This window comes from Streptomyces sp. NPDC005496 (genome assembly GCF_042872045.1).
GTDB lineage: Bacteria > Actinomycetota > Actinomycetes > Streptomycetales > Streptomycetaceae > Streptomyces.
The window spans coordinates 225,855-283,525 of the sequence record NZ_JBIAJQ010000010.1; the positions used below are offsets into that span (position 1 = coordinate 225,855).

Annotated in this window: 34 protein-coding genes (2 of these 34 cut by a window edge); 16 read left to right on the forward strand and 18 right to left on the reverse strand. The window is 73.5% G+C overall.

Going from position 1 to position 57,671, the window contains the following annotated elements:
• On the forward strand, nucleotides 1–362 hold the 3' end of the coding sequence (locus tag ACFYQQ_RS29195) for a TIGR03619 family F420-dependent LLM class oxidoreductase (protein WP_356168934.1). It extends 514 nt beyond the left edge of the window; the window shows 362 of its 876 coding nt (coding positions 515–876); its start codon lies off the left edge, out of view; it ends in the stop codon at nucleotides 360–362.
• The gene (locus tag ACFYQQ_RS29200) at nucleotides 359–787 is read left to right on the forward strand and encodes a nucleoside deaminase (RefSeq protein WP_355791288.1); all 429 of its coding nucleotides are present in this window, start codon (nucleotides 359–361) and stop codon (nucleotides 785–787) included. Before ACFYQQ_RS29195 ends, ACFYQQ_RS29200 begins: the two co-directional genes overlap by 4 nt.
• 22 nt (nucleotides 788–809) lie before the next feature.
• Here the strand turns inward: ACFYQQ_RS29200 and ACFYQQ_RS29205 are convergent, their stop codons facing one another.
• From ACFYQQ_RS29205 to ACFYQQ_RS29225, 5 genes are read right to left on the reverse strand one after another with little or no spacing between them, the layout of a single operon-like run.
• Nucleotides 810–3,098: a lantibiotic dehydratase gene (locus ACFYQQ_RS29205; RefSeq protein WP_355791285.1), complete on the reverse strand. Its 2,289-nt coding sequence runs from the start codon at nucleotides 3,096–3,098 to the stop codon at nucleotides 810–812.
• Between the two features lie 60 nt (nucleotides 3,099–3,158).
• Nucleotides 3,159–3,422 carry an acyl carrier protein gene (locus tag ACFYQQ_RS29210; protein ID WP_356240234.1) on the reverse strand — a complete coding sequence of 88 codons (264 nt, stop codon included), beginning with the start codon at nucleotides 3,420–3,422 and terminating at the stop codon, nucleotides 3,159–3,161.
• Nucleotides 3,419–4,477: a threonine/serine dehydratase gene (locus ACFYQQ_RS29215; protein ID WP_388905628.1), complete on the reverse strand. Its 1,059-nt coding sequence runs from the start codon at nucleotides 4,475–4,477 to the stop codon at nucleotides 3,419–3,421. The genes ACFYQQ_RS29210 and ACFYQQ_RS29215 overlap by 4 nt, the downstream gene beginning before the upstream one ends.
• Complete coding sequence (locus tag ACFYQQ_RS29220; RefSeq protein WP_356240240.1) at nucleotides 4,474–5,961, reverse strand: amino acid adenylation domain-containing protein; 1,488 nt, start codon at nucleotides 5,959–5,961, stop codon at nucleotides 4,474–4,476. Before ACFYQQ_RS29220 ends, ACFYQQ_RS29215 begins: the two co-directional genes overlap by 4 nt.
• Complete coding sequence (locus ACFYQQ_RS29225; RefSeq protein WP_388905631.1) at nucleotides 5,961–8,282, reverse strand: lantibiotic dehydratase; 2,322 nt, start codon at nucleotides 8,280–8,282, stop codon at nucleotides 5,961–5,963. Before ACFYQQ_RS29225 ends, ACFYQQ_RS29220 begins: the two co-directional genes overlap by 1 nt.
• A gap of 258 nt (nucleotides 8,283–8,540) precedes the next feature.
• On the opposite strand from ACFYQQ_RS29225, the gene ACFYQQ_RS29230 reads away from it, so the two are divergent.
• The 3 genes from ACFYQQ_RS29230 (at nucleotide 8,541) to ACFYQQ_RS29240 (ending at nucleotide 10,463) form a co-directional block, all read left to right on the forward strand.
• Nucleotides 8,541–8,792, forward strand: a complete 252-nt coding sequence (locus ACFYQQ_RS29230) for an MbtH family protein (RefSeq protein ID WP_388905634.1) — start codon at nucleotides 8,541–8,543, stop codon at nucleotides 8,790–8,792.
• A 79-nt stretch (nucleotides 8,793–8,871) separates the two neighbouring features.
• Nucleotides 8,872–9,567, forward strand: coding sequence for a 4'-phosphopantetheinyl transferase superfamily protein (locus ACFYQQ_RS29235; RefSeq protein WP_356168951.1), 696 nt, complete (start codon nucleotides 8,872–8,874; stop codon nucleotides 9,565–9,567).
• Nucleotides 9,568–9,722: 155 nt separating this feature from the next.
• The gene (locus ACFYQQ_RS29240; RefSeq protein ID WP_356168954.1) at nucleotides 9,723–10,463 is read left to right on the forward strand and encodes a peptidase E; all 741 of its coding nucleotides are present in this window, start codon (nucleotides 9,723–9,725) and stop codon (nucleotides 10,461–10,463) included.
• A 183-nt stretch (nucleotides 10,464–10,646) separates the two neighbouring features.
• Here the strand turns inward: ACFYQQ_RS29240 and ACFYQQ_RS29245 are convergent, their stop codons facing one another.
• Together ACFYQQ_RS29245 and ACFYQQ_RS29250 are read right to left on the reverse strand one after the other, a co-directional pair.
• Entirely contained in the window at nucleotides 10,647–11,345 is a 699-nt protein-coding gene (locus ACFYQQ_RS29245) for a response regulator transcription factor (protein ID WP_388905638.1), read from the reverse strand.
• Nucleotides 11,342–11,953 carry a response regulator transcription factor gene (locus ACFYQQ_RS29250; RefSeq protein ID WP_356168960.1) on the reverse strand — a complete coding sequence of 204 codons (612 nt, stop codon included), beginning with the start codon at nucleotides 11,951–11,953 and terminating at the stop codon, nucleotides 11,342–11,344. The genes ACFYQQ_RS29245 and ACFYQQ_RS29250 overlap by 4 nt, the downstream gene beginning before the upstream one ends.
• 537 nt (nucleotides 11,954–12,490) lie before the next feature.
• On the opposite strand from ACFYQQ_RS29250, the gene ACFYQQ_RS29255 reads away from it, so the two are divergent.
• The 3 genes from ACFYQQ_RS29255 to ACFYQQ_RS29265 all read left to right on the forward strand — a co-directional run bounded on the left by ACFYQQ_RS29255 (nucleotide 12,491) and on the right by ACFYQQ_RS29265 (nucleotide 19,163).
• Complete coding sequence (locus tag ACFYQQ_RS29255) at nucleotides 12,491–15,802, forward strand: type 2 lanthipeptide synthetase LanM family protein (protein ID WP_388905641.1); 3,312 nt, start codon at nucleotides 12,491–12,493, stop codon at nucleotides 15,800–15,802.
• Nucleotides 15,803–15,855: 53 nt separating this feature from the next.
• Entirely contained in the window at nucleotides 15,856–16,092 is a 237-nt protein-coding gene (locus ACFYQQ_RS29260; RefSeq protein ID WP_355794254.1) for a hypothetical protein, read from the forward strand.
• Nucleotides 16,093–16,247: 155 nt separating this feature from the next.
• The gene (locus ACFYQQ_RS29265) at nucleotides 16,248–19,163 is read left to right on the forward strand and encodes an AAA family ATPase (protein WP_388905645.1); all 2,916 of its coding nucleotides are present in this window, start codon (nucleotides 16,248–16,250) and stop codon (nucleotides 19,161–19,163) included.
• A gap of 76 nt (nucleotides 19,164–19,239) precedes the next feature.
• Here the strand turns inward: ACFYQQ_RS29265 and ACFYQQ_RS29270 are convergent, their stop codons facing one another.
• The 4 genes from ACFYQQ_RS29270 to ACFYQQ_RS29285 all read right to left on the reverse strand — a co-directional run bounded on the left by ACFYQQ_RS29270 (nucleotide 19,240) and on the right by ACFYQQ_RS29285 (nucleotide 35,369).
• Nucleotides 19,240–20,487: an MFS transporter gene (locus ACFYQQ_RS29270; RefSeq protein ID WP_356240262.1), complete on the reverse strand. Its 1,248-nt coding sequence runs from the start codon at nucleotides 20,485–20,487 to the stop codon at nucleotides 19,240–19,242.
• 37 nt (nucleotides 20,488–20,524) lie between these two features.
• Nucleotides 20,525–21,754 (reverse strand): cytochrome P450, encoded by a 1,230-nt coding sequence (locus tag ACFYQQ_RS29275; RefSeq protein WP_356168971.1) that lies wholly within the window; start codon nucleotides 21,752–21,754, stop codon nucleotides 20,525–20,527.
• A complete protein-coding gene (locus ACFYQQ_RS29280) occupies nucleotides 21,751–29,016 on the reverse strand; it encodes an amino acid adenylation domain-containing protein (protein ID WP_388905649.1) in 7,266 nt (2,421 codons plus the stop codon). Before ACFYQQ_RS29280 ends, ACFYQQ_RS29275 begins: the two co-directional genes overlap by 4 nt.
• Nucleotides 29,017–29,081: 65 nt before the next feature.
• Entirely contained in the window at nucleotides 29,082–35,369 is a 6,288-nt protein-coding gene (locus ACFYQQ_RS29285) for an amino acid adenylation domain-containing protein (RefSeq protein WP_388905652.1), read from the reverse strand.
• A 477-nt stretch (nucleotides 35,370–35,846) separates the two neighbouring features.
• Between ACFYQQ_RS29285 and ACFYQQ_RS29290 the strand changes: the two genes are divergently transcribed.
• The 8 genes from ACFYQQ_RS29290 (at nucleotide 35,847) to ACFYQQ_RS29325 (ending at nucleotide 48,467) form a co-directional block, all read left to right on the forward strand.
• Entirely contained in the window at nucleotides 35,847–37,616 is a 1,770-nt protein-coding gene (locus ACFYQQ_RS29290) for a TauD/TfdA family dioxygenase (protein WP_356240272.1), read from the forward strand.
• 38 nt (nucleotides 37,617–37,654) lie between these two features.
• Entirely contained in the window at nucleotides 37,655–40,834 is a 3,180-nt protein-coding gene (locus ACFYQQ_RS29295; RefSeq protein WP_355786339.1) for an amino acid adenylation domain-containing protein, read from the forward strand.
• Nucleotides 40,835–40,836: 2 nt separating this feature from the next.
• The gene (locus tag ACFYQQ_RS29300; protein WP_356240275.1) at nucleotides 40,837–43,845 is read left to right on the forward strand and encodes an amino acid adenylation domain-containing protein; all 3,009 of its coding nucleotides are present in this window, start codon (nucleotides 40,837–40,839) and stop codon (nucleotides 43,843–43,845) included.
• Between the two features lie 95 nt (nucleotides 43,846–43,940).
• The gene (locus ACFYQQ_RS29305) at nucleotides 43,941–45,191 is read left to right on the forward strand and encodes a hypothetical protein (RefSeq protein ID WP_355786302.1); all 1,251 of its coding nucleotides are present in this window, start codon (nucleotides 43,941–43,943) and stop codon (nucleotides 45,189–45,191) included.
• On the forward strand, nucleotides 45,181–46,401 hold the full coding sequence (locus ACFYQQ_RS29310; RefSeq protein WP_355786299.1) for an MFS transporter: 1,221 nt from the start codon (nucleotides 45,181–45,183) through the stop codon (nucleotides 46,399–46,401). The genes ACFYQQ_RS29305 and ACFYQQ_RS29310 overlap by 11 nt, the downstream gene beginning before the upstream one ends.
• Nucleotides 46,402–46,428: 27 nt before the next feature.
• Nucleotides 46,429–47,343 (forward strand): hypothetical protein, encoded by a 915-nt coding sequence (locus tag ACFYQQ_RS29315; RefSeq protein ID WP_355786297.1) that lies wholly within the window; start codon nucleotides 46,429–46,431, stop codon nucleotides 47,341–47,343.
• Between the two features lies 1 nt (nucleotide 47,344).
• Nucleotides 47,345–48,196, forward strand: a complete 852-nt coding sequence (locus ACFYQQ_RS29320) for a hypothetical protein (protein ID WP_355786294.1) — start codon at nucleotides 47,345–47,347, stop codon at nucleotides 48,194–48,196.
• A 118-nt stretch (nucleotides 48,197–48,314) separates the two neighbouring features.
• Nucleotides 48,315–48,467 (forward strand): hypothetical protein, encoded by a 153-nt coding sequence (locus ACFYQQ_RS29325; RefSeq protein ID WP_356240279.1) that lies wholly within the window; start codon nucleotides 48,315–48,317, stop codon nucleotides 48,465–48,467.
• On the opposite strand, the gene ACFYQQ_RS29330 is transcribed toward ACFYQQ_RS29325, so the two are convergent.
• The 7 genes from ACFYQQ_RS29330 to ACFYQQ_RS29360 form a co-directional block, all read right to left on the reverse strand.
• Complete coding sequence (locus ACFYQQ_RS29330; protein WP_356240282.1) at nucleotides 48,457–51,321, reverse strand: BTAD domain-containing putative transcriptional regulator; 2,865 nt, start codon at nucleotides 51,319–51,321, stop codon at nucleotides 48,457–48,459. The two genes, ACFYQQ_RS29325 and ACFYQQ_RS29330, sit on opposite strands and share 11 nt — an antisense overlap.
• 365 nt (nucleotides 51,322–51,686) lie before the next feature.
• Nucleotides 51,687–53,516 (reverse strand): asparagine synthase (glutamine-hydrolyzing), encoded by a 1,830-nt coding sequence (asnB, locus tag ACFYQQ_RS29335; RefSeq protein ID WP_356240285.1) that lies wholly within the window; start codon nucleotides 53,514–53,516, stop codon nucleotides 51,687–51,689.
• Nucleotides 53,516–54,436 (reverse strand): LLM class flavin-dependent oxidoreductase, encoded by a 921-nt coding sequence (locus tag ACFYQQ_RS29340; RefSeq protein ID WP_356240288.1) that lies wholly within the window; start codon nucleotides 54,434–54,436, stop codon nucleotides 53,516–53,518. The genes asnB and ACFYQQ_RS29340 overlap by 1 nt, the downstream gene beginning before the upstream one ends.
• A complete protein-coding gene (locus ACFYQQ_RS29345) occupies nucleotides 54,433–55,692 on the reverse strand; it encodes an MFS transporter (RefSeq protein ID WP_355783237.1) in 1,260 nt (419 codons plus the stop codon). The genes ACFYQQ_RS29340 and ACFYQQ_RS29345 overlap by 4 nt, the downstream gene beginning before the upstream one ends.
• Complete coding sequence (locus ACFYQQ_RS29350) at nucleotides 55,686–56,261, reverse strand: thiamine pyrophosphate-dependent enzyme (RefSeq protein WP_355783234.1); 576 nt, start codon at nucleotides 56,259–56,261, stop codon at nucleotides 55,686–55,688. The genes ACFYQQ_RS29345 and ACFYQQ_RS29350 overlap by 7 nt, the downstream gene beginning before the upstream one ends.
• Nucleotides 56,258–56,770 (reverse strand): hypothetical protein, encoded by a 513-nt coding sequence (locus tag ACFYQQ_RS29355; RefSeq protein WP_355783231.1) that lies wholly within the window; start codon nucleotides 56,768–56,770, stop codon nucleotides 56,258–56,260. The genes ACFYQQ_RS29350 and ACFYQQ_RS29355 overlap by 4 nt, the downstream gene beginning before the upstream one ends.
• A 25-nt stretch (nucleotides 56,771–56,795) precedes the next feature.
• Nucleotides 56,796–57,671 carry the 3' portion of a GNAT family N-acetyltransferase gene (locus ACFYQQ_RS29360; protein WP_355783229.1) on the reverse strand. 249 nt of this gene lie beyond the right edge of the window, so the window shows 876 of its 1,125 coding nt (coding positions 250–1,125); its start codon lies beyond the right edge, outside the window — the gene reads right to left on this strand; it ends in the stop codon at nucleotides 56,796–56,798.

A 57,671-nucleotide genomic window follows, 5' to 3' on the forward strand; every position in this document is an offset into this window, starting at 1 on the left:
ACGCATGGCATCCGCTGCACCCCACCATGCCGTGGCTGCGCGAAGCCGCGGGCAGGCTGGAGACGTACGCGGACGAGCAGCGCCTGCCCGTGCCGGCGCTGGCTCCCCGCATCGCCCTGCGACTCACCGAGGAACCCGTCGACGCCGAAGAGCGGCTCGCCGGTGAGGGCACCCTCGGCCAGATCATGGACGATCTCGACCAACTGCGGCTGCTGGGCGCCCGGTTCGTCGTCCTCGACACCTACCCGGGCGATCCCCGCGCGACGTGTCACCCGCGGGCGGCCTGGCAGGCGCTGGCCACCGTGGCCGCACACCTCCACGAGCCCGGCACTCCATCCGGCACCACGAGGGAGCAGTCATGACCCCACCCGACGACCACACCCTCCTGCGCCGGGCCATCTCGCTCGCGGCCAGGGCACGCGCGAGCGGCAACCCGCCCTTCGGATCGCTGCTGGCGGGACCGGACGGGACGATCCTGGCCGAGGAGTACAACACCACCCTCACCGACGACGACGTCACCGCGCACCCGGAACTCAAACTGGCGAGGTGGGCCGCACGAGAGCTCGACGCGCGGACGGCGGCGGGCACCACGATGTACACCAGCTGCCAGCCGTGCGGGATGTGTGAGGCCGTCATCCGATGGGCGGGGCTGCGGCGCGTGGTGTTCGCCCTGTCCAGCGAACAGCTCCTGGACATCAGGCCGGGCAGCAGCCGGCCGCCCGTGCCGCAGGAGGGCCCCGCACTGCTCGACGAGGTACGGGCCGTGGTCGAGCCCTACTACCGCTGACTGCCGGGCCCGGGAGGGGAGTTCAGGGGCTGGGTTCCGTGTCGAAGGCCACGAACCGCAGCTCCGAGGTGTACCGGCGGCCTTCGTCGTCGGTGAGCCAGGTCTGTTCCGGGGTGGGCAGCATCTCGGTGATGGTGAAGGTGCCCTGCGGGTCCTTGCGGGACAGGCGGCGCAGCGCCTTGGCGAGGATGGTGACGTAGACGGGGCTGTCGAAGTCGACGTAGAAGGGCCGCGGTTCGGTGGGCAGGACGACGAAGACGTGGCGCGGCAGGCCGAGTCGGGTGTGCCAGTGGCGGGCGCGGACGAAGCGTCGGGCCTCGTCCTTGTCGTCGGCGAATGCCGTGTCGGTGGCGGGCAGCCGCCAGGTCTCCCGGGCGACCACCATGCGGTCGAGGGTCACTCGGGGGGTGTGGCCGGCATGCGGCAGGAGTTGGAAGAGGTCCATCGCCAGTGTGGTCAGGACGTGGGAGAAGACGTCGATGGCCGGGAAGGCGGAGCCGTCCGGGAGGCGGACGAGGAGCCGGCCGTCGTGTTCCTCGACGGTGGCGTCGGCGCTGCGGACGGCCCGGGGGCGGGCGGGGTCGGCCGTGAAGTCGGCGAGGGCGACCTGGTGGTCCTCGGGGCGTACGAGCGTGTGACGGACCCGGACGGACAGGCGTGAGCGGTGCTCCTTGGGGATCAGGGGCATGAGGCGCGGGCCGGGGTGGTCGCGGTCGGTGAGGCGGAGCAGTTCGGCTGCGTCCGGGTGCTGGTGGGTGAACAGGGAGGCGCCCAGTGTGTTGGCGGCGAGGTGCAGTTCGCCCAGGACGAGGGTGAAGTCGCCGCGGGCCACCGCCTGCGCTCCGTCGGCGGCGATCATCACGTCCGGGCTGAGGTAGCGGGCTGCCGTCCAGGCGCCGCCGGTGCTCTTGAACGCCTCCCGTACCTGTGCCTCGATGTCCGCCGATGCCAGGGTCACCCGGCGGGTGCCCTCGGGGGCGGCCAGGATGCGCTGCCAGCGTGCGGCGAACTCCCGCTGGAGTTCGGTGGCGGTGGTGCGGGCGGCGCCGTGCAGGACCGGCAGGCACTCGAACCAGAAGGTCGCCAGGTCGACCTCGCCCTGGGCGGCGAGCCGGTCGTACACGCGGTGCGTCTTGGCCGTCACCGTCGCCGCGAGCTGTGTGGTGAGCCAGGTGGCGCTGTCCATGAGCAGCCGCAGCGGGTGCAGTGCGTCCAGCACGGCGGGGCCGAGGCGGGCGGTGGCGGAGCGGCGGGTGTCGGAGTAGACCAGCGCCCGGCAGGGGGCCGTCGACGCGGACTTCTCGCGTACGGCGGCTGTGTCGGTCAGGGCGGTGAAGTCCCGCTCCAGTTCCGTCATGGCTTGGACCAGTGCTTCCACGTCACGGGCCGCGGCCACTTCGGCGCGGCCGCGCTCCAGCCGGTCGAGTGCGGCCAGTGCGCGGTCGCGCGGCTGCGGTGCGCCGACGGATTCGAGCCAGGCTCGCAGGGCCCGGTCGGGGTGGGTGCCCGCGGGCACTTCCAGCCGCCAGGCCACCCAGCGGCGGGTTACCAGGTCGGCCAGGACGGCGGGCACGTCGGTGTCGGGGAGTTCGGCGGCGATGCGCCGGGCCGGGCGGACGCCGTCGCAGCGGGCCAGGACGGCCGCCGTGTCGGCGGACACGGTCACCGGGCGGCGTCCGGGTACCCGGACGCGGTCCCCGTCCAGTGCGATGAACGGCACGCGCCGGGGTGCGATCCATTCCCGCAGAGCGGGGTCGGTGTCCAGCGTCTTCGCCAGTGCGTCGATGCCCCAACTGGCCCAGTAGACGGTGGAGTCGGCGATGAGTCCGCGGCCTGTGTCGACGGCGGCGCCGGGTGTCGCGGCGTCCCAGCGGCCCCAGCCGACGGGGCCGAAGAAGCCGATGGTGTCGTTCTTGACGCAGAACCGCTGCCAGTAGTGCGCGACCAGTTCCTCGCGCTGGCGCGGCATGCTGCTGCGGCTGTCCACGCCCGGTGTCCAGCGCAGGAACGGGGCGATGCCGGAGGTGAGGACCGGCCGGTTCTGCCAGGCCACCGCCTCCCGGAAGGCGGGCATGCGGGCGATGTCCTGCAAGGTGTGCGCGCTCTCCACGGCGGCGTCCGCGAAGAGGCGGGCGAAGTCCGCCCAGCGGGGGCCTTCCAGCGGGTCGTCGGGGGTGAACTTGTCGGCCGCCTGCGCCAGGCCGGCCGGTGCCAGGCGCAGGACCCCGTCGGCGGGGAAGCCCGGCCCCCGCAGGGCGAACTGCTCCCACAGCCGCCAGCGGCCGAGGGACGGCACGAAGTCTTCGGTCATGGCACGGTTCTCCTTGGCGAGCGTGGGTGGACGGTCCTGCCCGTGCTGGTCCCGCGGGGGTCAGGCGGCGCCGTAGTCGGCGTCGACGACCTCGGCCAGGTCGAGCGGTGTGGGGTAGGCGAAGACCAGGGAGACGGGGACGTCCGCGCCGATCGCCTCCTGGAGGCGGCCGGTGATCTGGAAGGCGGTGAGCGAGTCGCCGCCCGCCTCGTAGAAGTCGGTGTCCGCGGTGAGGTCGGGCAGGCCGAGCACGTCCTGGAAGATGCCGACGAGGAGGTCGACCGTGGTGAGGGACGTCGCGGCGGTGGCGGTGTTCGGGGTCATGACGTGTGCTCCTTCGCGGGGGTGGCGGGATACGGGCCGGTGTACGGGTCGAGGTGGGTGGGGTGCAGGCGGGCGGGGGTGTTGCCGCCCGAGACGATGGCCACGGCCCGTTCGCGGCGGCCGGCGCGCAGCGCCCCGGCCAGCGCGACGGCTCCGCTGGGTTCGGCGTGGACGCCGTGCCGGTGCAGCAGGGCGGTGGCGGCGAGGATCTCGGCGTCGCCGACGGCGATCAGGTCGTCGACGCGGTCGCGGATGATGGGGAAGGGGACGTGCCCGGGGCACTGGCCGCGCAGCCCGTCCGCGACGGTGGTGCTGGGCGGCAGCCGGACGGGGCGGCCGGCGGCCAGGGAGCGGGCGTAGCGCGGGGTGAGGGCGGGTTCGACGCCGACCACCCGGACCGGGTGGCCGGTGGCGGCGAGGCACACGCCGGCGAGGAGTCCCCCGCCGCCGGTGGGGACGTAGACGGTGTCGGTGCCGGGGGCGTCGGCGAGCAGTTCGCTTCCGGCCGTGCCCTGTCCGGCGACCACCAGGGGGTGGTCCGAGGAGGGGATGAGCAGGGCACCGGTTTCCTGCGCGAGGGCGCGGGCGCGCTCCTCGCGTTCGGCGACTGCGCCGCCCGCCTGGAGGGTCTCGGCGCCCAGTGCCCGGATCGCGGCGGCCTTGGCGGGGGAAGCGCCTGCGGCGAGGACGACGGTCAGCCGGATGCCGAGGGTGCGGGCGAGTACGGCGAGGGCGATGCCGTGGTTTCCGGAGGAGCCGGTGACGACCCGGTCGGCGCCCAGGGCGAGGACGGCGTTGGCGGCGCCGCGCGTCTTGAACGAGCCGCCGGATTGGAGGTGTTCGGCCTTCAGCAGGAGCCGCGGGCCGTGCGCCGCCGTCGCCGGGCCGCGCAGCAGGGGCGTTCGGACGATGTGGGGGGCGATACGGGTGGCGGCGGCTTCGAGGTCCGCGGGGCCGAGACCGGCGGGGCCGGGCGCGTGGGGGCCGCGGGGGGCGGGGCCGGGGTGCCGGCGGGTGGTGTCGCCGGTGCCCGGGCGCAGGCCGGTGGCGGTCATCGGGTGCTCCCGGCGGCCAGCCGGCGGCGGTCCGCCTTGCCGCCGCGGGTGGTGGGCAGCGTGTCCAGGCGCTGGAAGCGGCGCGGCATCAGATGGGGCGGCAGCGACCGGGCGAGGTGGCCGCGCAGGGCCGCGTCCGTGATGTCGGCCAGGTCGCCGGTGACGTGGGCGAGCAGGTGGACGCGCCCCCGGTCGTCGGTGTGCGAGGTCACCACCGCGCCTGTGACTCCCGGGTGGCAGAGCAGGGCCCCCTCCACCTCGGCGGGGTCGACGCGGTAGCCGCGGATCTTGACCTGCCGGTCGGTGCGGCCGGCGTAGTGCAGTCCTTCCTCGTCCCACCAGCCGAGGTCGCCGGTGCGGTAGAGGCGGGCGCCGGGCGGGCCGAAGGGGTCGGGGACGAAGCACTCGGCCGTGCGGGCCGGGCGCCCGCCGTAGCCGCGGGCCAGTCCCTCTCCCCCGATGTACACCTCGCCCACCGTGCCGTGGGCGACCGGCGCGAGGTCCGCGTCCAGGATCCGCAGGACGGCGCCGGCCCGGGGCACGCCCACCAGGTCGGCGGACGGGTCGGGCTCGGCCGGCACGCTGTGGCGGGTGGTGGTCATCGTGCACTCGGTCGGGCCGTACTGATTGACGAGGCTGCCGGGTACGAGCGGGCGTCCGCCGGCGGCGAGGAAGGGCCGCAGCGACTCGCCGCTGGAGGCGACCAGGGTGACCCCGGCGAGCGGATCGGTGAGACCCGGCGTTCCGGCCAGGTGTGCGAGGAAGGAGGGGGTGACGCTGAGCAGGGCCGTCACCCGGTGCTCCCGCACGGTGCGGGCGAACTCCTGGGGGCGCAGCAGCCGGGCCCGGTCCACGATCACCAGCCGTGCTCCGGCCAGCAGTGGGACGAAGGTGTCGCGGATCGAGGCGTCGTAGCCCAGGGGCGCGGTCTGCAGGGCGACCGTGCCGGGGCCGAGGCCGAACGCGTGGGCGGTGTCGCGCAGGTAGGCGTCGAGGGAGCGGTGTTCGATCAGGACGGCGCTGGGTTCCCCGGTGCTGCCGGAGGTGTGGCTGACGTAGGCGAGGGCGCGAGGGTCGGCCGCGGGCGGCGGCGGGGCGGCCGGGGGTGCCGGGCGGTCCAGCAGGACGGTGGGCACGCTCTGGCCGAGGAGGGAGGCGTGCGCGGAGGTGGTCAGCAGCAGGCGGGCGCCGGCGCTGCGCACGAAGGCCGCCAGCCGCTCCTGGGGCTGTCCCACGTCCAGGGTGAGGAAGGCGGCGCCGCAGCGCAGGACCGCCGCCATGGCCGCGACCGCGTCGGTGCCGTGCTCGACGGCGATGGCGCACACCGTCTCCGGGCGGGCGCCGTGGGCCTGCAGGAGCCGGGTGAGCTCCTCGATGCGGGCGGCGAGGCGGGCGTACGTCACGTCACCGGCGGGGGTGGTCAGCGCGACGCGCTGCGGGGTGCGGGCGGCGTGCGCGGCGATGTCGTCGGCGATCGTGCGCATCAGTCCTCCCCCACGGTGACGGTCTGGTCGACGGCCACGAAGCGCAGCTCCGAGGTGTAGCGGCGGCCCTCGTTGTCGGTGAGCCAGGCCTGCTCGGGGGTGGGCAGCATCTCGCTGACCTTCAGCCGTGCCGCGGGGTCCTTGCGGGCGAGCCTGCGGGCCGCCTTGGCGAGGATCGTCGTGTACACGGGGCTGTCGAAGTCGACGTAGAAGGGGCGGGGTTCGGTCGGGGAGACGACGAACACGAACCGGGGCAGCTCGTGCCGGCGCTGGAAGTGCCGGGCCCGGACGAAGCGGGCGGCTTCCGTCTTCTCGTCGGCGAAGTCGACCTCCGTGACGGGCAGTTGCCAGGTCTCGCGGGCCACGATCATGCGGTCGATGGTGATGCGCGGGGTGTGTTCGCCTTCGGGGCGCAGGGTGAAGCGGTCCATGACTCGCTGGGTGAGGGTGTTGGCGTAGACGTCGAGGAGGTCGTGGGCGGTGCCGTCGGGCAGCACGGCGGTCAGCCGGCCGTCGCGTTCCTCCACCAGGACGTCGGCGCTCAGCACCGTGCGGGGGCGGTAGGGGTCGCCGGTCTGGTCGACCAGGGTCACGTAGTGGTCCTCGGGGCGGTCCAGTGAGGGCCGGCTGCGGGTGGACCACTTCAGCGGCAGTTCCTTCGGCAGCGTGGGCAGCAGGCGCGGGCCGGGGAAGTCGCGGGTGGTCTCGGCGAGCAGCTCGTCGCGGTCCGGGTGCTGGTGGACGAACAGGGAGGCGCCCATGGTGTTGAGCGCGCAGTGCATCTCTCCGAGGACGAGCTGGACGTCGCCGCGGGCCAGGGCGGCGTCGTCCTCGGCGATGACCAGGACGTCGGGGCTGATGTACCGGGCCAGGGACCAGCCGTCGCCCGGTTCGTCGAACTCCTGGCGTACTCGTCCGGCCAGTTCGCCCGTGCTCAGCCGTACCCGGCGCGCGCCCGGCGGAAGGTGGAGGATGCGGGCCCACTTGGCGCGCAGTTCGGCCTGGGCGGCGTCGATCAGGTCGCCGGCGTCGGGGTGCGGGGAGGGCAGGGTGTGCAGCCACAGGGTGGCGAGGTCCACCGGTGCGCCGCCGGCGCGCAGGCGGTCGTACACGGTGTGCAGACGGCCGCGGACGGCTTCGGCGAAGCGGTTCGTCATCCAGCGGGCGGCGGTCAGGCACAGTTGCAGGGGTTCCAGGTGTGCCAGCAGTGCGGCGCCGGCCGTGGCCGTGGCCGACCGGCGTGCGTCGGAGTACACCAGGCCCCTGCAGGGGGCGGTGCGTTCGCCCTTGGCACGCTGGGCCTCGCTGTCGGTGAGCGCGGCGAAGTCGGCTTCGAGGGCGGAGATCGCGGCGGTCAGCGCGCCGGCGTCGAAGCGGGCGGCGCGTACGGCGTCCCGGCCGCGTTCCAGGACGGCGAGGCTGTCGAGCGCCCTCTGCCGGGCGGCCTGGTCGGGGACGCGTTCCAGGATGCGGCGCAGGGCGCGGTCGGGGTGGGTGGCCGCGGGCACCTCCAGCCGCCAGTGCACCCAGCGCCGGGTGAGCAGCTCGCCGACGGTGTGGGCCACCTCGTCGGCGTCCAGGCCCAGTTCGGCGGCGATGGCGTCCGTGTGCCGGGTGCCGTCGCAGCGTTCCAGTACGGCGAGTTCGCGTGCGCCGATGGGCTGTGCGGGGCGTCCGGGGACCCGCACCCGGCCGTCCTGGCAGCGTACGAAGGACACCCGGCGCGGCGGGATCCAGCGCATCAGTTCGCGGTCCTCACCGAGCACCTTGGCCAGGGCGTCGATGGCCCAGCCGGAGAAGTACACCTCCTGCGCGGCGAGGAAGCCGTCGCCGGCGTCCACGGCGACGGCGTCCGGTGCGGACAGGTCCCAGCGGCCCCAGCCGACGGGGCCGAAGAAGCCGATGGTGTCGTTCTTGACGCAGAACCGCTGCCAGTAGTGCGCGACCAGTTCCTCGCGCTGGCGCGGCATGCTGCTGCGGCTGTCCACGCCCGGTGTCCAGCGCAGAAACGGGGCGATGCCGGTCCGCAGGACGGCGGGGTTCTGCCAGGCGAGGGCCGCCTGGAAGCGGGGCTGGGCGGCCACCTCCTGGAGATGGCGGGCGGTGTGTACGGCGGCGGCGGACAGTTCCTCGGTGAAGGCCTGCCACTCGGGCCCGGACAGGTCCGTGCCGGGGCCGAACTTGTCGGCGGCCTCGGCCAGTCCGGGCGGGGCCAGGCGCAGCACGCCGTCGGCGGGGAAGCCGGGGCCGCGCAGCGCGAACTGGTCCCACAGCCGCCAGCCTCCGCCCGGCAGCAGGACAGGTGCGTGCTCGTCCGACATCGCGTGCTCCTTCCGGAAAGGGGGGTGCGCGGGGGTTCCTCTGCCCGGCCGGGCGAGGTGCCGCCGCCGGGATGCCGGGCGCCCCGGCCGCAGAGCACGGTCCCGCGCCGGGGCCGTGGCTCACCAGAGAAGATCCGGCAGCAACGCACGCCGCCGGTACGGCGCGTTCGTCCCTGACCCGGCGCGGCGGGTTCCGGGCACGCTGGCAGCGTCGGCCCCTGACCTGTGGCCGGCCCCATCACCTGCGGGAGGTTCACCGTGACGCAACCCAACTCCGCGGCCGGCGCGGGCGGCGAGACACCGCGCCCCGGCACCGACGAGGTGTACCTCGTGGTGCGCAACGACGAGGAGCAGTACTCGATCTGGCGGGCGGACCGTGAGGTGCCCGCCGGCTGGTACCCGGAGGGCCGGCGCGGCAGCCGGCAGGAGTGCCTGGACCACATCGGCGTGATCTGGACGGACATGCGCCCGCTCAGCCTGCGCCGCCGGCTGGCCGGGGCAGATGTCTGAGGGCCGTCCGGGCCGGCTCCTGTCGCGGCCTGCCCACGGTCCCCCGCAGGGGGCGCCACCGGAACGGCTGTGCCCGGCCGTGCTGGACCTGTCCGCGCTGCCCGACCGGACGCACCCGGCGGGCCCGCGGGCGTTGCGGGGACCGCTGGAGCTGTACCTGGCCCAGGTCGGCACGCAGGACGAGCGGGCGCTGCGGCGCGCGCGGGAGTTGCTGGACGCGGAGGAGCGGGCGCGGGCGCGCGCGTTCCGGCGCGACCGGGACCGCGACGCCTATGTGGTCGCGCACGCGGCGCTGCGCAGTGTGCTGAGTGTGCTGCTGGGCATCCGCGCCGAGGCGTTGCCGCTGATGCGTGAACCGTGCGCCGGCTGCGGCGGGCCGCACGGCCGGCCGGCGCTGCGCACGGCCGGGGTGCACTTCTCCCTGTCGCACAGCGGGGACCTGGTGATGGTGGCGCTCGCCCCGGCGCCGGTCGGTGTGGACGTGGAGGGGCTGGCCACCGCGCAGGCGGTGCTCGGCGCGCAGTCCGCGCTGCACCCAGGGGAGGCGCGGGAACTGGCGCGGCTGCCCGCGCACGAGCGGCCGGCGGCCTTCACCCGGGCCTGGGTGCGCAAGGAGGCCTACCTCAAGGGCCTGGGCACCGGGCTGGTGCGGGATCCGGCGCTCGACTACGTGGGCACCGGGTCGCGGCCGGCGGCTCCGTCGCCGCAGTGGACCGTGCGGGACGTCCTGGTCCCCGCGGGGTACGGGGCGGCGGTGGCCCTGCGGGCACCGTGAGGGCGCCCCCGACAGCACTCACAGCACGGCGGGGACCGGTCGGATGACCGGTCCCCGCCGTGCTGTCGGGGTGCTCGCGCGAGGTACGGGCCGGCAGTGCGCTCTTCACGGCTTCCCCCCTTCCCGGCGCGCGGGACCGCGCTACGATCACGGGCGTGAGCGGTGCTGAACCGACCATCCTCGCCACGTCCGGAGGCCACCGCGTCGGCGCGCGGGCCCGGGTCCTCTTCGATGCTCTGGTCCACCACGCGGTGCACCTGTCCGGCGTGCACGGCAGGCGCCCGCGCATCCTGTACGTCGGCACGGCGGTGGGGGACGCCGAGCACGTCGCGGCGCGGATGGCGGAGGCCGCCCGGATCGCGGGCTTCGACCTCACCCCGCTGCACCTGTTCCCCATGCCGAACGTCGACGACGTCGAGGGCACGGTCCTCGACCACGACGTGGTGTGGGTGATGGGCGGCTCGGTGGCCAACCTGCTCGCCGTGTGGCGGGTGCACGCGCTGGACGCGGTGATGCGGCGCGCGTGGCGGGCGGGTGTGGTGCTGGCCGGGGTGAGCGCGGGTTCCATCTGCTGGTTCGAGGGCGGTGCCACGGACTCCTTCGGACCCGAACTGCGCCCGGTGACCGGGGGTCTTGGCCTGCTTCCGTACGGCAACGGCGTCCACTACGACTCCGACCCGGGCCGGCGTCCCCTGATCCACCGCCTGGTCGCCGACGGCACCTTCGCCAGGGCCCACTGCACCGATGACGGGGTGGGCCTGGTCTACCGGGGCACCGAACTGGCCGAGGTGGTGGCGGAACTGCCGGACAAGGCCGCCTACGTGGTGCGCCGGGACGGCGAGCGGGTCGTGGAGGAACGGCTCGTACCGCGGCTGCTGCCGGCGCCCGCGTTCTGACGGCCCGCTCCCGCCGCATGCGCACGGTGCGGCGTTCGTCCGCCCCGCGTTCGGCCCGCCCCGCCCTCACCCCTGGGCCGAGTGCCGGACGCGGCAACGGGGTGGGGCGGGTGGAGCGCCCGGGCGGCGCTCTTGACGCCCGGCGTCATGCGGCTCGCCCCCGGCCCGGCGCCCTGGCGTGCGTCAGACGAGGCCGTGGCGCACGGCCTGCGCGACCGCGTGGGCCCGGTTGCGGGCCTGCAGACGCCCCATGATCTCGTAGATGACGTTCTTGACGGTGTGTTCGGAACAGTCCAGCAGGCGGGCGATGCCCGCGTTGGCGTGGCCCTCGGCCAGCAGGCGCAGCACGGACATCTGGCGGGCCGTCAGGGCCGGGGGCCGCACGTCCGCTACCGGTTCGCCGCCGCCGGGAGTAGCGGTCAGCAGGTGGGAGAGTTCCGGGTAGGGGATGCTCGGATGGGGGTGGGCGGCGCGGCGTACCGCGGCCGCGAGGGTCTCCTCGGTGAGGTCCGCGGTTTTCAGGACGACGGCTCCGGTGCGCAGGGCCAGCAGCAGGCCCGGGCGGCTGACGGTGTCGCACACGAGCAGCAGCCGGCCGGCATCCCGCCCGAAGCGCAGAGCCTGTTCGGCGTCGGCGGCCACGACCACGACCACGCTCCCGGTCCCGGCGGGCCCGTGCTCGGGCTCGCAGGCGAAGCCGGCGCGGCGGGCGAGGGCGCGGACGCGGTCCGTGCCGCGCGAGGGCGCGATGCGCAGGACCGGGCGCGAAGGGAGCGTGCCGGGCGTGACCTGGGTGGCGGGCGCGGGCGGCGCGGGCGGCGCGGGCGGCGCGGGCGGCGCGGGCGGCGCGGGCGGCGCGGGCGCGATCAGGGTGGCCGTCACAGCATGCCTGCCCGCAGCGCGTAGGCGACCGCGTGGGCACGGTTGCGCAGCCTGAACCGCTGGGTGATGTCGTGGACGACGGTGGTGACGGTGCGCGGCGAGTAGGCCAGCTGCTGGGCGATCTCCGCTGTCTCGTGCCCGTCGGCGACCAGCCGCAGCACCGAGCGTTCCCGGTCCGAGAGCATGCCGTCGGCCCAGCCGCCCGAGCCGTGCCGGGTGTTCGCCGGACGCTCCAGGATCTGTTCGAGCAGCTCGGGTGGCAGGGTGCAGTCGTCCCGGGCGGCGGCCAGCACCGCGTGGTTGAGACGGGAGGCGTCGGCGTCGCGGCGCAGCAGCAGGCCGCGGGCGCCGGCGGCCAGGGCGTGCAGGGCGTCGCCGGAGGCGAGGGCGGCGACCACCAGGACGACGGCGGGGTGCTGCCGGTGGGCGCGGGTGGTGCGCACCATGTCGAGTTCCGCGGGGCCGAGCCGGTCCACGGTCAGGACGGCGACCCGGGCGTCGCCGGGCTCGCACACGCTCAGCTCGGGGCAGGCGAGCAGGGTACTGCGGGTGCCGGCCTCCAGCACCGGGTCGAGCGCGACCACACCGACGGGTAGGGGTGCTCCCATCTGCTGCTCCTTGAAAGGTCGTCCGCCCCGTCATGAGCGCTGCGGGCGGTCTGGGGTACTGCGCCCACCGTGCCGTGGGCGGCGGGGCGCGGGCATCGGTAGCCGGTCCCCACCTTTCCCGCGGGGCGGGCGGCCCTGTCCCCCGTAAGGCCGCCTCCCTGGTGCGGTGTGCGGCGGCCGGCGGCGGGCAGGGCGAGCCGCGCGGTGTCCGGGGCGTACGCGCGGGGGCGGGAGGACGGAGGGGGGCGGGGGTGCGCGCCCTCGGGAATGGGGGTGTGCCCGGGTGCGACCCGCAGGAAGTGCGGGCGCGGGCCCGTGAAGTGGGGGGTGCAGCGGGCCGTACCGGCGTGCGCAGGCGTAAGTGCGGCGCTCCCCCGGTCCTGTCCGGGGACGCCGGGATCCCGGTTCGACCTGCGTGTTTCCCCGTCCGGGGGCGTCTGCGCGCACGCGGTACCCACCGGTGGGGCGCAGCCCGCGCAGAATATGGGGGCCGCTTCCCCATGTGGGGGCCGCAGGGGGTCTGCGAACTTCTTTCCCGTGACCGAGACCACCAGCCTCCCGACTCCCCGGAGCGCCTGCCTGCCACTCGCCTGGTGGGCTCCGGCGCTGTCCCTCGCGGAACGGCTCGCCGCCCCCGGACTCCCGGTGGCGCCCGCCGCTCCGGGGGCCACCGGGCGCGCCCCCTGGGCAGCCGGTGACGCGGAGGGCTTCGCCCTGCGGCTGGCCCACCTCGGGGTGGACGGTGCCACGGCGGCGGCCCTGGCGGCGGAGCCCGCCGAGCGGCTGGCCGCCCGGACGGTGAAGCCCCGCTGGGCGGCGTACGTGGAAGCGGTCCTGGACGCGGACGCCGAGGACACGGCGGAGCCGGTGGTGCCCGGTGAGGGACCCGATGCCTTCGCACCGGTCGTACGCCCGGTCGTCGCCGCGGCCTCCGCCCGGCTCGCCGAGCTGCTGCCCGGCGTCCCGACCGCCGAACGAGCCGTCTGGCGGGGCGCGTTCGAGTGCCGGCTGACCCACCACCTGGTCCGGCAGGCCGCCCGCACGCTGGTCCACGAGCTCGACCTGGCCCGGCGCGCCCGGCGCCTGAGCGGCGCCGGCCCGCGCGAGCGGTTCGCCTCCTTCGTCGCCGCTGCCGGCACCCGCCGGGGGCTGGGCAGCCTGTTCGCCGCCTACCCGGTGCTCGCCCGGATGCTCGGGCAGAGCGCGCTGGACGCGACGGAGGCGACGGCCGAACTGGTGGCGCGCTTCCACGCCGACCGGGACGCCCTGACCACCACCCTCCTCGGCGGTCGCGCCCCCGGGGCGCTCACCGGGGTCGACCTGGGCCGCGGAGACGCCCACCAGGGCCACCGGTCCGTGGCGGTCCTGCACTTCGCGAGCGGCGAGCGGCTGGTGTACAAGCCCCGGCCGCTCGACCAGCACGCCCTGCTCGACGACCTGGTCGCCTGGCTCAACGCCAAGGTGCCCGGCCTGGCGCTGCGCACTCCGCGCAGCCTGCGCCGGAGCTCGTACGGCTGGCTGGAGTTCGTCGAGCACCGCTGGTGCCGGTCGGTGGCCGAGACCGACGCCTTCTACCGGCGCCAGGGAGCGCTGCTGGCGCTGCTCTACGCGGTGGACGGCGCCGACATGCACTACGAGAACGTCATCGCCTGCGGTGACCAGCCGGTCCTGGTGGACGCCGAGACGCTCCTGCACACCGGGCTCCCGCAGCCCATGACGGCGGGCGCCGACCCGGCCGCCGACGCCCTGCACGCCTCGGTGCACCGCACCTGTCTGCTGCCCCACCTGCTGATCGGCGAGCACGGGGCGCTGGACATCTCCGCGCTCGGCCGGTCCACCGACGGCACGTTCCCGAGCGAGGGCCTGCACTGGCAGGACAGCGGGCGGGACACCATGCGGGCCGTGCGCGCGCCGCTGCTCAGCCCGGCCGCGCAGAACCAGCCGCTGCCCGCCGGCCGCCCGCTGCAGGGCGCCGACCACCGGGCGGCCCTGCTGGAGGGGTTCCGCACCGCGTACGCGGCGATCGCCGCCGACGGCGGTGAACTGCTCGGCGAGGACGGCCCGCTGGCCTCCCGCGCCGGCAGCCCGGCCCGGCTCATCGCCCGTTCCACCCGCCTGTACACGACGCTGCTGGAGGAGTCCGCCCACCCCTCCCTGCTCGGCGACGCGCTCGCCCGGGAGAGCGTGTTCGCGGTGCTGTGGACCGAGTCCGAGCACGACGAGGTGCGCCGGCGGCTCATCGAGCACGAGACGGCGGACCTGTGGCGGGGGGACGTCCCCCTGTTCGCGCACCGGCCGTCCGGTACGGGGGTCCGGGCGGCCGAGGGCACCTGGCTGGCGGGAGTGCTGCCGGTGGCGAGTCTGGCGGCGGTGCGGGAGAAGATCGCCCGGATGGACGAGGTCGACTGCCGCGACCAGGAGTGGATCATCGCGGCCACGCTGGCGGCACGGGGCACCGGTTCGCCGCTGGACCGGCCCCGCTCCGAGCTGGCGGTGGCGCCGGTACCGGCGGTGGCGCCCGAGGCGTCCCGGCTGCTCGCCGCCGCGTGCGGGATCGCCGACGAGCTCGCGGCCCGCGCGGTACGGGACGGCGGCCGCACCAACTGGCTCGGTCTGGAACGGGTTTCCGGCCCGCACTGGGCGGTGCTGCCGATGGGCGCCGGGCTCGCGCAGGGCTACTGCGGGGTCGCGCTGTTCCTCGCGCACGCGGACGCGCTGGTCGGGGCCGGCCGGTACGCCGACCCGGCCCGCGAGGCGGTCCGGCCGCTGCCCGGCCTGCTGAAGGCACTGGCCTGCGACCCCGAGCTGAGCGCGGCGGCGGGGCCCGGCGCCTACGACGGGCTCGGCGGCATCGTCTACGCCCTGGTGCGACTGTCGGGGCTGCTCGGCGAGGACCTGACGGGCTGTCTGCCGGACGCGCTCACCGCGCTCGGCCACGCCGTCGCGGCCTGCCCCGACCCGGGGCTCGCCGGCGGCACGGCCGGCGCCCTGGCGGCCGCCGTCGCGGCGCACGAGGCGACCGGCGATCCGGCGGCACTGCGGCTGGCGGACACGGTGGCGGACCGGCTGCTGACGACGGTGTCCGGCGCCGCGCAGGGCATGGCCGCGACGTACACGGCCGCCGGCCTCACGGGCAGCGCCGCGGACGCCGGCGTCGCGGGGGCCGTGGCGGCCGGTGTGCGCACCGGAGTCGCAAGCAGCGCCACCGGCAACGGCGGGCACACCGCGCGCACGGACACGGACGGCACCCCGGCGATCGACCCGACCGGTCTTGCGGGCGGGGCCGTGGCGGCCGGCGGGCGCACCGGGTTCGCGGACGGGGCCGCGGGGATCGGGTGGGCGTTGCTGCGGTACGCCGCCCGGCGGCCGGGACGTGCCGCCCGGCACACGGGGGTCGCCCACGCCCTGCTCCGCGCCGCGCTCCGGGGCGCGGGGGCCGCGCCCGCCGACACGTCCTGGGCCGACGGGCTCGCGGGCGTGGCGGCCGCCGCCGCCCGCCTTCCCGCCGCCCACCTTCCCCCGCGACCGGGTGCGCCCCGGCCGGCGGAGCGGCTGGCGGACGCCGAGGTACGCCCGGACCTGAGCCTGGGACAGGGCACCCTCGGCACGCTGGAGGCGCTGGCCGTCCTCGCCGGACAGGGCGACGCGACCGCCGCCGAGGCACTGAACCGGCGCAGCGGTCAGGTGCTCGCCCTCGTCGAGGCGCAGAGCCACCGATGTGCCACCCCCGATCACGTCCCCTCCCCCGGGCTGCTGACCGGACTGTCCGGCATCGGCTACGGACTGCTCCGCCTGGCCCGGCCCGAACACGTGCCGTCCGTCCTGCTCCTGGGACACCCCGGCCACTGACCGACCCACGTACCTGCGCTTCTCGGCACCACGGCACCGCTCCACCTCACACCGTGCGCATCCGCACGGGACACCAGAAGGGGATCACCGTCATGGACAAGCACCTCGCCACCACCGCCGCCGACGTCACCGAGACCGCCGCCGACGAGCAGGACGCGGCGGGCGGCGTCACGCTCAAGGGCCGCAACCGCGCCTGCGCCCGGGCCCGCGTACTGGCGGGGATGGTCCTGACCAGCGGCGTCGTCATCACGCTGAGCACCCTGGACACCTCGGTCTCCGCACCGAACTGACGGCCAGTCAGTACCGACACCGCGTGCGGCGCGGGCCCGTTCGCCGGGTCCGCGCCGCCGTGCTGCGTACGGGAGCCGGTGACGGAAGCGGCCGGGAGAGACCGGGAGCGGGCGACCTGCCGCAGATCAGGATATTCCGATTATCATCTGCGTCCATGCGTTCCCATGCGCCATCCCTGGTCGGGCGGGACCCCCAAATCGCCCTGCTCGAACGTGCCTTGACCGAGGCGAGGCAGGGGCGCGGCGGTGTCGTCTTCCTGGTCGGCGAGGCCGGTGTCGGCAAGTCACGGCTCGCGGCGGAGGCGGTGGGCCGGGCGCTGGACGCCGGGATGCGCGTCCTGCGCGGCCGCAGCAGCACCACGGGGCCGGCCGTGCCGTTCCGTCCCCTCACCGAGGCGCTGATGTCGCTGTTCCGCGGCGGCGAGCCCATGGACGACCTGCCCCTTGGCCCCTACCGCCCCGTCCTGGGGCGGCTGATCCCCGACTGGGACACCGGGGAACGCGAGAGCAGCTCCATGGTCATCCTGGGCGAGGCGGTGCTGCGTCTGCTGACCGCCGCCGGGCGCGGGCAGGGCCAGCTGCTCCTGCTGGAGGACCTGCACGACGCCGACCCCGAGACACTCGGGGTCCTGGAGTACCTGGTGGACAACCTGGAGTACTCACCCGTACTCCTGCTGGCCACGGTGCGCACGGACTTCAGCGAGGCGCTGGACCTCGCGCAGTCCGCCCGCCGGCGCGGCGTCGCGGCTCTGGTCGAGCTGCCGCCGCTGACCCGGCCCCAGGTGCACGGCATGATCGCGGCGCAGCTCGGTGCCGAGGGCCCGGACGAGGTGCCCGAGGCGGTCCTGCAGCGGCTGTGGGAGGACAGCGCGGGCAGCCCGTACCTGGTGGAGGAGCTGCTGCAGTCGATGATCGGGGCCGGGACGCTGGTGCAGGGGCCGCAGGGCTGGCGCGCGGTCGGAGATCTGCGCAGTGACGTTTCCTCGACGCTGGCGCGAGGCATTCTGCGCCGTATCGACCGGCTGGGCGCGCAGGGCCTGACCCTGTTGTCGGCCGCCGCCGTCCTTGGCCGGCGCTTCCCGCTCACCGTGCTGCAGCGTATGACCGGCGTCGACGACCGGGCCCTGCTCAGCCATCTGCACGCGGGCGTGGCGGCGCGGCTGGTCATCCCCGACGAGCCGGCTCCGGACTGGTACGCCTTCCGGCACTCCCTCACCGTGGAGGCGCTGTTCACGCAGATGACGCCGGGTCAGCGGGCGGAGCTGGCCCGGCGGGGCGCGGAGGCGGCCGAGGAACTGCACCCCGGCCTCGGCGGCGACTGGTGCGCGCTCGCGGCCGGGCTGCGGTGCGAGGCCGGGGACCGCATCGAGGCGGGGCTGCTGTTCGCGGAGGCCGGCGGCCGGGCCCTGGCGGCGGGCGCGCTGGGCTCCGCCGTGACCCTGCTCAGCAGCGCGGAGGGCCTGCTGGCCGAGGCCGGTGATCCGCAGGCGCGGGCGGAGGTGCTGGAGAACCTGCTGCCGGCCCTCGCGGAGGCCGGTGACTTCGCCCGCGCCTTCGAGCTGGCCGAGGACCTGCACGTGCTGAGCGGGTCCGGGCTGAGCCCGGCGCGCCTGGCCGCCCTGCACACCCGGCTGGCCAAGGTCGCCCACACGGCGGGGCGGTGGAGCGACGGCAACCGCCAGATCGTGCGTGCCCGCCAGATGCTGGCGAGCGCGCCGGACGAGGCGACGGCCGCGGCCGTCGACGTCACGGCTGCCTATCTGGCCCTGGACACTCCGGGGCCGGACCGCACCCAGCACGCGGAGAAGCTGGCCCGCTCGGCCGCCGACACCGCCGAGCGGTACGCTCTGCCCGTCGTCGCCTGCCAGGCCAGCGAGCTGCTCGCCACCGTGGCCAGGGAACGGGACCCCCAGGAGTCGCAGGCGATGCTCGAACAGGCCCTCGCCACGGCGGAACGCCATCGCCTGCCGCTGCAGCGCATGTACGCGGCCACCCGCATGGGCGGCAACGCCTGGCTCGCCGAGGGCGACACCTCGGGTCTGCTGGCGGCCCGCGCGGAGGCGCTGCGGCTCGGCTCGGTGCACCTCGTGCACACCGTGGACGGCATCCTCGTGCTGGACGCGGTGCTGCGCGGCGACTACGAGGGCGCCCGGGCGGCCGCCGCCGAATGCCTGGCCGTGGTACGGCGGCTGCGGCTGGCGCCCGCCGTGCGGTACGTCCTGATGGCGCAGTCCGTCCTGGAGGCACACCGCGGGGACCGTACGGCGATGTTGGCGGCGCTCGCCGCGTTCACCGAGTGGGACGGTGCCGGCTCGCAGGAGGAGCCGCTGTGCCTGGGTCTGGCCCGCGCCTTCTGCGCGCTGCTGGAGGAGGACCGCGAGCTGGCCCGTGCCGAGCTGCGGGCGGTGGTGGCGCTGGAGGCGGACAACCCCTCCACCTACCACCTCAGCGGCACCCATGGACTCGTCCTGCTGCTGGACGTGCTCGCCGGGGACGCGGACCGGGCCCGGCACGACGAGGTCACCGCCACCGCCGTCGCCCGGATGCGCTGGAACCGGCAGTTCGTGCTGCTCGCCGACGCCGTGCTGCTCGGCCGGGAAGGGGCGGGCGCGCGCGCCGCGGCGGCGGTGGAGTCGGCGCTGGCGCTGGCGCAGCCCTACCCGCTGGCCCAGCACCTGGGCCTGCGGCTGATCGCCGACGCGGCGCACCAGGACGGCTGGGGTGATCCGGTGGGCTGGCTGCGGCGCGCCGAACACCACTTCCACGAGCGGGACACGGCGGCCGTGGCGGGTGCCTGCCGGGCCGCGCTGCGCCGGCTCGGCGCTCCCGTGCACCAGCACCGCACCGGCACCAGCGGCATTCCCGACCAGTTGCGGGCGCAGGGGGTGACCGTGCGGGAGTTCGAGGTGTTCCGGCTGCTCGCGGAGCGGCTCGGCAACAAGGACATCGCCGACCGGTTGTTCATCTCGCCCCGTACGGCGGAGAAGCACATCGCGAGCCTGATCACCAAGACGGGGGCGGCCAACCGCGCGGACCTGTGCGCGCGGTCGGCCGCCCTGCGGTCCTCCTGAAGCCGGGTCAGGTCGTGTCCGCGAAGTCCCGTCGTCCGCCCGGAGGGCGGAACAGGCGGGACTTCGCGGACACGGCCTAGCGCATCTCGCGTACCGCGGGTGAGGCGAGGACGGCGAGGCCCGTTGCGGCGAGGACGGCGGCCACCACCGCGAACAGGGCGAGCGTGTCGATCCGTGCCAGTGCGCCGCACGCGATCAGTGACAGTGGGGCGGCCGCGTAGCCGAGGACCATGTCGACGGAGACGACTCGGCTGAGCACGTCCTGGGGGATGTTCCGCTGGATCCAGCTGAGTCCGAACACGCCCTGGAATCCGATGGCGAAGCCCATGGCGAGCACGGTCGCCACGACGGCCGCGGTGCTGTGCACCAGGCCCAGTACGGCCATTCCGGCGCCCAGCCAGCCCGCGAGAGCGGCCACCAGCAGGCCCACCCGGGGCCGGCCGCCGAGCGCGCCGCCGGCGAGCGTGCCGAGGATCGCTCCCCCGGCGAGGGATCCGTTGAGCACGCCGAGTGTGGCGGAGCCGCCCCGCAGCACCTGGTCGGCGAGGGTGGCGAAGCCGACCGTGAAGGGCCCGGCGTAACAGAAGTTGACGGCGGTGTCGAGGGCGACGATCGTCCGCAGCCGGGGGTCGCGGAAGGTGTAGGTGACGCCCTCGCGGATGCGGATGCCCAGGGGTGTGCGTTCTTTCGCCGCGCCGGTCTGCGCACGGCCGGCGCCGGGGCGGGTGCGGATGCTCGCCACGCACCAGCCGCACAGGGCGAAGCAGACGGCGTCGACGAGGAAGGCGACCGGCGCGCGGGTGACGGCGATGACCACACCGCCGACGGCGGGTCCGATGACGGCGGCGGTCCGGGCGCCGGTGCCCAGCAGCGCGTTGGCGGCGGTGAGCAGGTCCTTGTCGACGACGGAGGGCAGGATGGAGACGCGGGCGGGCTGGAAGAAGGCGTCGACGGCGCCGAAGGCGGCGGCCGCCGCGCACAGCGTCCCCACCGTCAGCTGCCCGCTCAGTCCGGCGAGTCCGACGCCCGCCATCAGTGCCGCCCGGGTCCAGCTGGAGGCGACCATGAGGGTGCGGGTGGACCAGGAGTCGCCGAGGGAGCCGCCCACCAGGGTGAGCAGTGCGCGGGGTACGGCCTGGAAGGCGAGGACGTAGCCGAGGGCGAGGGTGGAGCCGGTCAGTTCGAGGGTGATCCAGGAGAAGGCGACGACGCTGAAGCCGTCGCCGAGCAGGGACAGCGACTGTCCCAGCCACAGGAGCTGGAAGGGCCGCTGCCGAGCCGGTGCCCACAGCCGGGGACCGGCGTCGGCGAGAGTGGTGGCCATGGGGTGCCTTTCGTCGCGGACGCTCGCGGGGGTCCGGTCAGTAGCGGACGGGCAGGGCGGTGAGGCTGCGGTTGAGCAGGGAGGGCTGCCAGGTTTCTGTGCCGGGGTCCGCCAGGGTCAGGGCGGGATGGTCGGTGACCAGGGTCCGCACGGCGGACACGGCGACCAGCCGGGCCAGCGCGGCGCCGATGCAGAAGTGGGCGCCGAAGCCGAAGCCGAGGTGGGTCGCGCCGGTGCGGCGCACGTCGAACCGTGTGGGGTCGGGGAAGCGGGCCGGGTCGCGGTTGGCGGCGGCGGTGACGAGGAAGATCCGGTCGCCGGTGTGCAGGGTGTGGCCGTCGAGGTCGAGGTCGCGGGCCGCGGTGCGGATCGACATCTTGGACGGGCCGTCCAGGCGCAGGGTCTCCTCCACGGCGCCCTGGGCCAGTTCGGGGTCCGCGCGGACGGCGGCGAGCTGTTCGGGCCTGGTGTGCAGGGCCAGGACGGTGTTCGCGATGAGGTTGCTGGTGGTCTCCCCGCCGGCGAACGCCATCTGGGTGAGCATCCCGACGAACTCCTCCTCGCTGACGGAGTCGCCGACCCGGCCCTCGCGCAGCACCTGGCTGATCAGGTCGTCGCCGGGTTCGGCGCGGCGCCGCGCGACCAGCGCCGCGAGGTAGTCCTCCAGGCTCACCAGTGCCTGCAGGGAGGCCCGGTACTCGCTCTCCTCCTGGGCGGTGCCGAGGACGAGGTCGGCGACGCGGGCGTTCCAGTACCAGAAGGAGGGGGCGTCGGTGGGCGGGATGCCGAGCCAGCGGGCGAACACCAGCGCGGGCAGGGGCTTGGCGACGTCGGCCATCAGGTCGCCGGTGCGGCCGGGAACCGCCTTGCGGGCGAGGACGGCGCGGGTCGCCTTCTCGGTGAAGGCGCGGTAGCGGGCCACCGCGCGGGCGGCGAACGCCTCCTGGAACACCTGGCGCAGCCTGCGGTGCTGGGGGGCGTCGTTGAAGACCATCCAGCGGGAGAGGATCCCGAAGGCCCGCTCGGCGTCCTCGCGGGCGCCGTGGGGTACGGCGTCCATGAGGGGGCGTACCCGGTCGGCGGAGACCGCGGGATCGCGCAGGCAGCGCATCACCTGGTCGTAGCCGGTGACGAGCCAGGCGTGGTGCATCGGGCTCCAGTGGACGGGGGCGTGCGCGCGCAGGGCGTCGAGGTGGTCGTAGGGGTCGGCGACCATGTCGGCGGACAGCAGGTAGCGCTCGGTGAAGGCGGGGGCTGCGGTGGTCATCGGTCTTCTCCCGCCTGGATGCCGGCGAGCAGTCGGGCGATGCCGTGCACCCTGGGCTCGGCCATCATCGACATGTGGTCGCCTTCGCTGATGTGCAGGGTGAGTCCGTCGCCGGCCACCTCGCGCCAGCGGGCGACGTAGGTGTCGTAGTCGACGTCCAGGCCCGGCATGGTGCGGCCGCGGGGCAGTGAGGCGGCCTCGCTGCCGACCACGAGGTGGATGTGGCCGGGGTAGGGGCGGACCTCGTAGGCGGCCAGGGCGGCGAGCAGTGAGTGCCACACCTCGATGGGCGCGTTCTCGACCAGGGCCGCTTCGGCGGGGCTCATGCCGGCGCCCAGCAGGGTGGCGGTGAGTTCGGCCGTGGCCCTCTCGCGCTGGGGGGAGGCCGGCAGTTCGCGCAGCCGGTCGCGCAGGCGCAGGGCTTCGCGCAGGTCCTTGGTGACGCCGTCCAGACGGGCGCGGGCGGCGGTGTTGGGCAGGTACGGCTCGATCAGGACGAGGGGGGCGACCTGGTGGCGCGCCGTGTGCAGCTGGGTGGCCATCTCCAGGGCGATGTTGGCGCCCATGGACCAGCCGAGCAGGGCGTGCGGGCCGGTGGCGTCCCGGTCGGTGATCTCGGCGACGTAGTTGGCGGCGATGCCGGCGACCGTGCTCGGGTCGACGCCGCCGAGCAGTCCGCGTGCCTGGAAGGCGTGGACGGGCCGGCCGGGCGGCAGGGCGCGGGCGAGCGGCACGAACCAGGCGGCGCTGCCGCCGGTGGGGTGCACGCACCACAGGGGCTCCCCGGTGCCCTCGCGCAGCCGTACCTCGGAGGTGACGGCGGCGGGCAGCCCGTCACCGGCCGCCCGGGTGGCGTGCGCGGCGAGCTGGGCGATCGTCGGGTGTTCGATCAGGTCGCCGACCGACACCGGCAGGCCGCGTGCGGCGGCCATCAGGGAGACCCGGACGGTGGACAGGGAGCTGCCGCCGATGCGGAAGACGTCGTCGTGGACGCCGATGCGCGACAGGCCGAGGACTTCGCGCCAGATCTCGGCGAGGACCTTCTCCGCGGTGGTGGACGGGGCGGCGTACCGGGTGCCGTCGCGGTCGAGTTCGGCCGGTGGCAGGGGCAGCGCCCGCTTGTCGGTCTTGCCGCTGCGGTTGACGGGCATCTCGTCCAGGAAGACGAACCGGGCGGGCAGCATGTAGGCGGGCAGTGAGGCCCGCAGGTCGCGGCGCAGCTTTTCGGGCCGGGGCCGCTGCGGGCCGTGGACGACGAGGTAGGCGACGAGGGCCGGTTCGCCGGGCAGGTCGGTGCGGTGCAGGACGACGGCCTGGCGGACCTCGGGCAGGGCCCTGAGGGCGTGCTCGATCTCGCCGAGTTCGATGCGGAAGCCGCGCAGTTTGACCTGTGAGTCGCGGCGGCCGAGCCATTCCACGGAGCCGTCGGGCCGGTGGGTGCCGAGGTCTCCGGTGCGGCACAGCCGCTCGCCGGGTGCGCCGTACGGATCGGGGACGTAGGTGGCGGCGGTCAGTGCGGGCCGGCCCAGGTAGCCGCGGCCGACGGCCTGCCCGCCGAGGTGGATCTCGCCCGGCACGCCCACCGGGACGGGCTGGAGGTCGTCGTCCAGGACATGGATGCGGGTGTTGCGGATCGGGGTGCCGATGGGCGGGGTGCCCCGGCCGGGGCTCAGTTCGGCGGCGACGGACCACACGGAGGTCTCGGTGAGGCCGTAGACGTTGTGGAAGCGCCGGCCGCGCGACCAGACGTCGGCGAGTTCGGCCGGGCAGGCCTCGCCGGCGACCTGGAGCACCGCCAGCTCGGGGAAGTCGTCCTGGCCGAGTACCGCCAGTGCGCTGGGCGGCAGCATGGCGCCGGTGACGTGAGCCTCGCGCAGGGTGCGGGCCAGGTCGGGGCCGGGGCGCAGGTCCTCCTTGGGGGCGGTGACCAGCCGGCCGCCGTTGGCGAGGGACCAGGTGAGTTCCAGGATGGAGGCGTCGAAGCCGAAGGAGGCGAACTGCAGTACCCGGTCGCCGGCGGTGGGGCGCACCAGGTCGCGCTGTCCTTCGAGCATGTTGGACAGGCCCCGGTGCGGGATGGCCACGCCCTTGGGTGTGCCGGTGGAGCCCGAGGTGTAGATGATGTAGGCGAGGGTGTCGGCGTCGGGCTCTCGGCCCGGCACGGCTTCCACGGCTTCCACGGGGTCGGCGGGGGTGTCCAGGTGGATCACCGGCCCGTCGAAGGGCACCGTCCCGGTGAGTGCGCGCTGGGTGAGCAGCACCCGCATGCCGCTGTCCTGGGCCATGAACGCGAGCCGTTCGGTGGGGTGTTGCGGGTCCAGGGGCAGGAAGGCGCCGCCGGAGCGCAGCACACCGACGGCGGCGCGTACCAGGTCGGGGCCGCGCTCGGCGCAGATGCCCACCACGGTCTCGGGGCCGACCCCCAGCCGCCGCAGCCGCCGTGCCAGCTGCTCGGCCTGTTCCTGGAGTCCGGCGTACGTCAGGTGCTGCCCGCGGTGCTCGACGGCGACCGCGTCGGGGGTGCGGGCGGCGTGGGCGGCGATGTGCTCGTGGAACAGCAGCGGTGAGGAGGGGGTCTCGGGGCCGCGGGCCCAGACGTCGAGGGCGGTGGCGCGGGCGGCGCCGGTGAGTGCGGGCCGGGTCACCGGGGTGTGCGGGGTGGCGGTCATGGCCTCCAGCTGGGCGCAGTACACGTCGGCGAGCTGCTCGGCGGTGGCGGGTGCGACGAACGCCGGGTCGGCGTCGAGGGTGAAGGCGTTGACACTGGCGTTGATGAGCAGCGGGAACATGGTCCGCGCGATCTCCAGGGAGTCGTCCCAGGAGTCGTGCGAGAGCCGGTGGAAGTTGACGTAGTTGAAGACGGCGTCGGTCAGGTTCGGTTCGGTGGGCCGCAGGCGGGCGATGTGGACCAGCGGGAGCCTGCGGTGCGGGAGCATCTCCTGTTCGGCTGTGAAGACGTCCCGCAGGTAGGTGAGCCAGCTGCCGTGCGGGCGGGCCACGCCGAACGGCACGGTGTTCAGGAACAGTCCGCGCATCCGGTCGGCGCCGGGCACCTCGGGCCGCCCGTTGGTGACCAGGCCGATGCTGTGGCCGAGGGCGCTGTCGTCGCGGTCGGCGAACAGGCTCATGGTGTGGTGGAAGGCCGTGAGCAGTACGGTGCGCCGCGGCACGCCGGCCTCCTTGGCCAGGCGGCCGATGCGTTCGGCGAGGTGGGCGTAGGAGCGGCGGACCTCGTGCACCGGCGCCTGGCCGGCGGGGTCGGCGGCGGTGCGCCTGCGGAAGGTGACGGGCCGCAGATCGGCGAGCCGGCCGCGCCAGTAGTCGAGGGACTCCTCGTTGCCGAGCGCGGCCCGCTCCAGGGCGACGTACTCGGCGAAGGGCGGTGCGGTCGGCGGCTCGGGCGCGCGGCGGTGGGCGACGGCCTGCCGGTGCAGGGCCAGCAGGTCGGCGACGAGTGAGGTCAGGCTCCAGCCGTCCAGGACGACGTGGCAGTCGGTGAGGACGAGGCGCAGGTCGTGGTCGGTGATGTGGTGGAGGTGGATGCGCACCAGGGGGGCGGCGGCGAGGTCGAAGCGGCGCTCGAACTCCTCGTCGACGAAGGCGCGCAGCCGCGCCCGCTGTTCCTCGCGCGGCAGTGCGCGCAGGTCGGTGTAGCCGACGGGCAGGCGGGCGGCGCGGTGGACGAGCTGGAGGGGCTCGCGGTAGGAGACGAGGTCGACGGAGGTGCGCAGGATCGGGTGGCCGGTGACGACCGCGTCGACGGCGGCCTGGAAAGCGTCGAGGTCGAAGCCCTCGGGGACGGTGATCTTCAGGTCGGTGACGTTGTGGTAGGCGCCGCGCCGGGGGTCGGCGAGCATCTCGTGCAGCATGCCGGCCTGGAGCATGGTGAGCGGGTAGGCGTCGGCGAGTCCGTCGGGCAGGCGGCCGGCGTCGGCGGGGTCGAGCTGGGAGAAGGGGGCGACCGGGGTGGGGGTGTCGCCGGCGTCGGTGACGAGCGCGGCCAGGTCGGCCAGGGTGCGGGCGCGGAAGACGTCGGCGACGGTGAACCCGAGTCCGGCCAGGCGGCCGAGGCCCACCAGGCGCAGGGCCAGGATGGAGTCGCCGCCCAGGTCGAAGAAGTTGTCGGTGCGGCCGACGTGCTCGACGCCCAGTACCTGGCTCCACACGGCGGCGAGGGCCTGTTCCCGGGGCCCCTGGGGCGGTAGGTGTGCCCGAGGCCCGTCCGAGGCGGGCCGGACCGCCGTCAGCGCGGCCCGGTCCACCTTGCCGTTGGCGGTCAGCGGCAGGTGTTCGTGGCGGACGAACAGCGCCGGGACCATGTGCTCGGGCAGGGTCAGCCGCAGTCCCTCGCGCAGGGCGGGCGGGTCGAGGGGGCGGCCCTCGGGCGTGACGACGTGCGCGACCAGGCGGGCGGTGCCCTCGTCGCGGCGGGCCACCACGGCGGCGTCGGCGACGCCGGGCAGCGCGCGCAGGGCGGTCTCGATCTCGCCGGGTTCGATGCGGTAGCCGCGGATCTTCACCTGGTGGTCGGCACGGCCGACGTAGCCGAGCCGGCCGTCGGGCAGCACGCGGACCAGGTCACCGGTGCGGTACATGCGGGCGCCGGGTGTCCCGAAGGGGTCGTCGAGGAAGCGTTCGGCGGTCAGCTCGGGCCGGTTGAGGTAGCCGCGGGCCACGCCGCCGCCGGAGACGTACAGTTCGCCGGTGCTGCCGGGCGGCACGAGCCGGCCGAAGGAGTCCAGGACGTAGCCGTGCTGGCCGGCGAGCGGGCGGCCGATGGGCGAGCGGACGCCGGCGTCGATGTCCTGCTCGGTGATGGTGCGGATCGTGACGTGCACGGTGGTCTCGGTGATGCCGTACATGTTCACCAGCGCGGGGCGGTGTCCCGGGGTCGTGAACCAGTCGCGGTAGTCGCGTACGTCGAAGGCGTCGCCGCCGAAGATCACGGTGCGCAGGGGAAGGTCCGCGAAGCCGGCCCCGGTGTCCTCCAGGTGGGCGCGCAGGCCCTTGAAGGCGGCCGGGGTCTGGTTGAGGACGGTGACGTTCTCCTCGCGCAGTATCCGGTGCACGGCCGCCGGGTCGCGCACCTCGTCCGCACCGAGCACGACGACGCGTGCGCCGCTGGTGAGCGGCGCCCACAGCTCCCACACGGAGAAGTCGAAGGCGGGTGAGTGCATCAGGGTCCACACGTCGGCGGGGCCGAAGTCGAAGTGGCGGTCGGCGGCGTCCAGCAGCCAGGCCAGGTTGCCGTGGGTGATCTCCACGCCCTTGGGGCGGCCGGTGGAGCCGGAGGTGTAGATGACGTAGGCGAGGTCGTCGGGGGCCGGGCGCAGGTCGTCGCCGTCGTCCGGGGTGTGCGGGGCGTCCGCGTCGAGGGGGACCACGCGGGCCGGCAGTCCCTCGACGGCGGCCCGGGTGGCGGTGTCGGTGACGATCCACTCGACGCCGGAGTCGGTGACGGTGAACTCGCGGCGTGCTCTGGGGTGGGAGGGGTCGAGGGGGAGGTAGGCGGCGCCGGCCCGCCAGACGGCGAGCAGTGCGGCGGCCAGGTCGGGGGTGCGGTCGAGGCAGACGCCGACGAGGGAGCCGCGGGTGACGCCGGCGGCGCGCAGTCGCCGGGCCAGCGCCGAGGCGCGGGCGTCGAGCTGGGCGTAGGTGAGGGTGCGTCCCGATCCGCTCACCGCGACCGCGTGGGGGGTGCGGGCGATGTGGGCGGCGAGGCGGTCGGCGGCGGTGTGCGGGGCCCGGGCGGTGTCGGTGCCGGTGTTGGCGGGGCCGTTGGGGCCGAGGAGGTGGGCGCGTTCGGCGGGGGTGAGCGGGTCGACGGTGCTGAGCGGGGTGTCGGGGGCGGCGCAGAACGCCTCCAGCAGTGTCACGGTGTGCCGGGCGAGGGCGGCGACCGAGGCCTCCTCGAACAGGTCGGGCCGGTAGACGAACACCAGGTCGGTGTGTCCGTCGCCGTCGCGCAGATCGAGGGTGAGGTCGAATTTGGCGGTGGTGAGGTCGATCGGGTACGGCGTCCCGGTCGCCTGCCCCAGGTCGAAGCCGGACGGGGTGGTGTCCGTGTGCGTGTAGAGCACCTGGACGAGCGGGTTGCGGGCGAGGTCGCGTTCGGGGCTCAGCGCGTCGACGACCTGCTCGAAGGGCAGCGACTGGTGCTGGAACGCCTCCAGGACCCGCTCGCGGGTGCGGGCGAGCAGCGCGGCCGGGGTCGGGTCGTCGGAGAGGTCGCCGCGCAGGACGAGGGTGTTGACGAAGAAGCCGACGAGTTGCTCGGTCTCGGCCCGCTCCCGGTTGGCGACCACGGTGCCGACGGCGATGTCGTGCTGTCCGCTGTGGAAGGCCAGCGCGGCCTGGAACGCGGCCAGCACCGTCATGTAGGGGGTCGTGCCGGTGCGCCGGCACAGCGCGGCGAGCGCCTCGCTCAGCGCGGGGGGCAGGGTGAGTCGGTGGGCGGCGCCGCGGCCGCAGGGGGTGTCGGGGCGGGGGTGGTCGGTGGGCAGTTCCAGCGGGGTGAGGCCGGCCAGCCGGGTGCGCCAGTGGTCCAGGGCGGCGGACTGCTCGCCTCGGCGCTGCCAGATCGCGTAGTCGCTGTAGTCCAGGGGCAGTTCGGGCAGGTGGGCGGCGCGTCCCTCGCGGCGGGCCCGGTACAGCTCGGTCAGGTCACGCACGACGAGACCCAGGGACCAGCCGTCGGAGACGATGTGGTGCATGGCCAGGACCAGCACGTGGTCGTCGTCGGCGGCGCGGACCAGGGTGGCCCGGAAGGCGGGCTCGTGGGCGAGGTCGAAGGGCCGTACGGCGGCGGTGTGCACGGCGGCCGACAGGCGCCGTTCGCGGTCCCCGTCCTCCTGGCACTCCTGGCCGCTCACCTCGATCACGTCCAGGACGGTGCCGTCGGCGGGCAGGACCTGCTGGTGGGGGATGCCGTCGTGCTCGGGGAAGATCACGCGCAGCTGCTCGTGCCGGGCGACCAGGTCCGCCACGGCGGCGCGCAGCGCCGGCAGGTCCAGCGGGCCGGTGAACCGCCATGCCGCGGGCAGCAGATAGGTGGGTGCGCCCGGGTCGAGCCGGTCCAGGAAGTACAGGCGCTGCTGGGCCGCGGACAGCGGGATCCGCTGTGGGCGGGGCCGGACCCGCGCCGGGCCGTCCTCGCGTACGGCGGCCCGGCCGCGCAGTCGCTGCTCCAGCAGGCGCCGGGCGGCCGGGGACAGGCCGCCGCCCGCGGCGAGGGGGCCGGGACGCACGTCGGATGTGGTCATGAGGGCACTCCGATCCAAGAACTGGGGAGAGAGAAGTCGGGCAGGGGCGGGCGCGGGCGACGGGGTCAGAGGCCGGCCGTGAGGGACAGGTCGATCTCCTCGTCGCTCAGCTGCGAGATCAGCTCCAGCAGCCGGCGCTCCACCTCGGCGGCGAGCCGTTCGACGGTGGGGTGCTCGAACAGGTCCCGGACCTGAAGCGGGCAGTCGAAGGCGGTCCGCAGACGGGAGGCGACCGACACCGCGCGCAGGGAGTGGCCGCCCAGGGCGAAGAAGTCGTCGTGGACGCCGACCCGGGGCAGGTCGAGGACCTCGCACCAGATCTGCGCGACGACCGTCTCGGCGGGGGTGCGCGGTGCCACGAAGGCGTGCGGTGCGCGTGCCACGGGCTCGGGCAGGGCGGCGGTGTCCAGTTTTCCCTGCACGGTCAGCGGCAGGGCGTCCAGCAGGACGAACGCCGACGGCACCAGGTAGTGGGGCAGGTGCTCCCGGCAGTGCCGCTCCAGGGACTCCTGCGACAGGCGGGCGCCCGCGGTGTAGGCGACGAGGGCGGCCTCGCCGTGCAGGGTGCGCACCACGACGGCCGCGTCCCGCACTCCGGGATGCCGGCGCAGCACCGCCTCGGCCTCTCCCGGTTCGACGCGGAATCCGCGGATCTTGACCTGGTCGTCGTTGCGGCCGAGGAACTCCAGCTCGCCGGTGGGCAGTCGGCGTACGACGTCCCCGGTGCGGTAGAGCCGGCCGCCTCGCCCGCCGAACGGGTCGGGCACGAAACGCTCGGCGGTCAGTGCGGGACGGCCCAGGTATCCGCGCGCCAACTCCGTTCCTCCGATGAGGAGTTCGCCCGGTACGCCGTCGGGGGTGAGCTCGCCCAGGGCGTCGACGACGTAGGTGCGGCGGCCGCCGAGGGCGCGGCCGATGGGGACCCGGCCGTGCGGGACCGCCTCGACGGTGTGCGCGGTCGCGGAGATCACCGCCTCGGTGGGGCCGTAGGTGTTGATCACGGGTACCGCGGGCAGGTGCGCGAACCACCGCTCCAGGGGGTCGGCGGGCAGTGCCTCTCCCCCGGTCACCAGCAGCCGCAGTGACGCCAGTTGGGGTGCCAGTGTGTCCAGGCGGGCGACGAGTTCCGCCCAGTAGGAGGGGGTGAGTTCCATGACGGTCACCCGCTCGGCGGCGACCCGGGCGGCGAGTTCCTCCGGCGCCCAGATCTCCTCCGGGCGCACCACCACCGTCGCCCCGGCGCTCAGCGCGGGCAGGATCTGCTCCAGCGAGGCGTCGAAGGAGGTGGAGGCGAAGGTGAGCACCCGGTCGTCCGCGGTCAGCGCGAACGTCTCGCGGGCGGTGGCCACATGGGCGTCCAGGGCGTGGTGTTCGACGCCGACGGCCTTGGGGCGGCCGGTGGAGCCGGAGGTGAAGATGACGTAGGCGAGGTCGTCGGGGCGGGGGGTGTGGCGGGGGCCGTCGGGGGCCGGCCGGACCTGGCCGACGTCGATCGCCGTGGCCCCGAGCCGGGTGACCTTCTCGCGGGTGCCGGCGTCGCACACCACGTGCCGCGCCCCGGCCTCGCGGAGCATGTACCGCAGGCGTTCCTCGGGGATGCGGGTGTCGAGCGGGACGTACACGCCGCCAGCCCGCCACACGGCGAGCATCGCGGCGATGGGCCACACGCCTCGGCCGACGCACACGCCCACGGCGTCGCCGGGGGCCGCTCCCGCGCCGGCCAGGGCCGCGGCCAGTCCGCCGGTCAGGGCGTCCAGCCGGGCGTGGTCGAGGGTCGTGCCCTCGCAGACGACGGCCGGGGCGTCTGCCCGGCCCCGCACCCGCAGCCGCGGCGCGGGCGCCGTGTCCCGGCCGGCCCCGGCCAGCAGGCTCTCCCGCTCCCCTGGCGAGAGCAGCGGTGCCTCGTCGACGCGCGCCGCGGGGTCGGCGACGAGGGTCTCCAGCAGCCGCCCGACGTGCCGGGCGAACCGGGTGGCGGTGGACGGGTCGAACAGGTCGGCGGCGTACTCAACGTTGAGGGCGAAGCGGTCCTCCCGGACGACGAAGGTGGCGGTCAGGTCGAACTTGGCCGAGCCCCAGGGCAGCGGGAAGTCGGTGGCGGCCGGATCCGGCCGGGTGGAGCCGCCCGTGGAGGCGTCCTGGACGTCCACCATCACCTGGAACAAGGGGTTGCGGGACAGGTCGCGTTCGGGGCGCAGTCGCTCCACGACCCGTTCGAAGGGCACCTCCTGGCGGTCGAAGGCGCCCAGGACGACGTCCCGAACCCGGTCCACGAGCCCGGTGAACGTCGGGCGTCCGGACAGGTCCGTGCGCAGCACGACGGTGTTGACGAAGAAGCCGATCAGGGGCTCCAGTTCGAGCCTCGCGCGTCCGGCGACGGGTGTGCCCACGCACACGTCGCTCTGCCCCGACCAGCGGGCCAGGACCGCCTGGGCCGCGGCCAGCAGCACCATGAACCGGGTCGCGCCCAGCTCGCGGGCGCGGGCGTCCACGCGGTCGAGGAGAGCGGCGGGCAGGTCGACCTCCACGGCGCCGCCCCGGCCGGTGAACACGGGCGGCCGGGGCCGGTCCGTGGGCAGTTCCAGGGCGGGTGCGTCCTCCAGGGTGCTTTCCCAGTAGGCGAGCTGGGGTTCCAGGGCGCCGCTGTCGGCGCGCTCGCGCTGCCAGACGGCGAAGTCGCCGTACTGCACGGCGAGCGGCGGCAGCTGGGCGCGCCGGCCCGCGCGCCGGGCCTCGTAGTGCTGGGTGAGTTCGTCCAGCAGCAGGCCCTTGGACCAGCCGTCGGTGACGGCGTGGTGCAGGGCCAGGAGCACGACGTGGTCGTCGTCGGCCAGTTCCCACACGCCGGCCCGCAGCAGGGGCGGCCGGGTGAGGTCGAAGCGGCGCGTGGCCAGGGTGACGGCCCGGCGCCGTACCGCCTCAAGCCGGGTCTGCTCGTCCGGCGCCCCGGGTGCCTCCTCCCAGTGCAGCGGGACTGCCACCGGGTCGCAGATCCGCTGCACGGGGCGGCCGTCGGACTCCACGAGCGCGGTGCGCAGCACCTCGTGGCGTTCCACCAGGTCGTTTAGGGCCTGCTGCCAGGCGGTGCGGTCCAGGCCGCCGCGGGTGCGCCAGGAGTACCACAGCAGGTAGGAGTCGCCACGTTCGGAGGTGCGGTCCAGGAACCACAGCCGTTCCTGGGCGAAGGACAGCGGCAGCGGCCGGTCGCGGTCGACGGGCACCACCTCGCCGGCGCCACAGGCGCGGGCGGCGGCCACGCGGGGGGCGAAGCCCCGGACGGTGGGGTTCTCGAACACGGTGCGCAGTTCGATCTCGCGGCCCAGGCGCTGGGCGATGCGGGAGACCGCCATGGTGGCCAGCAGGGAGTGGCCGCCCAGGTCGAAGAAGCTGTCGTCGATGCCGATCCGGTCCAGGCCCAGGACGTCGGCCCACACCTCGGCGACGAGCTGCTCGGTCTCGTCGCGCGGTGCGGTGTGGTCGGTACCGGCGCCCTGGCGGGCGGGGTCGGGCAGGGCGGAGCGGTCGAGTTTGCCGGAGACGCCGACCGGGAGGGCGTCAAGGACGACGAAGTCGGAGGGGACGGCGTAGTGGGGCAGATGGCGTGCGCACCAGGCGCGCAGGTCCGCCCGGTCCGGCGGGCGGGGCGCGTCCTGTGCCGGTACGACGTAGCCGGTGAGGCTGCGCCCGGTGGCGCGGTCGGGGCGGGCGGCGGCCGCGGCGATGTGCGGGCAGGCCCGCAGCACGCTCTCCACCTCGCCGAGTTCGATCCGGAAGCCGCGGATCTTGACCTGGTCGTCGCGGCGGCCGAGGAACTCCAGCTCTCCGCCCGGTGTCCAGCGGACGAGGTCACCGGTGCGGTAGAGGCGGCCGCCGGGCGGTCCGTAGGGGTCGGGGACGAAGCGTTCGGCGGTCGGGGCGGGGCGTCCCAGGTAGCCGCGGGCCACCTCCGTGCCGCCGATGAGGAGTTCACCCTGGACGCCGACGGGTACCGGCCGGTCGTCGGCGTCGACCACGTACACGCGCCGGCCGCCGAGGGGACGGCCGATGGGCACGGTGTCGGCGGGCGGGTCGTCGGCGTCGTAGGTGGTGGCGGTGACGGTCGTCTCGGTGGGCCCGTAGGCGTTGCACACGCGCACCCAGGGGACGGCGGCCCGCCAGGCGGCGAGGGTGTCGGGCGGGACGGCCTCACCGCCGAGGACGAGCAGCCGCAGGGGGGCCAGGGCCGCGGCCAGGCGCCGGTCGAGACAGAGCGTCAGCTCCGACCAGTAGGTCGGGGGCACGTTGACGACGGTCAGGGCGTGCCGCTGGACGATCTCCGGCACCTGGGTGGGCAGCCAGGGCTCGTCGGGGCGCATGACGACGGTGGCGCCGGAGGTGAGGGCGGGCAGCACCTGGTCCAGTGAGGCGTCGAAGGAGAAGGAGGCGAAGGCCAGTACCCGGTCGGCGGCGCCGATGCCGAGCCGCTCGCGGGTGGCGGCCACGTGCGAGGCGAGCGCGGCGTGTTCGACGCCCACGGCCTTGGGCCGGCCGGTGGAGCCCGACGTGAAGATGACGTGGGCCAGTTCGCGGGGGTGCGGGCGGTGGCGGGGGCCGTCCGCGGCCGGGGTGAGGGCGGTGACGTCGACGGTGACGGATGCGAGTGCGGTGGCGGTGGCCGCCGTCGCGGGGTCGGTGAGCACACAGGTGAGGCGGGCCTCGTCCGCCATGAACCTCAGCCGCTCGGCGGGGAGTTCGGGGTCCAGGGGTACGTAGGCGCCGCCCGCCCGCCAGATCCCCTCGATGGCCGCGACGGACCACAGGCCGCGGCGCAGCAGGACTCCCACCGGGCTGCCGGAGCCGACGCCGACGGCGCGCAGCGCGGCGGCGAGTGAGCCGGTCATGGTGTCCAGTTGTGCGTAGGTGGCGCTGTCGTCGCCGCAGAGCAGCGCGGTGGCGTCCGGGTCGCCGGTGAAGGCGACCGGCGGCGCCGGGTCCGCGGGCCGGTCGGGAGCGTGGTGCCAGTCGGGGCGGGGGCGGGCGGGCGCGCCTGGTCCGGCGGGCAGCGTGCGGGCCAGGTCCTGCACGGGGGTGAGGGGATCGGCCAGGACGGCGCGCAGCAGCGCGACGTAGGCACGGGCGAACGCGCGCATGGTGGCGGCGTCGAACAGGGCGGTGGCGTACTGGAGGATGGCGGCGATGCTGCCGTCGGTGCGCAGGGTGAGGTCGAGGAAGACGTCGAGCGGTGTCCCGGTCAGTGGCGGCTCGACCAGCTTCACGTCCAGGCCGGGCATCTGCACCGGGCGGATCGGGGCGTTGAGGAGGGTGAACGACGCCTGGGCCAGCGGGTGCCGGGACAGGTCGCGGGCACCGCCGAGCGCGCCCACCACCATGTCGAAGGGGGCCTCCGCGTGGGAGAGGTCCGCCAGTGCCCGCTCCCGCACCCGGTCCAGCAGTGCGGCGAAACCGGGCCCGCCGGCCAGGTCCGTGCGCAGGACGACCGTGTTGACCAGCGGGCCGATCAGGGCTCCGGCACCGCGCTGGGCGCGGTCGGCGAGCGTGCTGCACACGGCGACGTCGGTGCGGCCCGACCAGTGACCGAGGAGCGCCTGGTAGGCGGTGAGCAGGACCATGTAGCGGGTGGCACGCCGGGATCTGGCCAGGGCGTCGACGGCGGCGACCAGATCGGCGGGCAGGTCGAAACGCACGACGTCACCGGAGCCGTCCCAGACACGGGGCCGGGGCCGGTCGGTGGGCAGGTCGAGCGGGGTGAGGCCGGTGAGCCGCTCACGCCAGTGGCCGAGCAGACGCTCCAGGCGTTCACCGCGAAGGCGTTCGCGCTGGGCGCGGGCGAGGTCGGCGTAGCGCACCGCGGGCGCGGCGACCGGCTCGCCGCGGTATCCGGCGGCCAGTTCGTCCAGCAGCACGCCCCACGACCAGCCGTCCACGGCGATGTGGTGCACCTCCACCAGCAGCAGGTGCTCCTCGGGTGCCACGCGGGCGAGCGTGGCACGGAGCGGGTGCTGGGCGGACAGGTCGACGGGGCGGTCCAGGAACCGGGCGAACAGGTCCTCCGGTCCGCTCGCCTCGACGCGTTGCAGGACGAAGCCGGCGGGGGCGTCCACGACCGGTACCGGCTCGCCGTCGACGGCCGTGAACCGGGTGCGCAGCACCTCGTGCCGGGTCACGATCCCGGCCAGGGACCGCTCGAGCCCGGCCACGTCGAGGGGGCCCCGCAGCCGCAGGACCAGCGGGAGCATCGAGGCGGTGGAGTCTTTGGCCAGCTGGTCCAGGAACCACAGCCGGCGCTGCGCGAAGGATGCCGTGCGGGTGTCGACGTCGTACGGTGCCCCTTCGGGGGCAGGGCCTGCTGTCACTGTGAGCCTCCAAGCCGTGTTTTGCAGCAGACTGCCGCCGGCCGGAGGACGCCCATAGGGAAGAAGGCGCAGTACCGCGAGCAGACCGGGCTGCCGTGACGGCCGTAGCCGTACAGCGCGGTCCTCTCCCCCACCCCGGGTCCCTCCCGAGGCCCGGCTCCTGCCCGTTGGGCCGACCCGCGGCTCTCGTGACATCGCTGTTCCTGGACCGCGGGAGCCGGCACGGGTCCCGCGCCCGTGGAGCGGCCTGGCCTGCGCGAACGATGTGGCCCTGCACCGGGAACGCCGCGGGAATGGGACGGGAAGCCGTGCCCCCACGATGGTCGAGGCACCACAAGCAGGCGCACGGGGGACTCTGTCACGTCGCGCCTGAAGTATCCCGGCCTCAGCAACGGGCTTTCGCGGTGAGCAGTTCCTTTCGGGGGTCACCGCCTGCCTTGTCGAGCGCGAGTTCGGGAGTTCAGACAGGGAGCTGACATGCCAGAAATCGTTCTGGACCGATTCCACTCCGACGCGTGGCACACCGCGCCGATCCGCGGGGAGACCTCTGCCGCACCGGAGGAGAAGTACCTCGGACACCTCGCGGATCTTTCCGAGGTGCTCAGCGAGCACCTGGGTGACGTGGCGATCAGATCGATCGACGCCCGCTGGGGGAAGGACACGCTGGAGGGTGCGGACCTTCTGATCCTCACGCTACCCACCGCGGACCAACCGCCGCTGACGGCCGAGGACATGGCGCTGCTGCGCGGCCATCTCGGCACGGGCCGGGGCCTGCTGGTCTTCGGTGGCTCCGTGAGCGACACCGCGCCCTGCCCGCTCTCGGATCTGGTGCCGGGACTCGTGGTGGGTCCCGACCTCGTCTCGGTCCGTCAAGAGCCGCCGACCAGCCACCTTTTGACCTATTCGGTCGGTGCCGACGGTCTGCCGGGACATCCGGTGGCCGAAGGCGTCGAGGAGCTGCACTTCCACCGGGCCAGGAGTGTGACGGTCACCGGCTCCGCAGCCACCGCCGTCGCCGCCCGAGACGGGCGTGTCCTGGCCGCCGCGGCCGAGGTGGGCTCCGGACGGCTCGTCGTCGTAGGTGGCGGTGAGCTGTTCGCTCTGCCCTTCCTCGGACGCGCGGACAATGCCAGGTTCCTGCTGAACACCCTCAGCTGGCTGCTCACCGGCCAGTGCGCGCCGGGCGGCTCCGAACTGGCGAAGGCGGTGACGCACGAGCGCTTCTTCACCGTCCGCTCGTTTGCCGCCGAGGAGGATCTGGCGAAGGTCGAAGGCTCGCACGTCGTCGATGCCCGGCCCTACCGGTCGCTGCTGGAGAGGATCGGCGGAGGCGTCCTGCCGGATCCCTACCAGGACCAGGCAGCGTTCCTGCTCGAGGCAGAGCTGCGCTTCGACGAGATGCCGCGGGTGATCCGCGAGGCGGTGAGTACCTTCCGGCACCAGTCCAACGACTACGAGGGTCTGCTGGTGCGTGGGCTGCCGGTGGACGCGGAACTGCCCGGCACCCCCGCCGATCCGGCGCGGCAAGTGGACAAGTCGACATGGCTGAGCGAGCTCTGGCTGGCCGGCTTCGCGTCCGCGCTGGGTTTCCCGCTCGCGTACCTGCAGGAGAAGCACGGTCTGCTTTTCCAGAACGTGGCGCCCACTCCGCACAACGCCTCGAACCTGTCCTCGGAGAGTTCCGCGATCCTGCTGGACTTCCACACCGAGACGGCGTTCCACCCGCACATGCCGGACTTCCTCATGCTGCACTGCCTGCGCAGCGACCACGACGGCATCGCCAAGACCATCATGGCCAGCGTCCGGATGGCGCTGCCCCACCTGAGCCTGGCGGACCGCTGCGAGCTTTTCCTGCCACAGTTCCGCACCGGGGTCGACTACTCCTTCGGCAGCGCCAACGGCGTGCAGGGCAACGGCCCCACGCTGCCCGTCCTGTACGGCAATCCCTACGACCCGTACATGACGTTCGACCTCGACCTGATGGTCGGCGAGACACCGCACGCGCAGCAGGCGCTCGAAGCGCTGCGCAGCGCTGTGAACAAGGTGCAGCGCTGGGTCCGCCTGGAGCCGGGGGATCTACTGATCGTGAACAACCGGCGTGCCGTCCACGCCCGTTCGGAGTTCTCCGCGCGGTTCGACGGCCGTGACCGCTGGCTGCAGAGGGTGTGCCTGGTGAGCGACCCGGTGCCCTCGGCCGCCGACCGGCGCGGCAGTGGCCGCGTGGTCGAGACAGCCTTCGCCGTCTGAGCGGCAGTGCCATCCGAAATCCAATGAGGAGCCGAACAGTGACCGAGTCGTTCATCGACTTCTTTGAAGCGCATGTGGCGGCCACGCCGGACGCCACGGCCGTCGTGTCCGGGGCGGACGCGCTCAGCTACCGCGAACTCGACGCCCTGGCCCGCCGTCAGGCGCTGGAACTGGCCGACAGCGGGGTGCGGCGAGGAGCGCTGGTGGGTGTGTACGCCGAGCCCGGGCCGGCGATGATCGCCGCCATCTTGGGCGTGCTGAAGGCGGGCGCCGCCTATGTGCCGCTCGACCCCGAATACCCCGCACAGCGGCTCGACTACCTGGTGCAGGATTCGGGGATGTCCGCGGTGCTCGCCGAGGAGCACCTGGCGCCGCGGCTGTCCGGGCGGGGGCTGCCCGTCATCGGTGTCCCGAGCTCGGCCGGTGCGGGGTCCGTGCCGGCTTTCGAGACGGTGCGCCGGGGCCCGGACGACCTGGTCTACGTCATCTACACCTCCGGGTCGACCGGCCGCCCCAAGGGCGTGCGGGTCACCGAGGCCAACGTCGTGAACCTGCTGAACGCCGTGGGCGAGAGCTACAAGCTCTGCGCGGACGACGTCACCATCTTCACGCACTCCTTCACCTTCGACGCGTCGGTCCTGGAGATCTTCGCCCCGCTCGCCTTCGGTGCGAAGCTCGTCGTCGCCGCCGCGGAGGAGCGGCGGGACGCGGCGAAGCTCGTGGCCGCGGTCAAGCAGCACCGTGTGACGATCTGGGACATGGTCCCGGCCATGCTGGCCCAGGTCGTCGACCTGCCAGACTTCGCCGGCGACTGCGCGTCGCTGCGCCTGGCGATCTCAGGGGCGGACGTCCTGCCGCCCGGTCTCGCCCACCGCTTTCTGACCCTCGCACCGTGGTGCGAACTGCAGAACCAGTACGGGCCCACCGAAGCGACCGTCATCACCACCGTCTGGTCCTGCACGACAGACGCCGCCAGCGGGCCGGTACCGATCGGATACCCGATCGCCGGGACGTCGGTGCACGTCCTGGACGAGCGGCTCGCACCGGTCGTGCCGGGACAGATCGGTGAGATCCACATCGGCGGCGCCGGTGTCACGGCCGGCTACCACGGACGCCCGGAGCTGACAGCGGAACGCTTCGTCACCACCGCGGACGGCGCACGCCTGTACCGCACCGGCGACCTGGGACGCCTGCGTGGTGACGGGGCGCTGGAGTTCCACGGCCGGGCGGACCGGCAGCTGGCCGTCCGCGGGTTCCGGGTGGAGCCCGGCGAAATCGAGGACGCGCTGTGCGCCGATGTGGCGGTGCGGAACGCGGCGGTCGTCACCCGGGGCAGCGGCAACGACGTCCTGCTGATCGCCTACGTCACCGCGTCCACCGACCAGTCTCTCGTGGTTCCCGCCCTGCGGCAGCGTGTCGCCGAGGTCCTGCCCGAGCATCTGCGGCCCAACGTGTACGTGGTCCTGGACGAACTGCCGCTGGGAGTCAGCGGCAAGGTGGACCACCGCGCCCTGCCCGCCCCGCCCTCGACCCGGCCCGAGCTCTCGGTGCCCTACGTCGCGCCGGGCGACGGGGACGAGCAGAAGGTCGCGGCCACGGTGGCGCAGATCCTGGGCCTGGACGACATCGGCGTCGACGACAACTTCTTCGAGCTCGGCGCGCACTCCCTGCTCGCGACGAAGATCATCACGCGGGTGCGGGCGGAGTTCCAGACGGACATCCCGGTCTCGGTCGTGTTCGAGCACCCCACCGTCGCCGGTCTGGTGGGATGGCTGCGGGTCAACGCCGACGCCGCCACGAAGGTGCAGGGTCCGACCCGGGCCGACCGCAGCGGGCCGATTCCGCTCTCGCTCCCGCAGGAGCAGGTGTGGTTCCTCGGCAAGCTGGTGCCGGACAGCATCGCGTACGCCACGCAGGCCTACCTGGACCTGCGCGGGCCGGTGTCGGTCGCGGTGCTGGAGGAGTCGCTGGGGGAGATCGTGCGCCGGCACGAGCTGCTGCGGACCACCTTCGTCGAAGGCGCCGACGGGATGCCGGAGCAGATCATCCACCCGCCCTACCCGGTGCGCGTCCAGGTCGAGGACCTGAGCGGGGAGCCGGAGGAGATCAGGGAGATCCTGGCGCTGGACCGGATGCAGGCGATCGTGGCGCGTCCCTTCGACGTCGGCCGGCTGCCGCTGTTTCGCTGGGTGCTCTTCCGGCTCTCGGCCGAGCACCACATGCTGCTGCTGGTCGAGCACCACTTCATCCACGACGGCTGGTCGTTCGGCGTCCTGATGCAGGAACTGCGCGAGTGCTACCGGGCCTTCGAGGCGGGCGGCCGGCCCCGGCTGCCGGAACTGCCCGTGCAGTTCGCCGACTACGCGGTCTGGCAGCGGCAGTGGCTGGCCGGAGACGACGCCGAGCGGCAGTGGGAGTTCTGGCGGGACAAGCTGCGCGGGGCGGAGGAACTGCTGCCCCTGCCGGCGGACCGCCCGCGGCCCCAGGTGCAGAGCCACCACGGTGACGTCGTGGTCATGCCGGTCCCGGCCGATCTCTACCGGGACATCCGGCTGCTGGGTGCCTCCACGGGCGCCACCGGATACATGGTGATGACGGCGATCTTCACCATGCTGATGAACCAGTACTCGGGCAAGACCGACATGACGATCGCGATCTCGATGGCGAACCGTCGCTTCGAGTCGACCGAGCGGCTGATCGGCATGATGATCAACGGTGGTCTGCTGCGCGCGGACCTGTCGGGCGACCCCACCTTCGGTGAGCTGCGTGGCCGTATCACCCAGGCGGCCCTGGACATCTACCGCAACCAGGACTTCCCGTTCTCGAAGCTGGTGGAGTACCTCAACCCGGAGCGGAACCTGGCGTACAACCCGCTGTACCAGGTCGCCTTCTCCTACCACGACGCCCGGGTGCCGCAGATGTCCCTCGGTGACACCCCCGCTCAGATCCACTACCTGCAGAACTACAGCGCCAAGCACGACCTCGACGTCATCGTCATCCCGCGCGGGGAGCAGCTGGCGACCGTTCCCGGATCCGATCCGGCCGACGAGGTGCTGATGGAGTGGATCTACTCGACCGACCTGTTCGACCGGGCGACCATCGCGACGATGGCCGAGGACTTCGTCGAGCTGTGCCGACGCGTCGTCAACTCCCCCGACAAGACCCTGTCCGAACTGGTCGGGCGCGCTGCCGCCGGCCCTCTGCGTGTGAAGGCGTGAGCATGAACACTGGCCTGGAAGTTGGTTTGGAGAGCACGGCCGTTGCCCTGTTCGAGCAGCATGCCGCGGACCGGCCGGACGCGGTCGCCCTGGAGTTCGGCGGGGAGCAGGTCGGCTACGGCGAGCTGGACGCCTGGGCGTCGTCCATCGCCCGCGGGCTGCTCGAGGCGGGAACGGGCCGGGACGCCGTGGTCGGCATCATGGCCCACCCCGGCCTCGACATGGTCGCGGCGACCATCGCCGTCCTGAAGACGGGAGCGGCCTACGTGCCGCTGGATCCCGGCTACCCGCGCGAGCGGCTGGCCTTCCTCGTCGCCGATTCCGGTGTCACGTCGGTCCTCGTCCAGCCGGACCTCGCCGAGCAGGCTGCCGGCCTGTCGGTGCCCGTGACGGCGGTGCCGGGCCGGGGCCAGGCGGGCGGGGCGGCCCAGCCGCCGCTGCTCAGCACGGCAGGCCTGGACGATCTGGCGTACGTGATCTACACCTCGGGGACCACGGGCAACCCCAAGGGCGTGGAGGTGACGCACGGGAACCTCGCCAACACCTTGCAGGTGATCCGTGAGCACAGCGGCTACCGCGCCGAGGACGTCGGCCTGTTGAAGTACTCGTTCAGTTTCGACTCGTCCGTGATCGAGATGTTCGCGCCGCTGACCAGCGGAGCCCGTCTGGTCATCGCGGGAGCGGACGAACGCAAGGACCCCTTCCGCCTGGTGGAGCTCATCGGCACCCACCAGGTCACCCAGCTCGACTCTGTGCCGCTGCTGCTGGCGCAGATCCTGGAGGTCCCGGGTGCGGCGCAGGCTTGCGCCTCCCTGCGCGTCGTCGTGTCCGGCGGGGACGTGCTGCGGCCGGAGATGGTCAAACGGTTCTTCGCCTTGCTGCCGAACACGTGTCTGCAAAACCACTACGGGCCCACGGAGACCACCAACGATTCCACGATCTGGGACGTGGAGGCCGCCCACGCGGACGAGGCGGTGCCGATCGGTTTCCCGGTCCGCAACACCTTCATCTATCTCCTGGACGAGCAGCGCCGGCCGGTGGCTCCGGGTTCCGTCGGCGAGATCTGGATCGGCGGCGCGGGCATCGCCCGCGGCTACCGCAATCAGCCCGACCTCACCGCCGAGCGGTTCCTGCCGGACCCGTTCACCGACGGCTCGCCGCGTATGTACCGGACCGGTGACCTGGGGCGGCTGCGGGAGGACGGCGCGCTGGAGTTCCAGGGCCGCGCCGACCGGCAGCTGAGCATGCGGGGCTTTCGGGTCGAGCCGGAGGAGATCGAGGCCGCGCTGATGAAGGACCCGACGGTGGGCCTGGCGGTGGTGACGGCGGGCGCGTCGGCGGCCGACCAGCGGCTCGTCGCCTACGTGACCGCGGCGGAGTGCGAAGCGGCGCCCGAGCCGGCCGCACTGCGCGCCCACATGCAGGAGCTGCTGCCCGCCCACCTGGTGCCGACGCACTACGTGGTCCTGGCCGACCTGCCGCTCAACGCGAACGGCAAGGTCGACTACCGGGCCCTGCCGGAACCCGGCGGCGCGCGCCCGCAACTGCGCACCGCGTACGTGGCGGCGGCAACCGAGGTGCAGCAGCAGGTCGTTGCCGTCTGGCAGGACGTGCTGAACATCGAAGGGATCGGAGTCGAGGACAACTTCTTCGAGCTGGGAGGCCACTCGATCCTCGCGATCCAGGTCGTGGGCCGGCTGCGGGAGGCCTTCGAGGGGCAACTGCCCATGACGGCGATCTTCGAGAACCCGACTCCCGCACAGCTGGCCGCGGTGATCGAGGAGCGAGGACACCAGGGCGGCGTGTCGCGGGCCGGCGACGACACCCTGCGCCAGGTGCTGGAAGCCGATGCCGAACTGGACCTGAACCCGGTCCTCACCACCGCCGACGACCTGCGCCGCATGCGGGAACCGGAGCACATCCTGCTGACCGGAGCCGGCGACTTCATCGGCGCGCATCTGCTCGCGGAACTGCTCAGCCGCACCTCGGCGACCGTGACCTGCCTGATCGGTGAGGCGGACGAGCGCCGGGCCCGGGCGCGCCTGGCCGCGTCCCTGCACAAGTGCGGGATCCAGCTGTCACGCCCGAAGGACGTGTCGGTGATCGCCGGTGACCTCAGGCTGCCCCGCCTGGGCCTGGGCGAGCGGCACTGGCAGGAGCTGGCGGACCGGATCGATGTGGTGTTCCACCACGGGGCCACGGAGAATCTGGCGCAGCCCTACACCGCGCTGCGTGCCGCCAACGTGTCCGCGACGCGGGAGGCGATCCGCTTCGCCGCCCTCGGCAAGGTCAAAGCACTCCACTTCACCTCCACCGTCTCCGTCATGCCCTGGAAGTCGGGCCCGGCGAAGCGGATCTGGCCGGAGCAGCTGGTGGCGAGCCCGAAGGGCCTGGACTACGGCTTCGCCCAGTCCAAGTGGGTCGCCGAACAGCTGGTGGCCGCCGCGCAGAAGGCGGGCCTCCCGGCGACGGTGCTGCGGATCGGCCGTGTGGTCGGCGCTGCGGCCACCGGCCGCTGGCCCGAGGACGACTTGGCGCGGATGCTGGTCGTCGGCGGTGCCCAGCTCGGCGCGGTGCCGCGTCGCGCGGTCGCCGAGCCGTGGCTCACCGCCGAGTCCGCGGTGTCGTCGATGTGCTCCCTCGCCGTGCAGGAAGGGGCCTTCGGCCGGGTGTTCCACATCGTCGACGGCACGATGGTGGACTTCGACCTGGTGGCCGGCTGGATCCGGGAACGGGGGTTCGACGCGGACGTGCTCCCGCCCGGGCAGTGGCTGGCACGACTCGCCGAGCAGCCCGAGAACGCGGCGTTCCCGCTGCTGGGAGTGCTCGACGAGGACGGGGAGGCGACGGCCGTGCGCGGCCGTGACCACAACCCCTTCGCCCAGGACAACACCCGGGCCGTGCTCGGCCGGCCGGAGCCCGGCCGGGCGGTGACCGGTGAGCTGATCGGCCGCCTGCTCGACTCGGCCGTGCGCAGCGGCGAGCTGGTGCAGCCCGCGCCGACACGCTGACCCTTTTCCACCTCTTCCCCGCCGACTGGTCCGGTCCGTCCTTCCATGAGGGGCCGGACCGGTCGGCGGCCCAGACTTCACCAAAGGATGACCACGTGCGCGACGACGTCATGACCTCGGCGGCCACAAGCGAGTGGGTCGCGGACAGGATCCGGGACTTCTGCGAACGCTATAAGGACGGCAACGGCGAGAAACTCCTGCCGCTCGGCGCCGCCGTGCCGCTGAGCGGATACGACCTCGACCAGGTGCGCTCGGCGGTGCCCGAGATCCTCCGCGCCAAGGGCGTGATCCTGCGGCACCTGCTGTCCGTCCTGGACCAGGCGGCCGTGCTGGACATGTTCGGCATCCCCGCGCAGCTCCTGCCGTGGATGCCGGTGCTTCAGGACCCGGAGGGCTATGAGTGCCCCGTCATGCGCGTCGATCTCATCCCGCTCGCGGACGGCACGGTCCGCATCTGCGAGCTGAACCTGGATTCGAGCGTCGGCGGCCCGGAGACGGGCGAGTTCCGCAGGTACGAGGAGCTGGCGGCGGGACTGCCGCTCACCCCCACCCCGTACGAACAGCTGGCACGCCAACTGGCGCCGGTCATCAAGGACAAGGGCCTGGACAAGGTCTGTCTGCTGGACTGGAGCACGTGGGAGGGCTACGGCCAGTTCGACCTCGAGTGGATGCGCCAGACGCTGGCACATCAGCTTCCCGCCGGTATCGAGGTGTTCCTGGCGACCGAGAAGAAGGGCGCGGAACGGATCGACGCACAGACCCTGGTCTACCGGGTGTTCATGGCCGACGACGCGCTGGATGATGTGGAGTTCGTCGCCGGGGTGTTCGCCCGGGCCGGGCACGTGATCGGCGACTTCTCCGGCGAGGTAATCGGCAGCAAGGTGTGGATGGGGCTTCTTCACGAGCCCGAGTACCGCGCACTGCTGCCGGAGTCGACCTGCGCGGCGATCGACGCCCTCCTGCCGCAGACGCGTGTCGTCACGGCCGCGAACATCGACACCCTGATCGCCGGCCGGTCGGGCTGGTTCTTCAAATCGGCTGCCGACTTCGGCGGTGCCGGCGTCATCGACGGCCGCACGGTGAGTGAGGCCGAGCTCCGCGAGCGGCTCGCGGGCGACAACCGGGGCAGCTGGATCGCCCAGGAGGTCGTCGAGCCCGCCTCCTTCGACGTGACGCCGCTCGGGTCGGCGGACACGGTGTCCCGGCAGTGCGTCCTTGGCCTCTACCGCTACGGCGACATGTGGTCGGGATGCTTCCTGCGCAGCGCGTCCGAGTCCTCCGTCATCAACATGTCCGCCGGCGCGTCGGTCAGCTGGGCTTACGAGGTGCCTTCCGTTGAGGCGTGAACTGAAGCAGCTGCTGGCTGCCGACACCTTCGTCCGGCTCACCGGACTGGCGTACTACACCGTCTTCACCGCCGGTATCTACCAGCTGACCGGACGGGTGGCCGACGTCGGACTGATCGGCGCAGCCACCTTGCTGCCGGCCCTGCTCATGGTGGTGACCGCCGGCCGTCTCACGGCGTGGCTCACGGCGCGGCGGACCCTGATCTTCTTCACCATCGCCCGTGTCGTGCTGTTCGCCGCGGCGGCGCTGCTGCCGATGACCACCGTGAGCCTGCTGGTGGTCGCCGGCCTGAACAGTCTGATCCACCAGGTCGTCCTCAGTGCCAAGCGCACCTTCGACGCGGATGTGCTGCAGGAGCAGGAGCGCACGCCCTACAACGCGAAGCGGACGATGGTCGGCAACGTCCTGGTGATCGTCGCGCCGCCGCTGGGCGGCGTCGCGGTGACCATGCTGGGACTGACCTGGAGCCTGGTGATCGGAGCGGCGCTCGGCGTGGCTCTCCTTCCGCTGCTGATCGCGCTGAAGGCGGTTCCCGCGGCCGCTCACGTCGAGGAGGAGGAAGCGGGCTCGGTCAGCGCGTCCGCCTCGCTGCGCCATCTGCTGGGGATGCCGCAGGTGATGTCCATGGTGTCCACCTACTGTCTCGTGGTCATCATCCTCGAGGTCGAGTCGCCTTTGATGTTCCCCTTCGCGGAACAGGCCTATGGGCTGGACGGCAGTTTCACCGGACTGCTGCTGGGCCTGGGCGGCCTCGGCGGCATCGTGGGAGCCGTCCTGACCCAGCGCTTCCCGCGGGTGTTCACCGACGCCTCCCTGTCCTGGATGATCGTCTTCGACGGTCTGGTGTTCTTCGCCTTCACCCAGGCGGACTCCGTGCCCGTGGCGTGTGCGCTGTTCACCCTGCTGGGGGCCATGGGTTCGGTGAGCATCGTGCTGGTCGAAGGAGCGGTCCAGGAGCATGTGGCCTCGGCGCACCGGCCGTTCGTCTTCTCCGTCATGCAGTTCGCCGGCGGAGCGGGGGGAGCCGCGCTGGCGGTCGTCGCCGCCTACATCGCCGATTCGGTCGGGGCGAAGTCCGTGCTGGCGTGGTGCGCGCTGATCGAGGTCGCCGCCGGGCTCGCATGCGCGCTGGTGTGGCAGACCGTACGCAAGCGGCAGGTGCGCGAGGTGCCGGCCGAGCCCGCGGTGGTGCGGGTCTCGGAGTCCTGACAGCGCCAGGCGTGGAGGGGAGGGCCGATGGGCCGCGACGACCGGCGGATCCTGCTGATCGAACCGGAGCCTTCACTGCTCGCAGCGGCGGTGGACCTGGGCTTTGAAGCGTGGTCGCTGTGGAGCGCCGACATGGACACACCGCCGGCCAGGAGCCGGCAGGGACGGCAGGCGGTGCCGGGGCGTAACGACCATGCCTCGTTTGGGGTGCGCATCGTCGAGACGGCCCGCGTGCACGGCATCGGGCACATCCTCTACGTCGGTGACCGCCCGGCGCTGCACCGCGCTGTGGAGGAGGCACTGGTGCTGGTGTCCCCCCGGCGGGCTGCCTCCCTCCACGCGCTCCAGGATCCGGCCGCGATGCGGCGGACCTTGAACCAGGCCGGTGTCTCGGTGGTCAACGCCGTGGTGGCGAGCTCGGTGGGCGTGGCGCGGGTCTGGCTGGAGAGCCTGCGTCATCCGGCGGTCGTCAAGAGCGGCCCTGGCCGGGGCATCGACATCATCCGGGACCTCGGCGGTGTGGAGGCGTGGGCGGCCGGCCGGCCCCCGCTGCCCTGTGTCATCGAGGAGTTCCTCGAGGGACCGCGGCTCATCGTGGACACCTTCACCCATGCCGGTATGCACCATGTGCTCGGCATGACCAGCGCCGGCCTCACCGGAGCGCGTCTCGCCCACCTGGCCGACCTGGCGGAGGCGCCGGCGGCAGCGGCCCGGGCCACCGTCTTCGCTCTGCTGGACCTGTGCGGTCTCGAGAGCGGGCGGGTGCGCACCCATGTGGTCCTCACCCCGCACGGGCCGCGTATCGCCAGCGCCCAGGCCTCCCCCGTCCCCGGGTCGATCGCCCGCCTCAGAGCGGCCGTCACCGGCCAGGATCCGGGTGCGGAGGTGCTGGCCGTGCTGGCCAGGCGAGTGGGCCCCCGCCTCCCGAAGGGACGTGGTTGACATGTACTCCCCACCCGAGGATCCCGCCCACGAGCGGCGGATGATCGCGGCCCATCTGCGGGCCGCGGCCCGGCTCGGTGTCAGTGTCGCCGGCCCCGCCTCGTGGGGCTGGAACGGCCGCACGCTGGGCAGGCGCGCTCACCACCGTGAGTGGGGCCGCTGCTGGCTGCGGATCGACTCCGCTCCCGTCGCGCGGCGTCCCGACGCCTTGTGGCAGGGCACGGCCGCGGCGGGGACCGCGCTTGCCGGTGTTCCCCAGCCCCGTCTGTACGCCGTCGACGAAAGCCCTGCACAGGGGATGCTGTACTACGCGGAGCTGGCCTCCCACCTCCCCAGTCCGGTCTGCTCCGGCTTCCCGGTCCTGCGGGCGCCTTTGGACCTGCCGGATCGCTGGTGGGCCTCGCTCAAAAGCTCCCTCGCCCTCATCGCGGCCACGCCAACCGACCGCACAACCGTGCACCGGCAGTGGCTCGACCGAGCCTTCCCCCGCTTTCTGGGACTTCCCGCGCCACGGCACCTGGAGTTCACGGCTGCCCACGGCGATCTGCACTGGAGCAACCTGACCCGCCGGGGACCGATGCTCCTGGACTGGGAGGGGTACGGAACCGCCCCACGGGGCTACGACGCCGCCCTGCTGCTCGCCTACTCGCTGCTCGTCCCGCAGACCGCGGCCCGGGTCCGCGCCGAACTCGCCCACCTGCTGGACACTCCCGCGGGACGCGTCGCCCGCCTGACCGCCGCCGCCGAGCTGCTGCAAAACGCCTCCCACGGCGACCACCCCGAACTGGTCCCGCAGCTGGCCCGGTTCGCGGCCGAAGCAGGTGCTCCGGCCGCGTATCCGGCCGCCTCATGACGGCCAAGACGCCCGGCAGGTGAGGGGGTCCCGCTCAGGGAGTGCGGTGGGATCGATCCGGGAACGGCTGCAACCACTGTGGAGGTGCGCAAACAACACCACATCAACGGGGGATCACATGCTTGTCGCTCTCAAGAAGACCGTCGGCCTCGTCACCGCGGCGATCCTGGCCCTGGGCGCCGTCGCCGTGGCGACGCCCAGCGGCGACACGGAACAGGGCAGCCACCAGATCGTCGCGGACCACCAGGGGCCGGCGGTCGTCACCCCGTGAGGCACCAGGCAGCGTGCCCGGCCGAGTCCATGGTGCGCAGCAGTTCCTCCGCCGCCGCGGCGTGATCGGCGGCAGCCTTCGCCTCACCGAAGGCTGCCGCCGCCTCCGCCATGCCATACAGCGCGTGTGCCTCCTCGGTGCGGTAGCGCATGGTGACGGCCAGGTCGTGCGCGTGAGTGTGCAGGGCCATGGCCCGCTTGAAGTCCCCGCGCCGCCGATACAGCCGGCCGACCAGGTTCTCGACCTTCGCCTGACGGGTCGGGCTGCCGCTCAACGCGGCGAACTGCAAAGCCTCCTCGGCCAGGGGCGGCGCCTGCGCGGCGCGTCCCAGGCACTGCAGGACCTCCGCGGACAACGCCAGGGTCAGTGCCACGTCCCCCGGCGGGCTGGAGGCGTCACAGCGCGCCCGGGCCAGTTCGAGTTGCTCGTCGGCTTCCTCGTACCTGCCCTGCCCCGCGTACGCGAAGGCGAGGTCCGTCAGGGCCATCACATGGTTGTCGCGGTAGTCGAGCGAACGATGGATCTCAAGCGCCTGCCGCGCGGCGTCGGCGGCTTCCTCGTACCTGCCCCACTGCATGAGCAGCGTGCTGAGGTTGCTCAGGCTCTCGGCTTCCGCCCGCACGAGGCCCAGCTCGCGTTCCAGGTCCAGGGCGCGCTCCAGGTGGGACAGGGCCTCGCAGTGCCGTCCCTGCACCGTCAGCAGCAGTCCGATCATGGACTCGCTGTGCGACTCGGTCCGCCTGTCGCCCAGGCGTGCGGCGACATCGCGTCCCTCCTCAGCCGAGCGGATCCCCTCCTCCAGGTCGCCCAGGCGCCAGCAGGCGACCCCCAGGCTGGACAGGCTGCTGCCCAGCGCCGCCAGGTCGCTGCTGCGGCGCGCCGTGGCGACCGCCAGTTGGCTGAGCCGCTTGAACTCCTCGAAGCGGCCCACCGAGTTGAGCCAAAAGACAATGTTCCTGGTGAGCCACACCGTGTACGCGTCCCGGCCCTGGCTGTCGGCGAGTTCCACCGCGGCGATGAGGCTGGCACGCTCCCGGTTGAACCAGTCGCTCGCCTCCGCCGCACTGGTGAACACCGGCACCTCGCCGGCGTAGGGCGGGATGACCGCGGGGCTGCGGGTGCGCCCGGGGAAGAGGACGTCGCAGGCGGCCTCGGTCGCCTTCCAGTAGTAGCCGAGCAGGCGCTCGACGGCTGCGGAGTCGTCGTGTGCGGTGGCCGGTGAGCCGAGGCTGCGGGCGAAATCGCGCACCAGGTCGTGGAAGCGGTACACGGCGACGTGGGACTGCTGCAGCAGGTGCACGTCCAGCAGCCGCTCCAGAATCTGTTCCGCACCGTAGATGTCCGTCGCCAGCAGGGCGGCACCGGTGTACACGTCGATGCCGGCGTCGCCGTAGAGGCCCAGCAGGCGCAGCGAGGTGCGGTGTTCCTCGTCCATCGCCTGGTAGGAGAGCTGGAGTGTGGCGCCGACGCTGCGCTCTCCTGCGCTCAGCTCCTGCAGGCGGCGCGTCTCGTCGCGCAGGCGCTCCACGAGGTAGCGCACACTCCAGCGTGGCCGGTTGCGCAGCCGGGCGGCGGCGATGCGCAGGGCGAGCGGCAGTCCGCCGCACAACCGGACGAGGTCCTGCACGGCCTCCGGCTCCGCGGCGGTGCGGGAGGTCCCGAGGATCTCTGCGATCAGCTGCGTTCCGTTCTCGGGGGCCATGGGGCCGATGGAGATCCAGTTGGCGCCGTCGAGATCCATCAGCCGTGTCCGGCCGGTGATCAGCACCAGGCATCCGGGAGAGCCCGGTAGCAGCGGATAGACCTGGCTCGTGTCGACGGCGTTGTCCAGGACGAGCAGCATGCGCCGGTCGGCGAGCAGGGAGCGCCACAGGGCCCTGCGTCCCTCCAGGTCGCCCGGGATGCGGTCGCTGGGCACCCCGAGCACCCCAAGGAGGCTGTCCAGCGCGGCGGCCGGCGTCATGGGCGACTCGCCGGGGGTGAAGGCCCGCAGGTCGATGTGGAGCTGACCGTCAGGGAACTGACCGGCCACCCGGTGGGCGGCCCGCACGGCCAGACACGTCTTGCCGCTGCCTCCCATCCCGTCGATCGCCACGACCGGGCTGTGCCCGCGCGGCTCCTGACCGGTGATCATGCAGTCGAGCAGTGACTGGAGTTCGTCCTCGCGGCCGGTGAAATCGGACAGGTCGTAAGGCAGGGTGCACGGGGAGAACGCGGGCTCGGGTGCCTGCGTGCCCTCAGCGGCCGGTTCCGGCGCCTGGGTGAGCGCCTGGCCGGGGACGCTCAGCTCGGGGGCCTCGCGCAGAATCGCTTCGTAGAGGCCGCTCAACTGCGGGCCGGGGTCGACCCCGAGCTCCTCCACGAGTAGTTCCCGCATCTTGCGGTATTCGTCGAGCGCTTCGGCCTTGCGGCCACTGCGGTACAGCGCCAGCATCAACTGGGCGTGCAGCGACTCGCGGAAGGGGTGCTGGGCGGCCAGGTCCCGCAGGTCGGCGACGAGCCCGCCGGCGTGTCCCGCGCGCAGGCACAGCTCGAAGACCTGCTCGGCCGCGGTCACCCGCCGTTCCTCGAGCCGGGCCGCGGCCGCTTCCAATGCGTCGCTGCCCAGCCCCGACATGCGGCCGCGCCACAGCGCGAGGGCTCCCTGCAGCGCGGCAACGGCATCAACGGGCCGGCCCTCGGCGACAGCACGGTCCGCCTCGTCCGTCCGCTCCCCGAACTCGACGAGATCCAGCCCGACGCCGTCCAGGACGGCCCGGTAGCCCTGTCCGTCGGTGACGATGACGGCGCTGCCGTCGGGAATGCGCGAGCGGAGATCGGCAACCGCTTTGCGGACCTGGTGGGTTGCGGTCATGGGCGGTTCGTCGTTCCACGCCGCCTGCACCAGCCAGGAAACCGGTACAGTCCGGTCCGGTTCCAGCAGCAGACTCAGCAGGACACGTTCGTGAATCGTTCCGCCGATGTGCAGCCGTGAACCGTCCGACCAGGCTTCAAGGCCCCCCAGAACATTGAACTTAAGCATCCTGCTCCCCCCCGGCGTCGACCTCGGCACTGAGTCCGCCAGGTCGATGCAGCTCCCCCGTACGCTCCTGGTCGAGCGTAGTTCCCGTGCGCCCCGTCCCGTGAGCGCGAGCGACTGGTCTGTCGCGCCTGCATGATGACATAAGCCGCATTCGCAGGTCAGCTCACGTGCAGGGCCGTCGTTCGCCGTGCGCGTGTTCAGGCGAGGGACAGCCCGTGCTCGCGCATCCACAGGTCCGCCTCCAGCAAGGGCGTCAGCAGGTGCGCGGTGCCGGTGTGCGTCATGGTCGGCCCCTGTCCGTCCACGAAGTCGGCCACCCGGCCGTGGTCGAGCAGGCCGGCCAGCGGCGAGGCGGGGTCGGTGAGCAGGCCCCGCACCGCGGTGATCACCGCGGCGTCGTGGGCGGGGTCGTGCAGGGCGGGGTAGGCGGACTTGGGCCGCATCAGGATCTCCTTGGGCAGCAGGTCCGCCACGGCCATCCGAAGGAGGCTCTTCTCCCGGCCGTCGGCACGCTTCATCGTCCAGGGCACGTTCCAGACGTACTCCAGCAGCCGGTGGTCGCAAAACGGCACCCTGACCTCCAGGCCGACCGCCATGCTCATCCGGTCCTTGCGGTCCAGCAGCATTGCCAGCGGGCCCTGGAGGCTGAGGAACAGCACCTCCCGCATTCTCGCGTCGATGCCCTCCTCGCCCGCGAGCCGCGGTACCCGGCCGCGCAGCGTGGCGTAGCGGTCCGCTTCCAGTTCGGCCGGCCGCAGCGCCTTGCGCAGGTCGGGGGCGAGGCAGTCCGCGAGCCTGGGCGCGTTGCCGAGCCAGGGGAACGTGTCCCGCCAGACCGTGCCCGGGTCGTGGAACCACGGGTAGCCGCCGAACACCTCGTCCGCGGCCTCTCCGGACAGCGCTACCGTCGAGCGCTCGCGCAGAGCCGCGAACATCAGGTACATCGAGGTGTCGAACTGGCCCAGGCCCGGCAGGTCGCGGGCCCGGCGGGTGAGGGGGGCGGCGGCCGCGAGTTCCTCGGCCCGCAGTTTCACCTCCACGTGTTCGGTGCCCAGGTGCTTGGCCGTCAGCGCCGCGTACGGTGCGTCCCGTTCGGGCCGCAACAGGGTGGGCCGGAAGTCCCGCTCCTCGCCCGCGAAGCGCACCGAGTACGTGACCAGCGGGTCTTCGCCCGCGCGGGCCAGGCTGCGGGCGGCCAGCGCGGCGATGGCGCTGGAATCCAGGCCGCCGGACAGCATCGCCGCCCTCGGCACGTCGGCCACCAGCTGCCGCTCGACGATGTCCTCCAGCAGCTCGCGCACGCCGTGCACCGTGCCGGTGAGGTCGTCGGTGTGGGGCCGGCTGACCAGCTGCCAGTACGGGGACTCGGAGTGTCCGCGGCGGCTGATCCGCACCACGTGACCGGGTTTCACCTCGTGCAGGGCGTCGATCGGCGTCTCCCCGGCGATGGCCAGCCTCGGATTGAGCAGAAGGTGCAGTGCCTGGGGTGACAGGGCGGGGGTGAACTCCGGGTGCGCCAACACGCCCTTGGGTTCGGAGGCGAAGATGACGCCGTGGGGCCGGGGTGCGTAGTAGAGCGGCTTGACACCGAGCCGGTCCCGGACCAGGAGCAGCTCCTCGCGGATGGAGTCCCAGACGGCGAAGGCGAACATTCCGTTCAGGCGCTCGGCGGCCCCGGTCCCCCACTCGATGCAGGCGCGCAGCACCACTTCGGTGTCCGACCTGGTCGAAAAGCGGTGTCCCAGAGCGGTGAGCTGCGTGCGCAGCTCGCGGAAGTTGTACACCTCGCCGGCGTACGCCAGGACCACGGCCGAGCCGTCGGGGCCTACCTGGGCGGTCATGGGCTGCGCTCCGCCGGCGGGGTCGATCACGGCGAGCCGCCGGTGGCCGAGTGCCGCGTGCTGTCCCAGCCACGTTCCGCGGCCGTCGGGCCCGCGCTCACGCATTGTGTCGGTCATGGCATCGAGCACGGCCTGCTCACCGCGCTGATCCCTGGCGAAATCGACCCAGCCTGCGAAACCGCACATCAGTGGTCCCCTCCCCCGACGGCGTCGCGTCGCAGACGCGTCACCGCCTTTTCGAACACGGACATGTCTCCCGCGAAGACGCCTTCGCGTCGCGGGAAGGCCACCACCACGTCGGTGAAGCCCATCTCGGCACACCGTCCGACCAGGTCGGCCAGCCGGTCAGGCGACGCGTAGGGGTCTTGCACCACGCGGCTGAGGTTGACCAGCCGGCGCAGGCCGGCGGGCGGGCGGCCCGCCTGCGCGCACGCTTCGGCCAGCAGCCGAACCTGACGGGCCAGGGTGGCGAAGGCCTCGCGCTCGCTCTGTGCGCCCGGCGCGCGGGTGTCACCGATGGTGATCCAGGTGTCGCCGTACTCGGCCGCCAGCCGCAGTCCCCGCGGGCCGCTCGCCGCTACGGCGAGCGGTATCCCGCCCGGCCGAAGGCCGCCGGGGACCATCGCAACGTCGCGGGCGCAGTACCAGTCCCCCGTGAAGGTGGTGGTCCCCGGCTGGCGCAGCAGCCGGTGCGTGAGCTGCACGAACTCGGCGAACCGATCGGCCCGTTGGGCCGGCGAGAGGACGGGTGAGCCCAGCGCCGCGCTGTCCGGCCCCACTGCTCCCGCGCCCGCGCCGAGCACGAACCGCCCCCCGCTCACGTGGTCCAGGGTCATCGCCTGCCTGGCGGTGAGCACCGGGTGGCGGAAGTTCGGCGACAGGACCAGGGTTCCCAGTTCGATCCGGCGGGTGAGGGCCGCGGCAGCGGTCAGCGTCGTCAGGGCGTCGAACCACGGCTGGTTGGCCGAAACCCGCCAGGACAGGTGATCCAGCGTCCACGCGTGGTCGAAGCCGAGGTCCTCGGCCCGGCGCCACACCTCGCTCCCGTCCGGACCGGGGTGTTCGGGCAGCACCAGGGCACCGAGCCGCACGCGGGCGCCGCTCACGCCGCACCGTGTTCGGCCGCGGGAGGTTCACTGCGCACGGCGCAGCGGGCAGTCACCAGGGTGCCCGCCCCGCCGGCCAGGTAGAGCCCGGCGAGCACGAACCAGCCCGCCACACCGCCGTCGACCAGCAAGATCGTCATCAGGCCGGGAGCGAAGGTCAGCGCGGCGGCCTGGCCGGTGGAGAACAGTCCCTGGTACTCGCCGTGCGCGTCGTGGGGTGTGAGCGCCACCGAGAGCCCGAACCCGCTGCTCACGAAGAACAGTTCACCCACCACGTGCACCGCCGCCCCCGCGGCCAGCAGCAAGAGCACCAGTGCGCCGGAGCCGCCCGAGGTGGCGGCGAAGACGACGCACGACAGCGCCAGCAGCACGCCCGACCACAGCCCCAGTCGCGCCGCGCCGGCCACGGTGACCGCCGCCCGGCTGACACGGTTCTGGAACACGACCACCACCACCGCGTTGGCGCCCATCAGCACGCCCATGACCCACAGCGGGGCCTGGGTGTGCTTGGTGATCCACAGCGGCACGCCGGAGTCGAGCATCCCCCAGCTGAGTGCCAGTATGCCGTTGAACAGGGTGATCAGCAGGAACGGGCGGTCGCGCAGCACCAGGACCCGGCGGCGTACCTTGCGGTCCTTCAGCGACTGCACGTGCGGCACCCGCCACAGCAGCGCCGCGCAGCCTATGACGGACGTCCCGTAGATCAGGACGAGCCCGAGGTAGCCCGCGGAATTGTCCAACGCCAGGACGTAGGCACCCGCCAACGCGCCGACCACGATGCCGCCCTGGGTCATGGCCCGGTTGGTGGAGATGCTCTCCATCCGCTCCTCGCCCGTGGTCAGCCCGGAGATCAGGGCGACGCGGATCCCGGGGGTGGCACGGTCGGCGGCGATCATCACGCAGGTCACCGCTACGGCCGACCAGAACCCGTCGACGAGGGTGTAGGAGAGGATCGCCAGCCCCTGCACCGCCGCGAGCGCGATCAGTGTCTCTCTGGCGCCCAGCCGGTCGGCGAGATAGCCCAGGGGTCCGCCGGCGAGCATGCCCAGCACGCCCGCCGCGGTGATGCCGAGGCCGAACTCGGTCGTGGAGAGCCCGACGGAGTGCAGGAAGAACATCGCCCAGCAGGTGAACCACGCGCCCTTGCCCAGCGACAGGGCCAGCGAGGCGAGGTAGACCGGCCCCACCGGCCGGCGCCACCAGGCCAGGGTCGTCCAGAGCGGCCGGGCCGGCTTCACGGACAGAGGGCTCAGCATGGCACCGGCTTTCGTAGGGCGGAGGCGAACCGGGCCGCGTGATCGGCGAGGTCGCCGTCCACCCGGGGCGGGATCGGCGCAGGGTCCTCGCCCGCGAGGACACAGTGCAAGAAGGTGGGCGCCGTACAGGTCGCGGCCACCGCGCGCAGCGTGGCCGCCAGCTGGGTGGTCCGCTCGATCCGCTCTACCCGCGCGTAGCCGCAACTGCGTGCCAGCAGTGCGAAGTCGGTGCCCGTGCAGGGGACGTGCTGGCCGCCGGTCGAGGCGTAGCGTCCGTCGTCGAGCAGCACGTGCAGCAGCGGCAGTGGGGCCATCGCCCCCGCGGTGAGCAGTCCCACCGGGTTCATCAGCACACTTCCGTCGCCGTCCACCACCACGGTGGGGCGACCGGTCTGCTGCGCGATGCCGATCCCGATCGAGGAGGCCAGGCCCATCGAGCCGGTCATGTAGAGGTGGTTGGGGCGGTCCAGGACTGCCTGGGCGATCCGGCACGCGTAGCCGGTGGTGAACACGATCGGCTCGTCGGTGGTGGCCTCGATGACCGCGCGGATGGCGGCTGTTTTGTTCAAGGCCGCCACCCGAACGCCGTCGGGGGCACCAGCAGCGCCGCCGGCCGGCCCTGCTGGATGACGACGTCGTGCGCCCAGGCGGCCTGCTCGCCCGGGCCTCTTCTTGTGTCCAGGGTCGCGGTGGGGATGCCGAGGTGACCGAGCAGCGGTTCGGTGACCGTACCCATCACCAGGTTCTCCTGGGTCCGGTCGGGGTCCACTCCTCTGAGGCTGACGATCAGCAGCATGGCGAGCTGGTAGGGCAGGACCAGGGAGGCGAGGGCGTTGACGCACTGGCCCAGACCGGAGTTCTGCATCAGGACGACCGGCGCCCGGCCGGTCAGTGCGGCTCCGGCCGCCATGCCCACCGCGTTGTCCTCGCGGCCCACGGTGAGCAGGTTCGCGCGCTCGCCGATCGCGGTGAACAGCGGCGCCAGAATCCCGCACGGGGTGCCGTTGAACGGCCCGAATCCGTGGTGGATGAGGTCCTTGGACAGCTCATCGGCGAGACCTATGACAGGTGCCCGCATGTTCGTACCCCCCAGGTCGAACCGGTCAGACACCGGTCAGGAATTCGTCCAGATCGATCGTCCGCGCCTCGTGCACACCCACGCTGTCGGCGCGGATATCGGAACGGCGGGGGCGCGTGCTGTCGAAGAAGTGTGTGGCGACGATCCGATCGCAGCCGTCGACGGTGAGCATGGGCGTGGAGACCAGGAAGTCGCGGACCGCCGGGGTGTCCCTGCTCACCCGCAGGTACATCCGCCGGTGGCGGAAGTGGTCCACCGGGTGGGAGACGGTCGGGTGGAGCCGACGCTTGAACTGGTAGACGCCCTGGCCGGGGAAGGGGTCGCCGCCGGAGAAGTTGACCCGCCTCACGCCGTGCTCGGCCGCCCACTCCATCGTCAGGTAGTACACCGCCTTCACCGCACCGCTGCGGTAGTGCTCCTCGGCGCCGTCGAGCACGCCGAGCAGGCGCATCCACAGCGTCTGGCCTCCGTCCTCCAGCCTCGCCAGAACGCCTGCGACCCGTCGGTCGCCCTCGCGGACGAACAGCACGAGGCCGTGCCGGAACAAGGCGTGCAGGGCGATGTCCCAGTCGGCGCTGCGGGCCTGTTCGCCGTGCCGGGAGGCCATGGTGGGCAGGTGCATGCGCCGGTAGAAGAACTGCAGGTCGGCAAGGTCGGTGCCGACCTCACAGGTCCACCCGTGGATCCGGCGAAGCTTCGCGAACTGGCGGCGTTCGTTGCCGGAGACCTGGCTGTGGACGGCCTGGGCGTTGACGTCCAGCGCCATGTTGATCCGGAAGGGCAGCACCACCGATCGGGTGGCCGGCAGTCGGCGGACCCGCTCGCGCGAGCAGCCGAGCACCAGCAGGTCGGCCGTGGGCCGGTGCGCCGCGCGCAGCATCTGCCGCCATGTGGGAGCCTG

What these genes read in the sequence shown, in the direction of transcription:
- ACFYQQ_RS29290 (WP_356240272.1), top strand. Translation starts at nt 35,847, where the DNA reads ATGCCAGAAATCGTTCTGGACCGATTCCACTCCGACGCGTGGCACACC.
- ACFYQQ_RS29270 (WP_356240262.1), bottom strand. Translation starts at nt 20,487, where the DNA reads ATGGCCACCACTCTCGCCGACGCCGGTCCCCGGCTGTGGGCACCGGCT.
- ACFYQQ_RS29220 (WP_356240240.1), bottom strand. Translation starts at nt 5,961, where the DNA reads ATGCGCACGATCGCCGACGACATCGCCGCGCACGCCGCCCGCACCCCG.
- ACFYQQ_RS29200 (WP_355791288.1), top strand. Translation starts at nt 359, where the DNA reads ATGACCCCACCCGACGACCACACCCTCCTGCGCCGGGCCATCTCGCTC.
- ACFYQQ_RS29320 (WP_355786294.1), top strand. Translation starts at nt 47,345, where the DNA reads ATGTACTCCCCACCCGAGGATCCCGCCCACGAGCGGCGGATGATCGCG.
- ACFYQQ_RS29225 (WP_388905631.1), bottom strand. Translation starts at nt 8,282, where the DNA reads ATGTCGGACGAGCACGCACCTGTCCTGCTGCCGGGCGGAGGCTGGCGG.
- asnB (WP_356240285.1), bottom strand. Translation starts at nt 53,516, where the DNA reads ATGTGCGGTTTCGCAGGCTGGGTCGATTTCGCCAGGGATCAGCGCGGT.
- ACFYQQ_RS29325 (WP_356240279.1), top strand. Translation starts at nt 48,315, where the DNA reads ATGCTTGTCGCTCTCAAGAAGACCGTCGGCCTCGTCACCGCGGCGATC.
- ACFYQQ_RS29280 (WP_388905649.1), bottom strand. Translation starts at nt 29,016, where the DNA reads ATGACCACATCCGACGTGCGTCCCGGCCCCCTCGCCGCGGGCGGCGGC.
- ACFYQQ_RS29345 (WP_355783237.1), bottom strand. Translation starts at nt 55,692, where the DNA reads ATGCTGAGCCCTCTGTCCGTGAAGCCGGCCCGGCCGCTCTGGACGACC.
- ACFYQQ_RS29275 (WP_356168971.1), bottom strand. Translation starts at nt 21,754, where the DNA reads ATGACCACCGCAGCCCCCGCCTTCACCGAGCGCTACCTGCTGTCCGCC.
- ACFYQQ_RS29205 (WP_355791285.1), bottom strand. Translation starts at nt 3,098, where the DNA reads ATGACCGAAGACTTCGTGCCGTCCCTCGGCCGCTGGCGGCTGTGGGAG.
- ACFYQQ_RS29250 (WP_356168960.1), bottom strand. Translation starts at nt 11,953, where the DNA reads ATGGGAGCACCCCTACCCGTCGGTGTGGTCGCGCTCGACCCGGTGCTG.
- ACFYQQ_RS29300 (WP_356240275.1), top strand. Translation starts at nt 40,837, where the DNA reads ATGAACACTGGCCTGGAAGTTGGTTTGGAGAGCACGGCCGTTGCCCTG.
- ACFYQQ_RS29215 (WP_388905628.1), bottom strand. Translation starts at nt 4,477, where the DNA reads ATGACCGCCACCGGCCTGCGCCCGGGCACCGGCGACACCACCCGCCGG.
- ACFYQQ_RS29330 (WP_356240282.1), bottom strand. Translation starts at nt 51,321, where the DNA reads ATGACCGCAACCCACCAGGTCCGCAAAGCGGTTGCCGATCTCCGCTCG.
- ACFYQQ_RS29315 (WP_355786297.1), top strand. Translation starts at nt 46,429, where the DNA reads ATGGGCCGCGACGACCGGCGGATCCTGCTGATCGAACCGGAGCCTTCA.
- ACFYQQ_RS29210 (WP_356240234.1), bottom strand. Translation starts at nt 3,422, where the DNA reads ATGACCCCGAACACCGCCACCGCCGCGACGTCCCTCACCACGGTCGAC.
- ACFYQQ_RS29355 (WP_355783231.1), bottom strand. Translation starts at nt 56,770, where the DNA reads ATGCGGGCACCTGTCATAGGTCTCGCCGATGAGCTGTCCAAGGACCTC.
- ACFYQQ_RS29265 (WP_388905645.1), top strand. Translation starts at nt 16,248, where the DNA reads ATGCGTTCCCATGCGCCATCCCTGGTCGGGCGGGACCCCCAAATCGCC.